57 protein-coding genes (1 of these 57 cut by a window edge) are annotated in these 55,510 nt (G+C 63.2%); 32 read left to right on the top strand and 25 right to left on the bottom strand.

The features are described from left to right. The coding region (locus tag H3221_RS22710; RefSeq protein WP_224490761.1) for a hypothetical protein at nt 1-203 on the top strand (203 nt) is incomplete at its 5' end. A gap of 105 nt (nt 204-308) precedes the next feature. Then, nucleotides 309-650 (top strand): PilZ domain-containing protein, encoded by a 342-nt coding sequence (locus H3221_RS22715; protein WP_160018759.1) that lies wholly within the window; start codon nt 309-311, stop codon nt 648-650. Nucleotides 651-761: 111 nt separating this feature from the next. Here the strand turns inward: H3221_RS22715 and flhA are convergent, their stop codons facing one another. Genes flhA through H3221_RS22750 form a run of 7 tightly spaced genes read right to left on the bottom strand, consistent with a single transcriptional unit; the run spans nt 762 to nt 7,030 of the window. Continuing rightward, on the bottom strand, nt 762-2,858 hold the full coding sequence (gene flhA, locus H3221_RS22720; RefSeq protein ID WP_196476189.1) for a flagellar biosynthesis protein FlhA: 2,097 nt from the start codon (nt 2,856-2,858) through the stop codon (nt 762-764). Between the two features lie 3 nt (nt 2,859-2,861). Continuing rightward, a complete protein-coding gene (flhB, locus tag H3221_RS22725; RefSeq protein WP_196476190.1) occupies nt 2,862-3,995 on the bottom strand; it encodes a flagellar biosynthesis protein FlhB in 1,134 nt (377 codons plus the stop codon). Then, nucleotides 3,988-4,782 (bottom strand): flagellar biosynthetic protein FliR, encoded by a 795-nt coding sequence (gene fliR / locus H3221_RS22730; RefSeq protein ID WP_196476191.1) that lies wholly within the window; start codon nt 4,780-4,782, stop codon nt 3,988-3,990. The genes flhB and fliR overlap by 8 nt, the downstream gene beginning before the upstream one ends. A 3-nt stretch (nt 4,783-4,785) precedes the next feature. Beyond that, entirely contained in the window at nt 4,786-5,058 is a 273-nt protein-coding gene (locus H3221_RS22735) for a flagellar biosynthetic protein FliQ (protein ID WP_037051071.1), read from the bottom strand. 12 nt (nt 5,059-5,070) lie between these two features. Next, nucleotides 5,071-5,823, bottom strand: a complete 753-nt coding sequence (fliP, locus tag H3221_RS22740; protein ID WP_196476192.1) for a flagellar type III secretion system pore protein FliP — start codon at nt 5,821-5,823, stop codon at nt 5,071-5,073. Then, nucleotides 5,823-6,194: a flagellar motor switch protein FliN gene (fliN, locus tag H3221_RS22745; RefSeq protein ID WP_045735562.1), complete on the bottom strand. Its 372-nt coding sequence runs from the start codon at nt 6,192-6,194 to the stop codon at nt 5,823-5,825. Before fliN ends, fliP begins: the two co-directional genes overlap by 1 nt. Next, the gene (locus H3221_RS22750) at nt 6,191-7,030 is read right to left on the bottom strand and encodes a FliM/FliN family flagellar motor switch protein (RefSeq protein ID WP_196476193.1); all 840 of its coding nucleotides are present in this window, start codon (nt 7,028-7,030) and stop codon (nt 6,191-6,193) included. The genes fliN and H3221_RS22750 overlap by 4 nt, the downstream gene beginning before the upstream one ends. A gap of 479 nt (nt 7,031-7,509) precedes the next feature. On the opposite strand from H3221_RS22750, the gene H3221_RS22755 reads away from it, so the two are divergent. The 18 genes from H3221_RS22755 to H3221_RS22840 all read left to right on the top strand — a co-directional run bounded on the left by H3221_RS22755 (nt 7,510) and on the right by H3221_RS22840 (nt 24,083). Continuing rightward, nucleotides 7,510-8,919: a sigma-54 interaction domain-containing protein gene (locus tag H3221_RS22755; RefSeq protein WP_196476194.1), complete on the top strand. Its 1,410-nt coding sequence runs from the start codon at nt 7,510-7,512 to the stop codon at nt 8,917-8,919. A 12-nt stretch (nt 8,920-8,931) separates the two neighbouring features. Further along, nucleotides 8,932-9,267 carry a flagellar hook-basal body complex protein FliE gene (locus tag H3221_RS22760; protein ID WP_196476195.1) on the top strand — a complete coding sequence of 112 codons (336 nt, stop codon included), beginning with the start codon at nt 8,932-8,934 and terminating at the stop codon, nt 9,265-9,267. Nucleotides 9,268-9,286: 19 nt separating this feature from the next. After that, nucleotides 9,287-10,972 (top strand): flagellar basal-body MS-ring/collar protein FliF, encoded by a 1,686-nt coding sequence (gene fliF, locus H3221_RS22765; RefSeq protein WP_196476196.1) that lies wholly within the window; start codon nt 9,287-9,289, stop codon nt 10,970-10,972. Then, complete coding sequence (locus H3221_RS22770; protein ID WP_192985531.1) at nt 10,947-12,011, top strand: FliG C-terminal domain-containing protein; 1,065 nt, start codon at nt 10,947-10,949, stop codon at nt 12,009-12,011. The genes fliF and H3221_RS22770 overlap by 26 nt, the downstream gene beginning before the upstream one ends. A 1-nt stretch (nt 12,012) precedes the next feature. Next, complete coding sequence (gene fliH / locus H3221_RS22775; protein WP_196476197.1) at nt 12,013-12,705, top strand: flagellar assembly protein FliH; 693 nt, start codon at nt 12,013-12,015, stop codon at nt 12,703-12,705. Nucleotides 12,706-12,721: 16 nt separating this feature from the next. Further along, nucleotides 12,722-14,038, top strand: a complete 1,317-nt coding sequence (gene fliI, locus H3221_RS22780; RefSeq protein ID WP_017676087.1) for a flagellar protein export ATPase FliI — start codon at nt 12,722-12,724, stop codon at nt 14,036-14,038. Then, nucleotides 14,035-14,460 (top strand): flagellar FliJ family protein, encoded by a 426-nt coding sequence (locus H3221_RS22785; RefSeq protein ID WP_072426154.1) that lies wholly within the window; start codon nt 14,035-14,037, stop codon nt 14,458-14,460. Before fliI ends, H3221_RS22785 begins: the two co-directional genes overlap by 4 nt. Nucleotides 14,461-14,538: 78 nt before the next feature. Continuing rightward, the gene (flgM, locus tag H3221_RS22790; RefSeq protein WP_196476198.1) at nt 14,539-14,817 is read left to right on the top strand and encodes a flagellar biosynthesis anti-sigma factor FlgM; all 279 of its coding nucleotides are present in this window, start codon (nt 14,539-14,541) and stop codon (nt 14,815-14,817) included. Beyond that, a complete protein-coding gene (flgN, locus tag H3221_RS22795) occupies nt 14,814-15,260 on the top strand; it encodes a flagellar export chaperone FlgN (protein ID WP_196476199.1) in 447 nt (148 codons plus the stop codon). Before flgM ends, flgN begins: the two co-directional genes overlap by 4 nt. Before the next feature lie 272 nt (nt 15,261-15,532). Beyond that, nucleotides 15,533-16,084: a chorismate--pyruvate lyase family protein gene (locus H3221_RS22800; RefSeq protein WP_196476200.1), complete on the top strand. Its 552-nt coding sequence runs from the start codon at nt 15,533-15,535 to the stop codon at nt 16,082-16,084. A 162-nt stretch (nt 16,085-16,246) separates the two neighbouring features. Further along, a complete protein-coding gene (ubiA, locus tag H3221_RS22805) occupies nt 16,247-17,137 on the top strand; it encodes a 4-hydroxybenzoate octaprenyltransferase (RefSeq protein WP_196476201.1) in 891 nt (296 codons plus the stop codon). An 83-nt stretch (nt 17,138-17,220) separates the two neighbouring features. Further along, a complete protein-coding gene (gene phoB / locus H3221_RS22810) occupies nt 17,221-17,910 on the top strand; it encodes a phosphate regulon transcriptional regulator PhoB (protein WP_072426159.1) in 690 nt (229 codons plus the stop codon). A gap of 42 nt (nt 17,911-17,952) precedes the next feature. Beyond that, entirely contained in the window at nt 17,953-19,272 is a 1,320-nt protein-coding gene (gene phoR / locus H3221_RS22815) for a phosphate regulon sensor histidine kinase PhoR (protein WP_196476202.1), read from the top strand. 62 nt (nt 19,273-19,334) lie between these two features. After that, the gene (locus H3221_RS22820) at nt 19,335-20,675 is read left to right on the top strand and encodes a hemolysin family protein (protein ID WP_196476203.1); all 1,341 of its coding nucleotides are present in this window, start codon (nt 19,335-19,337) and stop codon (nt 20,673-20,675) included. Nucleotides 20,676-21,026: 351 nt separating this feature from the next. Beyond that, nucleotides 21,027-22,175, top strand: coding sequence for an NAD(P)/FAD-dependent oxidoreductase (locus tag H3221_RS22825; RefSeq protein WP_196476204.1), 1,149 nt, complete (start codon nt 21,027-21,029; stop codon nt 22,173-22,175). A 188-nt stretch (nt 22,176-22,363) separates the two neighbouring features. Next, nucleotides 22,364-22,636, top strand: coding sequence for an HU family DNA-binding protein (locus tag H3221_RS22830; protein WP_003242571.1), 273 nt, complete (start codon nt 22,364-22,366; stop codon nt 22,634-22,636). Nucleotides 22,637-22,852: 216 nt separating this feature from the next. Beyond that, entirely contained in the window at nt 22,853-23,248 is a 396-nt protein-coding gene (locus tag H3221_RS22835; protein ID WP_196476205.1) for a helicase, read from the top strand. 82 nt (nt 23,249-23,330) lie between these two features. Beyond that, entirely contained in the window at nt 23,331-24,083 is a 753-nt protein-coding gene (locus tag H3221_RS22840; RefSeq protein ID WP_196476206.1) for a hypothetical protein, read from the top strand. Between the two features lie 119 nt (nt 24,084-24,202). Here the strand turns inward: H3221_RS22840 and H3221_RS22845 are convergent, their stop codons facing one another. The 3 genes from H3221_RS22845 to H3221_RS22855 all read right to left on the bottom strand — a co-directional run bounded on the left by H3221_RS22845 (nt 24,203) and on the right by H3221_RS22855 (nt 28,714). Continuing rightward, nucleotides 24,203-25,609: an aminoacyl-tRNA deacylase and HDOD domain-containing protein gene (locus tag H3221_RS22845; RefSeq protein WP_196476207.1), complete on the bottom strand. Its 1,407-nt coding sequence runs from the start codon at nt 25,607-25,609 to the stop codon at nt 24,203-24,205. A 91-nt stretch (nt 25,610-25,700) separates the two neighbouring features. Further along, nucleotides 25,701-27,776, bottom strand: a complete 2,076-nt coding sequence (gene recG / locus H3221_RS22850) for an ATP-dependent DNA helicase RecG (RefSeq protein ID WP_196476208.1) — start codon at nt 27,774-27,776, stop codon at nt 25,701-25,703. 8 nt (nt 27,777-27,784) lie between these two features. Then, nucleotides 27,785-28,714, bottom strand: a complete 930-nt coding sequence (locus H3221_RS22855; protein ID WP_024310059.1) for a hydrogen peroxide-inducible genes activator — start codon at nt 28,712-28,714, stop codon at nt 27,785-27,787. Between the two features lie 98 nt (nt 28,715-28,812). On the opposite strand from H3221_RS22855, the gene H3221_RS22860 reads away from it, so the two are divergent. From H3221_RS22860 to H3221_RS22870, 3 genes are all read left to right on the top strand, one after another. Further along, nucleotides 28,813-29,670 (top strand): NAD-dependent epimerase/dehydratase family protein, encoded by an 858-nt coding sequence (locus tag H3221_RS22860; protein WP_196476209.1) that lies wholly within the window; start codon nt 28,813-28,815, stop codon nt 29,668-29,670. Between the two features lies 1 nt (nt 29,671). Next, complete coding sequence (locus tag H3221_RS22865) at nt 29,672-30,472, top strand: AraC family transcriptional regulator (protein WP_196476282.1); 801 nt, start codon at nt 29,672-29,674, stop codon at nt 30,470-30,472. A 150-nt stretch (nt 30,473-30,622) separates the two neighbouring features. After that, on the top strand, nt 30,623-31,246 hold the full coding sequence (locus H3221_RS22870; RefSeq protein WP_196476210.1) for a LysE family translocator: 624 nt from the start codon (nt 30,623-30,625) through the stop codon (nt 31,244-31,246). Between the two features lie 50 nt (nt 31,247-31,296). On the opposite strand, the gene H3221_RS22875 is transcribed toward H3221_RS22870, so the two are convergent. The 6 genes from H3221_RS22875 to H3221_RS22900 all read right to left on the bottom strand — a co-directional run bounded on the left by H3221_RS22875 (nt 31,297) and on the right by H3221_RS22900 (nt 36,801). Further along, on the bottom strand, nt 31,297-32,028 hold the full coding sequence (locus H3221_RS22875) for a hypothetical protein (protein ID WP_196476211.1): 732 nt from the start codon (nt 32,026-32,028) through the stop codon (nt 31,297-31,299). Nucleotides 32,029-32,083: 55 nt separating this feature from the next. Then, on the bottom strand, nt 32,084-32,464 hold the full coding sequence (locus H3221_RS22880) for a RidA family protein (protein WP_003464610.1): 381 nt from the start codon (nt 32,462-32,464) through the stop codon (nt 32,084-32,086). Nucleotides 32,465-32,532: 68 nt separating this feature from the next. Next, nucleotides 32,533-34,644 carry a bifunctional GTP diphosphokinase/guanosine-3',5'-bis pyrophosphate 3'-pyrophosphohydrolase gene (spoT, locus tag H3221_RS22885; protein WP_196476212.1) on the bottom strand — a complete coding sequence of 704 codons (2,112 nt, stop codon included), beginning with the start codon at nt 34,642-34,644 and terminating at the stop codon, nt 32,533-32,535. A gap of 63 nt (nt 34,645-34,707) precedes the next feature. Further along, nucleotides 34,708-34,971 carry a DNA-directed RNA polymerase subunit omega gene (rpoZ, locus tag H3221_RS22890; RefSeq protein WP_196476213.1) on the bottom strand — a complete coding sequence of 88 codons (264 nt, stop codon included), beginning with the start codon at nt 34,969-34,971 and terminating at the stop codon, nt 34,708-34,710. Between the two features lie 143 nt (nt 34,972-35,114). Next, nucleotides 35,115-35,732: a guanylate kinase gene (gene gmk / locus H3221_RS22895; protein ID WP_196476214.1), complete on the bottom strand. Its 618-nt coding sequence runs from the start codon at nt 35,730-35,732 to the stop codon at nt 35,115-35,117. A 205-nt stretch (nt 35,733-35,937) separates the two neighbouring features. After that, complete coding sequence (locus H3221_RS22900; RefSeq protein ID WP_196476215.1) at nt 35,938-36,801, bottom strand: YicC/YloC family endoribonuclease; 864 nt, start codon at nt 36,799-36,801, stop codon at nt 35,938-35,940. A gap of 175 nt (nt 36,802-36,976) precedes the next feature. On the opposite strand from H3221_RS22900, the gene rph reads away from it, so the two are divergent. Next, a complete protein-coding gene (gene rph / locus H3221_RS22905; protein WP_192985516.1) occupies nt 36,977-37,696 on the top strand; it encodes a ribonuclease PH in 720 nt (239 codons plus the stop codon). Nucleotides 37,697-37,723: 27 nt separating this feature from the next. Beyond that, nucleotides 37,724-38,095 (top strand): DUF4870 domain-containing protein, encoded by a 372-nt coding sequence (locus tag H3221_RS22910; protein ID WP_196476216.1) that lies wholly within the window; start codon nt 37,724-37,726, stop codon nt 38,093-38,095. Between the two features lie 53 nt (nt 38,096-38,148). Here H3221_RS22910 and H3221_RS22915 read toward each other — a convergent pair whose 3' ends face one another. Then, entirely contained in the window at nt 38,149-38,928 is a 780-nt protein-coding gene (locus tag H3221_RS22915; RefSeq protein WP_196476217.1) for an exodeoxyribonuclease III, read from the bottom strand. An 80-nt stretch (nt 38,929-39,008) separates the two neighbouring features. Here H3221_RS22915 and pyrE point away from each other — a divergent pair, with 80 nt between their 5' ends. Next, on the top strand, nt 39,009-39,650 hold the full coding sequence (pyrE, locus tag H3221_RS22920) for an orotate phosphoribosyltransferase (protein ID WP_013717752.1): 642 nt from the start codon (nt 39,009-39,011) through the stop codon (nt 39,648-39,650). A 20-nt stretch (nt 39,651-39,670) separates the two neighbouring features. Continuing rightward, a complete protein-coding gene (locus tag H3221_RS22925) occupies nt 39,671-40,273 on the top strand; it encodes a DUF4124 domain-containing protein (RefSeq protein ID WP_160018791.1) in 603 nt (200 codons plus the stop codon). Between the two features lie 11 nt (nt 40,274-40,284). On the opposite strand, the gene H3221_RS22930 is transcribed toward H3221_RS22925, so the two are convergent. From H3221_RS22930 to coaBC, 5 genes are all read right to left on the bottom strand, one after another. Next, nucleotides 40,285-40,731 (bottom strand): acyl-CoA thioesterase, encoded by a 447-nt coding sequence (locus H3221_RS22930; protein ID WP_196476218.1) that lies wholly within the window; start codon nt 40,729-40,731, stop codon nt 40,285-40,287. A gap of 376 nt (nt 40,732-41,107) precedes the next feature. Further along, nucleotides 41,108-42,013, bottom strand: a complete 906-nt coding sequence (gene argB, locus H3221_RS22935) for an acetylglutamate kinase (RefSeq protein WP_017676059.1) — start codon at nt 42,011-42,013, stop codon at nt 41,108-41,110. Between the two features lie 24 nt (nt 42,014-42,037). Then, a complete protein-coding gene (gene algC, locus H3221_RS22940; RefSeq protein WP_196476283.1) occupies nt 42,038-43,432 on the bottom strand; it encodes a phosphomannomutase/phosphoglucomutase in 1,395 nt (464 codons plus the stop codon). 1,236 nt (nt 43,433-44,668) lie between these two features. Further along, nucleotides 44,669-45,124: a dUTP diphosphatase gene (dut, locus tag H3221_RS22945; RefSeq protein ID WP_074682220.1), complete on the bottom strand. Its 456-nt coding sequence runs from the start codon at nt 45,122-45,124 to the stop codon at nt 44,669-44,671. 2 nt (nt 45,125-45,126) lie between these two features. Continuing rightward, nucleotides 45,127-46,335: a bifunctional phosphopantothenoylcysteine decarboxylase/phosphopantothenate--cysteine ligase CoaBC gene (coaBC, locus tag H3221_RS22950; RefSeq protein WP_196476219.1), complete on the bottom strand. Its 1,209-nt coding sequence runs from the start codon at nt 46,333-46,335 to the stop codon at nt 45,127-45,129. A 139-nt stretch (nt 46,336-46,474) separates the two neighbouring features. On the opposite strand from coaBC, the gene radC reads away from it, so the two are divergent. Then, nucleotides 46,475-47,149: a RadC family protein gene (gene radC / locus H3221_RS22955; RefSeq protein ID WP_196476220.1), complete on the top strand. Its 675-nt coding sequence runs from the start codon at nt 46,475-46,477 to the stop codon at nt 47,147-47,149. Nucleotides 47,150-47,273: 124 nt separating this feature from the next. On the opposite strand, the gene H3221_RS22960 is transcribed toward radC, so the two are convergent. Then, nucleotides 47,274-48,851, bottom strand: coding sequence for an ABC transporter substrate-binding protein (locus H3221_RS22960; RefSeq protein ID WP_196476221.1), 1,578 nt, complete (start codon nt 48,849-48,851; stop codon nt 47,274-47,276). A gap of 345 nt (nt 48,852-49,196) precedes the next feature. On the opposite strand from H3221_RS22960, the gene rpmB reads away from it, so the two are divergent. The 3 genes from rpmB (at nt 49,197) to H3221_RS22975 (ending at nt 51,102) form a co-directional block, all read left to right on the top strand. After that, nucleotides 49,197-49,433: a 50S ribosomal protein L28 gene (rpmB, locus tag H3221_RS22965; protein WP_003242523.1), complete on the top strand. Its 237-nt coding sequence runs from the start codon at nt 49,197-49,199 to the stop codon at nt 49,431-49,433. Nucleotides 49,434-49,443: 10 nt separating this feature from the next. After that, nucleotides 49,444-49,599: a 50S ribosomal protein L33 gene (gene rpmG / locus H3221_RS22970; RefSeq protein WP_003464575.1), complete on the top strand. Its 156-nt coding sequence runs from the start codon at nt 49,444-49,446 to the stop codon at nt 49,597-49,599. Nucleotides 49,600-49,887: 288 nt separating this feature from the next. Further along, on the top strand, nt 49,888-51,102 hold the full coding sequence (locus H3221_RS22975) for an HDOD domain-containing protein (RefSeq protein WP_196476222.1): 1,215 nt from the start codon (nt 49,888-49,890) through the stop codon (nt 51,100-51,102). Here the strand turns inward: H3221_RS22975 and H3221_RS22980 are convergent. Then, a complete protein-coding gene (locus H3221_RS22980) occupies nt 51,090-53,969 on the bottom strand; it encodes an EAL domain-containing protein (RefSeq protein ID WP_196476223.1) in 2,880 nt (959 codons plus the stop codon). The genes H3221_RS22975 and H3221_RS22980 overlap by 13 nt on opposite strands. A 172-nt stretch (nt 53,970-54,141) precedes the next feature. After that, nucleotides 54,142-55,200: a fatty acid desaturase gene (locus tag H3221_RS22985; protein ID WP_196476224.1), complete on the bottom strand. Its 1,059-nt coding sequence runs from the start codon at nt 55,198-55,200 to the stop codon at nt 54,142-54,144. Between the two features lie 103 nt (nt 55,201-55,303). Here H3221_RS22985 and H3221_RS22990 point away from each other — a divergent pair, with 103 nt between their 5' ends. Further along, nucleotides 55,304-55,510 carry the beginning of an AraC family transcriptional regulator gene (locus H3221_RS22990; RefSeq protein ID WP_196476225.1) on the top strand. Its footprint extends 807 nt past the window's final position, so the window shows 207 of its 1,014 coding nt (coding positions 1-207); it begins with the start codon at nt 55,304-55,306; its stop codon lies off the right edge, out of view.

A 55,510-nucleotide genomic window follows, 5' to 3' on the forward strand; every position in this document is an offset into this window, starting at 1 on the left:
ACACCCTGCGGGGCTGGGGTTTCTTCTCGGTGCGGGGGGAAACAACGGTTCGTGTCGGGTGCGCTGCGCGCACCGCTAATGACGCCGATATGCCGGTGCTCACGGTGAACCCTGCAGTGGATACGCTGCAGAGATCGCTCGTGCAAGTCGTCAGTGTTTGCCTCGAATTTAAGTGTGTGTTCGCTATGGTCGTCTTGTTCTGATGAATCACAGGCCATCAATGCGCGACTTCCTTCGGAATGATCTCGATTGATAACTCCTGATCCTTGCGATCCAACCAGACGTGGCGAGCACTAAGGCATTCTCCTATGCGTCAATCGAGTCGTATCACCTTCCGCTCTACTTTCCGCATCAAGATCAGCGATCGAGAAAGCGATACGCTGATCGGCTATGCGGGCGATGTTTCCGAATGCGGGATGAAACTGCTGAGCGATACGCCGGTAGAGCCGGGAAGCGAGCTGAAGCTACGCGTGCGCATGCGTGATCGTCAGGGAGAGATGCGCCAGGTGGATGTCAACATGGTCTGTCAGTGGTCGCAGGAGAATACCCGCACAGGCTTCTTCGAAGCCGGGCTGGCCTTGCAGGAGGAGACGGCCGAGTACGTCCGACTGATCGACGGTATGCGCAAAGTGCGCAAGGAAAAGGCCTAGGTGAGGCGGATGGAGGGGCGATGAAGGAGATCGCTCTGGCGCGGCAATCTTGTTATCAGGTCAGAGGGGTGGATGCGAAGAACATCCACCCGCGTGCTCGACGTTTGCTGATCAGCCCAACGTGCCGAGGATATTGACGCCCACTCTTTCCGGGATCTCGTTCTGCGACAGCACATGCAGGCCCGGGCTGAACACCCGCGCATACCGTGCCAGCAGCGGGCGTAGTTGCGGCATCACGGTAAGGATTGGCGGGTGCCCGTCCTTGCGCAACTTTTCCTTCACTACCGGCATGGTGTTCTGCAACTGATTGAGCAGGCTGGGTTCTACCGGGATGTTGTCCAGGCTCACCGGGCCGGCCTGCTGCGCGATGGCCAGGGCATTGAGCAGTGTATTTTCCAGCGCATTTTCGAGAATGAACACCGACAGCTCCTGGCGCTCGCCGGCGATCATGCCGACGATGCTGCGGCGCAGCGCGTAGCGCACGTCCGAGGCCAGCAATACCGGGTCCTTGGTCGATTCGCTGGCTTCCAGCAGCGTCGTGGCGATGGTGACGATATCCTTGAGTGGCACCTGCTCCTGCAGCAACTGGCGATAGACACGGTGTTGCTGGGTGTAGCTGAGCTGACTCTTCAGGCTGTCGGCCAGCTTCGGCGCCTGCACCTGAAGACGCTGCATCAGATGATCGACGTCGTCGTGCTTGAACACATCGGGCAGATGCTCGCGGATGACCTTGTTCAGGTGCGTAGCGATGACGCTGGCACAATCGATGACCTGGTAGCCGAGATTCAACGCACGCGCCTTGTCCTCCGGCTGGATCCACACCACCTGCATGCGGTAGGCCGGGTCGACACCGAGAATGCCGTCAATCTCGCCATAGAGCTCCGGTGAGGGGATAGCCATCATGCGATCGGCATGCAGCTCGGCGCTGTCGATCTTCTCGCCATTGATCTGGATGCTGTACTGCGATGCCTTGAGACGCAGGCTGTCGCGGATATGCACTTCTGGCAGCAGGAAGCCGAGGCTTTCCGATAGGGTCTGACGTACGCCGCGCACGCGCTGGGTCAGAGGCGCGCCGGCAGCTTCGTTGACCAGACCGACCAGTTTGTAGCCCAGCGACACGGACAGACGCTCGACCAGCGGGATGTCCTCCCACACCATGTTTTGCGCGCGTTCCTGTTCCATCGCCTTGCCCAATGCCTCGACCTGTTCGAGGCTGGCTGCTTCAGTGGGTGGGCCATTACGCGCCACCATCCAGGCGATGAAGGCCACCAGAGCGGCGAAGCTGATGAAAGCCAGGTGCGGCATGCCTGGCACCAGTGCCAGGGTGAATAGAATGCCGGCCACGGTGTAGAGCAGTGCCGGCTGGGCCAACAGCTGGCGGTTCACCTGCTGGGTGATGTCCGAGGATTCGTTGATTCGCGTGACGATGATCGCCGCCGCAGTGGACAGCAGCAGTGCCGGTATCTGCGCTACCAGGCCATCACCGATGGTCAGCAGGGCGTACTGCTGGAAGGCCTGGCCTGCGCCCAGGTCGTAGACGAACAGGCCGATGGCGAAGCCGCCGAACAGGTTGATCAGGAGGATCAGAATACCGGCGATGGCATCGCCGCGGACGAACTTCGAGGCGCCGTCCATGGCCCCGTAGAAGTCGGCTTCCTTGGCCACTTCCGCGCGGCGGCGCTTGGCTTCGTGCTGCTCGATCAGGCCGGCATTGAGGTCGGCATCGATGGCCATCTGCTTGCCCGGCAAGGCATCGAGGGTGAAGCGCGCGGTGACCTCGGAGATGCGCTCGCCGCCCTTGGTGATGACGATGAAGTTGATGATCATCAGGATCACGAACACCACCAGACCGACGATGAAGTTGCCGCCGATCACTACCTCACCGAACGACTCGATTACCTTGCCCGCCGCACCGGTGCCAGTATGGCCCTCGAGCAGCACCACGCGGGTCGAGGCTACGTTCAGACACAGGCGCAGCAGTGTGGTGATCAGGATCACCGTGGGGAACAGGGAAAAATCCAGCGGGCTCTTCGACGATACGCTGACCAGCAACACCAGGATGGCCATGGCGATGTTGAAGGTAAAAAGGGCATCGAGCAGCACCGGTGGCAGCGGCAGGATGACCATGGCCAGGATCGACAGGATCAGCACCGGAATACCGATACGACCGCTGCGGAAGGTGGGCGCGAGTTGCTGCAGTAGGTTCATGAATCAGCCCCTGTTGGCCAAGCTGTCGGGAATCGGGAGGTTGCTCGCCAGTTCTGGCTTGCTTCTGCGCCCCTGGCGCCAGGCCTTGAGCTGCAGGATGTAGGTCAGCACATGGGCCACGGCGGTATATAGCGGGGCCGGGATCTGCTGGTTGATCTGGGTGGTGAAGTAGATAGCGCGTGCCAACGGAGGAATCTCCACCACTTCGAGTGCGTGCTTGGTGGCCATCTGGCGCATGTATAACGCGGTTTCATCGACGCCCTTGGCCAGCACGAAGGGCGCTGCGGCCTTCTTGGTGTCGTACTTGAGCGCTACGGCATAGTGCGTCGGGTTGACGATGACCACGTCGGCGTTCTTGATCACCTTGCTGATCTGCCTCTGCAACATTTGCCGTTGCAACTGCTTGATGCGCGCCTTGACCTCGGGGCGACCCTCCTGGTTCTTGTGCTCCTCCTTGCGCTCCTGCTTGGTCATGCGCATCTTCTTGAGGAAGAAGTAGCGCTGCAGCGGGATGTCGATGAAGGAAAACACCACGAAGATCAGCATCAGGCACAGGGTCAGATTGAAGGTCAGGTTCAGGGCCGCCGAGATCGCCTCGAACACGCTGCTGCGTTGCAGCGCGATCAGGTCCGGGAGGGCCGCGCGCACCAGGACATAGCCGACACCGAGCAGCACCAGTACCTTGAGGATCGACTTGAGCAATTCACTCCAGTTCTGCGCCGAGAAGATTTTGCCCAGGCCGGTAATGGGATTGAGCTTGCTGAATTTCGGGGCGAAGTTTTTCGCGGAAAACACCCAGCCGCCTGGCACCAGGGACAGTGCTACCACCAGCACGGAGGTGAGCAGCAGGGGCGACAGCAGTTTGATGAACACCAGCATGTTGTAGCCAAGCAGGGTGTCGAGGTCATCCAGGCCGATCTCGCTATGCCCGAACTGGATGTACGACAGGCGGAAACTGTCGCTGAGCCCCTCCAGAAAAAGCCCGGCGCTGAACTTGAGGATGAACAGGGTGGCGATCAGCGAGATGGTGGTCGACAGGTCCTTGGAGCGCGCGACCTGGCCGTCATCCTTGCTCTTTTTCAGTTTGTGCGCGGAGGCCTCTTCCGTCTTTTCCTGGCCGCTGTTCTGCTCAGACATCGCCGCCCTCGCGCAGAATCACACCGATGCCGTTGAGCAGCTCGCGGGTCAGGTGCAGGTAGCTGTCGGGCAGATTGGGCAGAGTCAGATAGATGCACAGCAGGCCCATCAGAATGCTGATGGGAAAGCCCAGGGAGAACAGGTTCATGGCCGGCGAAATACGGTTGAGCAAGCCGAAGCAGAACTGCACCAGGGTCAGGCAGAACACCACTGGCAAGGTAACCAGCACGGCGGCGGCCAATACCCAGGCGAAGGCCTGCACGAAGCTTTGTGCGCCCAGGTAATGCAGGCCGCTGCCGACCGGCCAGAACAGGAAGCTCTGATACAGCACGCTGATGGTGACCAGGTGGCCGTCGATAGCGAAGAACAGCAGCACCAGCAGGATGAAGTACAGTTGGTAAATGATCGAGGACGACGACACGCCGTTCACCGGGTCGTTGTAGCGCGCCATGCTCATGCCCATCTGCGTCGACACCACCTCACCGACCACCATGAAAATGGTGAACACCAGTTGCAGGGTCAGTCCCAGCAGCACGCCGAAAGCGATCTGTTCCAATGCAGTCATCAGGCCCTTCAGTGAAAGCGGGTCGATCTGCGGCATGTCCGGCAGCGCGGCGCCAAGGGCAATGCTCAAGGCCAGGGCGAGGAGGATGCGCACGCGCACCGAGACTGTCTTGTGATTGAACAGTGGCGCCATGCTGAGCAGGGCAACGATGCGGCAGAACGGCCACCAATAAACCTGCAGACTGGTCAGATACTGGCTGGCATGCAGCACGGGTTCGGACATGCTTCAGCCCACCAGATGCCCGGCCTGCTTGAAGGTTTCTATGAACAGATCCCCCAGCGTGCGCAGGATCCAGTGGCCGGCGAACACCAGCATCGCCAGAGTGATCAGCAGGCGCGGGAGAAAGCTGAGCATCTGTTCGTTGATCTGCGTGGCCGCCTGGAAAATACTCACCAGCAGGCCACCGAGCAGGCTCGGTACTACCAGTACACAGACGATCAGGCCAGTGATATAGACCGCGTGAGCCACCAGCTCGGCGGCATGTTCGGGCGTGAGCATCGCGTAGCCTCGCTAATAGGGCTGAATACTGGTGGTGAGGGTGCCGACCAGCAGCGCCCAGCCATCGACCAGAACGAAGATCATCAGCTTGAACGGCAGCGAGATCATCATCGGCGAGAGCATCATCATGCCCATCGCCATCAGTACGCTGGCCACCACCAGGTCGATCACCAGAAAGGGTACGAAGATCATGAAACCGAGCTGAAAGGCGGTCTTCAGCTCACTGAGTACGAAGGCCGGCAGCAGCAGGGAGAAGTCCAGTTGGGCCAGGTCCTCGGGCATTTCCTCACCCGCGAGGGCGACCAGGGTTTCCAGCGAGTTCTTGCTGGTCTGTGCCAGCATGAACTGGCTGATGATGCGCTTGCCTTCGCCCAGGCCCTGTTCGAGGCTGATCTGGTCGGCTTCGAACGGGACGTAGGCCTCGGTGTACATCTCCTGCCATACCGGTCGCATCACCAGCAGCGTGAGGCACAGGGCGATGCCGACCAGCACCGGGTTGGGCGGGCTCTGCTGCAGGCCGATGGCCTGCCGCAGGATGGCCAGGACGATGATGAAGCGGGTAAAGCAAGTCATCATCATCAACATGGCCGGGAGAAAACCCAGCAGCGTCATGATCAGCAGGATCTGCAGCTTGACGCTCAGGGTCTGGCCATCTTCGGTGTCGTTGAAGTTGAACAGGGTGATGTCGCCGCCGGCCGCCGTTGCCAGCAACGGACAGCACAGGGCTGCCAGCAGCAGGCCGGATTGCAGCAGACGGCGCAGCATCACACGCCCAGCCCGCTGAGGCCGCTACCGGATAGCTCGACGATGCGCAGGCCGTAATTGCCGTTCATCACCACCACTTCGGCCTTGGCGAATAGTGCGCCGTTGACCTTCACATCCAGCGGTTCGCCGGCCAGCTTGTCGAGGGCGATCACGCTGCCGGCGTCGACGTCCATCAGTTCCTTGAGAGTGATCTCGGTGGAAGCCACTTCCAGGGTGACGTTAACCGGGATCTTGCCGAAGAAGCTCAGGTCCTGCTGCGGCAGGCTGGCAGGCGCTTGCTCCGGGGCAGAGTCACTGACGGCCTCATCGAGATTGAGGCCGGCGTCGTTGATCAGGCTGTCGAAATCGTTATCGGAAATAGGGCTGCTCATGGGGTCTTCATGCTCTCAAGAGAAGTCAGGAACAAGGAGCCGTCGTCTTCGAAGATGGCGCCGCGAAACAGCTTCTGCTGGTTGATCTGTACATCGCAGCGCTCCAACAGGCGCATCGGCAGGATGTCGCCGGGGCGCAGGGCAAGCACTTGCGACAGTGGCATCTGCAGGCTGGCTACCACGCAGTCCAGGCGTACCGGCAACTGACGAATCTGATTGAGCGAGTTGCCGCCCTGAGTCACCGGAGCCGGGGTCGTGAGGCGGCTGGTCAGCTCATCGACCAACTGTGTATCCAGATAGATGAAGATTGATGCCTGGCTGCCGGTGATATGGCTGGTGAAGTGGAACTCTGCCACGTACTCCCAGGCTGCTTCTTCATAGGTGTTGTCGTAAGGCTCGAGCTTGCCGAAGGTCTGGCCGGCGAGAATCGAGCGGGCGAACAACTGGGTCACGTCCATACCCAGGCGCGTACGCATGCGCTGCTCTGACGTACTCACTGGCGGCGCTTCGTGGTTGGGCAGGCAGGTGCCGCCGTAGTAACACTCCAGCGCTTCAGTCAGCAGGGCGCGGTCCATGGCGAAACCGACCTTGCCCAGTGCCGAGCGATACAGGCACTCGGCCTCTTTATTCACGTGCTCGTGAACATCGACGCGCAGCAGTTCGAGATTGATCCGATAGTTACGCAGAAAGTAGTCACTGATAATGCGTGGATACTTGCTGGAGAGCTCGCGAATATAGTGGGGGATCTTGTGGTAATGCCGGCCAAGTTTCTGCGGTTTCAACCGGGTCAGACTGTCGGCGGGCACGCCATGAAGGACTTTTTTAATCCCGGTCATGTTGTGGGCTGTATTCCTGGTTGTAACTGCGCGTGCACCATCGAGCAATTCGATAGGCGTGCAGAGAATATTTTGATATGCCGGCGGGCTTTGGCAGCAGTGCCTTGGCCATGGCGTCGAATTCACCCGGGAATAAGCACGCAGGCCCGTGATGACGAGGAGGAGTCTAGGCTGAGGGAGGGCGAGAAATTAAATCAATAGATATCAAATGCCGTTTTTGATAGCGATTTGCCGGCATTGATAGGAAATAACAACAAGTAATTCGGCGGTTTTCTGTGCGCTTGTTAACGTTTGCGCCGTGATCCGTTGCGCGTATGTATGGCACGCCGTTAAGTGCTGCCGAAGTTGACCAATACAAGCGACGGAAAGTTTCGAAAGATTAAGGGGCCGCGTGAAAAAAATCTGTCATCTACTTGGCAGTTTTGCACACAGGGTCGAATGCCGCCGCCGGGCTCATGAAAGACATCGGGTGATTTACCTTGAAGCATTCAACTCAAACGGTAAGTTACGCCTGCGACGAGTTGTTCAATGAACAGCTGGGGCAGCAATATATAGTCGTGATCGGTCAGGCCGATGCGGCCAGCGAGCGCCTGTTGACCGGTGGTCTGCTACGCCAGGGCTTTCAGGTACGCCGCTTCGCCAGCTGCCTGGAGCTTGACCCGCGCGCACTGGAAGCTGCCAGCCTGGTGCTGGTGTTCGTCAGCAGCCTGGCGGGCAATACCCTTTATGCACAGGTAGACGCCATCCTGCGCCAGGTTGGTCGCGTGGGTGTCGTGCCGGTCGTGGAGTATGCCGACCAAGAGAAAGCTGCAGCCTTGCTCGAACTGGGCTGTGTCGACTACCTCCTGGCACCTTTCAGCGAAGCCCAGCTCAGTGCGCTGCTGCGCCGTCAGGAATCGGCCAGCGCTGGCGAAGAGGGATTCGTTTCCTGCTCGCAGGCCGGCCGCCGTTTGCTGGCCATGGCTCAGCGCGTGGCCATGACCCGCGCGCCCATCCTGATCACTGGCGAGACCGGCACCGGAAAGGAGCTGATGGCTCGCTACATTCACCGCTTTTCCGCGCAGGATGATGCGCCCTTCATCGCCGTGAACTGTGCGGCGATACCCGAGCAGATGCTCGAATCCATTCTCTTTGGCCACGAAAAGGGTGCCTTCACCGGTGCCGTGAGTGCTCAGCCCGGCAAGTTCGAGTTGGCCAATGGCGGCACGCTGTTGCTCGACGAGATCGGTGAACTGCCGCTTGGCCTGCAGGCCAAGCTGTTGCGCGTGTTGCAGGAGCAACGCGTCGAGCGTCTCGGCGGGCGCCGGGAAATTGCCCTGGACGTGCGCATCATCGCGGCCACCAACCGCGATCTGCAGTTGGAGGTGGCAGAGGGCCGTTTCCGCGCCGACCTGATGTTCCGTCTCGATGTACTGCCGCTGCACATCAGCCCACTGCGTGAGCGCAGGGAGGACGTGCTGGCTCTGGCGCGGCGCTTCATCCGCCAGTACGCCCCGCAGGACGCTCGTCACGAACTGCTCACCGAAGATGCCTGTCGCGCGCTGCTGGCGCATGACTGGCCGGGCAATGTGCGCGAGCTGGAGAACTGCCTGCAGCGTGCGCTGATTCTGCGCAATGGCCTGTACATCCAGGCTCAGGATCTGGGCCTCAGCGTACCTGTGACTAGCGTGCCTGAGCAGGCGCCACGTCTGCAGCCGCAGGCGCTCGAAGGTGGCAAGGCAGCCTTGCGAGCGAGCGGCAAGTGGGCCGAGTACCAACATGTGATCGACACCATCCGCCGTTTCGGTGGGCACAAGACCAAGGCCGCCGAAAGCCTTGGCATGACCCCGCGCGCACTGCGCTATCGCCTCAACGCCATGCGCGAGCAGGGCGTTCAGATTCCCGTCTAGGAGAAGCAAAGGATGAATTCGATTAGCCAGGTGCAGCATGACCTGCTGGGCCGCATGGAACAACTCAAAAGCCTCAGCGAAGCGACGCCGATCAAGCCGGCGCAGGCTTTTGCCGTGCAGCCCGGCGAGCGAGGTTTTGCCGCTGCTTTCGACCATGCGGTGCGCGCCGTGGACGCGCAGCAGCATCGTTCCGGCGAGCTGATGGCCGCGGTCGACAGCGGGCAGAGCGATGACCTGGTGGGGGCGATGATCGAGAGTCAGAAGGCCAGCGTTTCGTTCAGTGCCCTGATGCAAGTGCGCAACAAGCTATCCAGCGCTTTCGACGACATCATGAAGATGCCGCTGTAAGCGGATTGGGGGCTGACGCGTGCTGCAGACCATAAGAAGCAAGCTGCCTGAACACGGGCTGAAACTCGATCCACGCATGACCCTGATCGGCCTTGCGCTGGTCGCCGCCTTGCTGGCGGTCGGTGTGGTGTTCTACCTCTGGCGCGACCAGGGCTCTTTCCGGCCATTGTATGGCAGTGGCGAAGCCTATCCGGCCGCTGAGGTGATGCAGGTGCTCGACGGTGAGGCGGTCGTCTACCGCCTCCATCCACAGAGCGGTCAGGTTCTGGTGCGCGAGGATCAGCTTGGCCGCGCGCGCATGCTGCTGGCAGCCAAGGGCGTGCAGGTCAAGGTGCCGGCCGGCTACGAGCTGTTCGACAAGGACGAGCCGCTGGGCACCAGTCAGTTCGTCCAGGATGTGCGCCTCAAGCGCAGTCTGGAGGGCGAACTGGCGCGTACGGTGATGGCGCTCAAGGGCGTGGAAGGCGCGCGCGTGCACCTGGCGTTGCAGGAGAGCAGCTCCTTCGTGGTCGGCAAGCGTGATCCGGGCAAGGCCTCGGTGATGCTGCAGCTGGCACCTGGCTACAAGCTGGCGCCGGAGCAGGTCAGCGCCATCGTCAACCTGGTGGCTGGCAGCGTGCCGCAGCTCGATGCGGGCAATGTTCAGGTCGTCGACCAGTACGGCGCGCTGCTGTCGCGCGGTATCGACACACTGGGCGGCCCGGTGCAGAACTGGCAGGTGGTCGACGACTACCAGAACAAGGCCGTGACCAATGCCGAGGCGGTGCTGGCGCCGGTGCTCGGCGGTGGCAACTACCGTATCAGCGTGTCTGCCGACATCGATTTCAGTCAAAAGGAAGAAACCTTCCAGTCCTACGGCGAGACGCCGCGCCTGCGCAACGAAGTGCTGCGCGACGAGAGCGTGCTCGATCAGTTGGCACTCGGTGTTCCCGGCGCGTTGGCCAACCGTCCGCCACAGCCTGCGCCGGAGCCGCCTGCCGATCAGGCGCAGGCGGGCGCTCAGGCGGAGCCTGCCAATCCGGCGGCGACCTCGCTGCGCAAGGAGTCCAATCGCCAGCTGGATTACGACCAGAGCGTCACTCACGTCAAACACGCGCCCTTCAGTCTGCGTCAGCAGAGCATCGCCGTGGTGCTCAATGCCGCCGTGGCGCCGGAGGGTGGCTGGACGCCCGAGGCGCGCGCCGAGCTTGAGGCGATGATCAAGAGCGCTGTGGGTTTCAACCAGGCGCGCGGTGATCTGCTGACGCTGAGCGTGTTCCCCTTCACCGATGTCGGGATCAGCGGTGCCGGTGAGGAGCTGCTGCCCTGGTGGGAAAACGCCAAGGTGCATGACCTGGCCAAGCTCGGCGTGTTCGCCCTGATCAGCCTGTTGCTGTTGCTGATGGTGGTGCGTCCTGCGGTGCGCAGCCTGAGCCAGCGCAGCCAGCCTGCTACGCCGGTGGCGGTCGAGGGCGACGAGCAGCTCGCGCTGCATGCCGAGCGCGCAGCGGAGCGCCTGCTGGCGCGTGTTGGCGATGATGCGCCTGGCGCTACCGTGCTCGGCGAACTCAGCCCCCTGTCGGAGATTCGCCTGCCGGCGCCTGGCTCGGGCCTGGAGCTACAGATCGAACACCTGCAGATGCTGGCCAAGAACGATCCCGAGCGTGTCTCGGAAGTCATCAAACAGTGGATAGGGCGTAATGAACGAGACCTCAACCCAGCCTGACGGCCGCGGCGGCTCCACCGCCCAGGAAATGCGCATGCGCGTGCAGAAGCGATCGCTGAGTACCTCCGAGCAGGCCGCCATTCTCATGCTGAGCATGGGCGACGAGATTTCTGCCGGCGTGCTCAGGCATTTCTCGCGCGAAGAGATCGTCAGCATCAGCCAGGCGATGGCGCGGCTGTCCAACGTCAAGCAACCGATGGTTTCCGACGTCATTGGTCGCTTCTTCGAGGACTACAAGGAGCAGAGCAGCATCAAGGGCGCCTCGCGCGGCTACCTCGACGGCATGCTCAGCAAGGCGCTGGGCAGCGAAATCACCCGCTCCCTGCTCGACAGCATCTACGGCGAGGAGATCCGCGCCAAGATGGCCAAGATGGAGTGGCTCGACCCGAAGCAGTTCGCCGCGCTGATCGCCAAGGAGCACGCGCAGATGCAGGCGGTATTCCTCGCCTTCCTGCCGCCGGGCATGGCCAGCGAAGTGCTGGAATGCATGCCCAAGGAGCGCCAGGACGAGCTGCTGTATCGCATCGCCAACCTCAACGAGGTCAACAGCGACGTCATCGCCGAGCTGGAGCAGTTGATCGAGCGCAGCCTGGCCGTGCTCAGCACGCAGGGCTCGCAGGTGCGCGGGGTCAAGCAGGCGGCGGACATCATGAACCGCTTCAAGGGCGATCGCGGGCAGATGTTCGAACTGCTGCGCGCCCATGACGATCAGTTGGTCGAGCGCATCGAGGATGAAATGTACGACTTCTTCATCCTCTCGCGGCAGAACCAGGACGTGCTGCAGGCGCTGCTCGAAGCCGTGCCGCTGGAAGAGTGGGTGGTCGCCCTCAAAGGGGCCGAGCCCGAGCTGGTACGCGCCATCACCGGCGCCATGCCCAAGCGCCAGGCCCAGCAGATGGAGTCGATCAACCGGCGCCAGGGCCCGGTGCCGTTGAGCCGTGTCGAGCAGGTGCGCAAGGACATCATGGCCGTGGTACGCGAAATGTCGGCCAGCGGCGAGCTGCAGGTGCAACTGTTCCGCGAACAAACGGTGGAATGAGATGACGGTCAAGGTAATCAGCGGCGACGTCCGCTCGTGGCGCGCCTATCGCTTCCCCCCGCGCAGCAGCCAGCCAGCCGTGGACTGGAGCGGCGATGCCGCCGGCCTGCAGCGGGCCATGGCCGATGGCTTTCAACAGGGCATTGAGAAGGGTTACCAGGATGGCCTGCAGCAGGGCGAGGAAGCCGGGCGTCAGGCTGGCTTCGAGCAGGGCCGCGACGAGGGGCTGAAGCTCGGACGCGAGGAGGGTCGCAGTGAAGGCCGCCGCGAGTTCGAGCTGGCCGCCCAGCCGCTGCAGCAGATCAGCGAGAAGCTCGAACAGTACCTTGGCGAGCTGGAGCACAAGCGCCGTCAGGAGCTGCTGGAACTGGTCAAGAAGGTGTCGCAGCAGGTGATCCGCTGCGAGCTCACGCTGCATCCGACCCAACTGCTGGCGCTGGTCGAAGAGGCGCTGACCAGCATGCCCGGTGAGCCCGAGGACGTGCAGGTATTGCTCAGTCCCGAAGAGTACGCGCGGATCAGGGCGCTGGCACCGGAGCGCGCGGCGAACTGGAAGTTGGTGGCCGACGAGCGCCTGGCGTTGGGCGAGTGCCGCGTGGTCACGCCGCAGGCCGAAGCCGACGTGGGTTGCCAGCAGCGCCTGGACGCCTGCATCGACACCCTCGCCGAACATCTGCACCTGACCGAAGCCTGAGCGGGAGCAGACTCTGATGCTCGACTACAAACTCGACGAAGCGCTGCGCTCGCTCGATGGCGTGCAGCTGGCCAAGGTGGCCGGGCGCCTGGTGCGGGTCTCCGGCATGCTGCTGGAGAGCCTCGGCTGCCAGCGCAGCACCGGCCAGCGTTGTCGCGTCGAACAGGCCGACGGCAGCCTGCTGGATGCCCAGGTGGTCGGCTTCAACCGGGATATCACCTACCTCATGCCGTTCAAGAAGCCAGTCGGCCTGGCCGCCGGCTCACGGGTATTCCCGGCCAAGGACGAAGCGCTGCTGCAGATCGACGAGTCCTGGCTAGGGCGCGTGGTCAACGGTCTCGGCGAGCCGCTGGACGAGCGCGGCAAACTCAGCGGACGCGACCCATTGCCGGTCGAGCTGCCCAGGGTCAACCCGCTCAGACGTCGCCCGGTGGAGGCTGCGCTGGACGTCGGCGTGCGCGCCATCAATGGCCTGCTGACCCTCGGCAAGGGGCAGCGCGTCGGTCTGTTCGCCGGCTCCGGGGTGGGCAAGAGCGTGCTGCTGGGGATGATCACCCGGCAGACCAAGGCCGATGTGGTGGTGGTCGGGCTGATCGGCGAGCGCGGTCGTGAGGTACAGGAATTCATCCTGCATTCCCTCGGCGAGGAAGGGCTGCGCAAGGCCGTGGTCGTCGTGGCGCCAGCCAACGAATCACCGCTGATGCGCCTGAAAGCCACCGAGCTGTGCCACAGCATCGCCGCCTATTTTCGCGATCAGGGCCAGGACGTGCTGCTGCTGGTCGACTCGCTGACCCGCTACGCCATGGCCCAGCGCGAGATCGCCCTGGCCCTCGGCGAGCCGCCAGCCACCAAGGGCTATCCGCCGTCGGTATTCGGCATGCTGCCGGAACTGGTGGAGAGCGCTGGCAATGGTGAGAGCGGCAGCGGCAGTCTCAGTGCCATCTACACCGTGCTGGCCGAGGGCGACGACCATCAGGACCCGATCGTCGATTGCGCGCGGGCGATTCTCGACGGCCACATCGTGCTCTCAAGGCGTCTGGCTGATGTCGGCCACTACCCGGCCATCGATATTTCCGCTTCGGTCAGCCGCTGTATGAGTCAGGTCGGTGAAGCGGCACATCTGGCGGCCGGGCGTCAGTTCAAGGAGTTCTACAGCACCTTCGAGAAGATCAAGGAGCTGATCCCGCTCGGCGGCTACACGCCGGGTATGGATGCCAAGACCGACCGCGCCGTGCAGCTGGCGCCCAGCCTCGAACGCTTCCTGCGCCAGGAGGTCGGCAGTGGCGCCGAACTCGGCGCCAGCATCGCCACTTTGCAGAGCATCATCAAATGAAAGAACAGCTGGAAGTACTCGGACGTCTGGCCAGTTTGCGTGGCAATCGTGTGCAGCAGATGCTCGGGCGGGTCAGCTATCAGCAGAATCTGTGTCAGCGTTATCGCAACAACATCACCGGGCTCAGCCGTTTGTGCGGTTTCAGTGTGCCGATGACCACGCCACTGCAGCGCGACAATCAGCAGCGCTACAAGGCGACACTGTACAAGATGGTCGAACTGCAGCGCCGCGAGCTGGCGCTGGCCGAGGAGAATCTGGCGCGCATTCAGCGTGAGCTGCTGGCGGCGATGCGCAGCGAGAAGGTCATCACCCAGTTTCTCGAAGGCAAGATGGGCGAGTGGCAGGATCTGCTTGCCCGTCAGGAGCAGAAGATCCAGGATGGCCTGGCCGCGCAGGCCTGGTGGCGAACCCAGGTCGGTTAATTTTTACCTGACGCGTTTAAGTTCTTGTCGCGCCCGGTCGCTCTTAGGCCATAACACCACGCGAGTTGGATTCGAATCATGGAAATAAGCAGGCACCTCAAGCCCAGCCTCAACCCGGCCAGCGACGCTCCGGCACAGGTACAGAGCGCCCGTGCGCAGTCGAGCGGCAATGCTCGTGCGAGTGCCAGCCAGGAGCCGCGCCTGGAACAGCTGCAAGACGCTCTGCGCAGCCTGCCCGAAGTCGACCTGGACAAGGTTGCCCAGCTCAAGGCCGCGCTGGCCCGCGGCGAACTGAGCAGCGATCCTGCCGCGTTGGCCGGCAGCATGCTGACCTATCACAGCGGTAGCGATGCGTGATCACCGCGCGTGAGCAACAGCTGCTTCTGGTCGTCGAACAGGACCTCGAGCAGGACTGCGCCGGCTATCTGGTCCTGCGCGGGCTGATGCAGGAGCTGTATCAGCAGTTGCTCAAGCGCGACAGTCAGCAGATCGATCTGCTCAACGAGCAGATTCTGCCGCTGGTCGACCAGGCCAAGGCACGTGCCGAACGCCGCAGCAAAGTGCTGGCTGCCTTTGCGTTGGGCAGCGGTCATAGCGCCATGCAGAAGCTCCTGGCGCGTTATCCACAGAGCCAGCGCAATCACCTTGCCCACACCTGGGAACAGCTCGGTCAACTGGCCGGCCAGTGCAAGCGGCTGAACGAGCGCAACGGCAAGCTGCTGGCCATGCACCATGAAATTCTCGAGCAGCTGCTAGGCGAGCCGGGCTCGGCGCAGCTGTACGCGCCGCAGCCGTATTGAGTAGTTTGGCCTTTTAGGGGCGGCGATCCGTATTGGTCCAAGCTGAACGCCGTTGGTGGCTGAGCATCATTGGTGGGCTGAAGCCCACCCTACCGGCCTCAAGCGCGGGCAGCCTTGCAGGGTGAGCTTTAGCCCACGTGGATCATTGCCGGCGGGCTGAAGCGGATCGCCGCCCGGCCCACCCTACGCTCCTGCAGCCAATGTCGCGGTCTCAAAGCGCCTGCCACGCCGTGTTAGACTCGCGCGCTTCCGATCCGTGGTGATTTCTCTCCGTGCCTCACGCCGCTCTCGCTCATCCGCCGCGCTGGCTGACCAATGCCCAGTTGCATCCGCAGCCTTTTGCCGGCGTGCGCGACTGGTTGTTCAACGAGGATTCGCTGACCCGGCGCTTGACTGCGCTGTCCGCTGATGGCTTCTCGGTGACGCCGCTGCAGCAGGGCTGGCAGCGCCTGCGCGTTGACGAGTGCGCGCTGCTCGGCGTGGCCGATGGCAGCCAGGGCTGGGTGCGCGAGGTGTATCTGCGCGGTCATGGGCAGCCCTGGGTGTTCGCCCGTAGCGTTGCCGCGCGCAGCGCGCTGGAAGGCTCAGGACTGAATCTGGCGGAGCTGGGCAGTCGCTCGCTGGGTGAGTTGCTGTTCAGTGACCGGGCCTTCGATCGCGGCGAGTTGCAGGCCTGCCGCTATCCGGCGGCCTGGCTGCCGGAAGCTGTGCGCGAAGAGCGTCTGTGGGCGCGCCGCTCATGCTTCAGCCGTGGTGCGCTCGGTGTATTGGTGGCCGAGGTGTTTCTCCCGGCCTTCTGGCAAGCGGCGGGTATCGAGGCGTAGGGTGGAAAACTGCGAAGCGTTTTCCACCCGCCATCTGTGCGAGGTTCCACGGGCCGAAAGCGCACCGTAACCGCGCGGCGGTAACGCTGGATGGATAAAGCGCCATCCACCTTGCGTCGGCAAGCCCCGTATAATCCGCGCAACCTGCACGGAGACGCTTAGATGTACACCCGCCTGTTGCAATCGACCACCCGCCTGCACCCGCGCGCCTGGGACTTCATTCAGCTGATGCGCCTGGACAAGCCCATCGGCATCTATCTGTTGCTGTGGCCCACCTTGTGGGCGCTGTGGGTGGCAGCCGAAGGCGTGCCGAGCGCGAAGAACCTGTTCATCTTCGTCGCAGGCGTGATCCTGATGCGCGCCGCCGGTTGCGTGATCAACGACTATGCCGATCGTGATTTCGACGGTCACGTCAGCCGCACCAGGGCGCGTCCGCTGGCCAGCGGCAAGATCAAGCCGCGCGAGGCGCTGGTGCTGTTCGCCGTGCTGGTGGCGCTGAGTTTCGTGTTGGTGCTGTTCACCAATGCCACCACCATCTGGCTGTCATTCGGCGGCCTGGCCCTGGCCGCCTGCTACCCCTTCATGAAGCGCTACACCTTTTACCCACAGGTGATGCTTGGCGCGGCCTTCTCCTGGGGCATGCCGATGGCCTTTACCGCAGAAACCGGCAACCTGCCGCCGGAAGCCTGGTTGCTGTATATCGCCAACCTGCTGTGGACGGTTGCCTACGACACCTACTACGCCATGGCTGATCGCGAGGACGACCTGAAGATCGGGGTGAAGTCCACAGCCATTCTGTTCGGGGACGCCGACCGGCTGATCATCGCCATCCTTCAGGGACTGGCGCTGCTTTGCCTGCTACTGGCTGGTGCACGTTTCGAACTGGGCCTGTACTTCCATCTTGGCCTGCTGGTGGCCGCCGTCTGCTTCGCGTGGGAGTTTCACGTGACCCGTCGGCGTGAGCCGTTGGTGTGCTTCAACGCCTTCCTGCACAATCATTGGGCAGGGCTGGCGATCTTCGTCGGTATCGTGCTGGACTACGCGTTACGTTAAGCGCTGCCGCGCACCTGTCATATCGCTGCAATAATTTCGTTATCTAATGCGGCGCAGACAGTTGAACGAACCGAGGCAGGACCATGGTTGGCAAGAACATCCTGATCGTCGATGACGAAGCACCGATCCGCGAGATGATTGCGGTAGCCCTGGAAATGGCCGGTTATGAGTGCCTGGAGGCGGAGAATACCCAGCAGGCCCACGCCGTGATCGTCGACCGCAAACCCGATCTGATCCTGCTCGACTGGATGCTGCCTGGCACCAGTGGCATCGAGCTGGCCCGACGCCTCAAGCGTGACGAGCTGACCAGCGATATCCCGATTATCATGCTCACAGCCAAGGGTGAAGAGGACAACAAGATCCAGGGCCTGGAAGTCGGCGCCGACGACTACATCACCAAGCCGTTCTCACCGCGTGAGCTGGTGGCCCGCCTGAAGGCCGTACTGCGCCGTGCCGGACCCAGCGACAGCGAGGCGCCGATCGAGGTTGGTGGCCTGCTGCTCGACCCCATCAGTCACCGCGTCACCATCGACGGCAAACCTGCCGAGATGGGCCCGACCGAATATCGCCTGCTGCAGTTCTTCATGACTCACCAGGAGCGTGCCTACACCCGCGGCCAACTGCTCGATCAGGTCTGGGGCGGCAACGTCTACGTCGAGGAGCGTACCGTCGACGTGCACATCCGCCGTCTGCGCAAGGCGCTCGGTGATGTTTACGAAAACCTGGTACAAACCGTGCGCGGGACTGGGTATCGTTTCTCCACCAAGGGTTGATCGCTAGCGCGGTGTTTCTGCGCCCACGTTCTTCTGACAAGGATGCGCTCCATCGTGAATCAAGACTGGCGTGGCGCCGTGGTGCGCCGCCTGTTGCTGCTGGTTGGCGCCTGCCTGCTGCTCGGTTTCATCACCGGTGAATATGCCTGGGTGCTGGCCTGCGGCCTGGCCATTCATCTGGGCTGGACCCTCAGCCAACTGCTGCGCCTGCACAAATGGCTGCGCGAGCATAAACCCGACGAGCCACCGCCGGATGGTTACGGTCTGTGGGGCGAGGTGTTCGACAGCATCTACCACCTGCAACGCCGTAACCAGAAGGCGCGTGGCCGCTTGCAGGCGGTCATCGATCGCGTGCAGGAGTCCACGGCCGCCCTCAAGGACGCCGTGGTGATGCTCGACAGCCAGGGCAACCTGGAATGGTGGAACCGCGCAGCGGAAACGCTGCTGGGCCTGAAAACCCCGCAAGACAGTGGCCAGCAACTGGCCAACCTGGTGCGCGACCCGCGTTTCAAGGACTACTTCGAGCGCGGCAACTACGCCGATGCCCTGGAGATTCCTTCACCGATCAATGATCGTCGCCGTTTGCAGTTCCATATCACCCGCTACGGCAACCGCGAGCACCTGCTGCTGGTGCGTGACGTTACCCGCCTGCATCAGCTGGAACAGATGCGCAAGGACTTCGTCGCCAACGTCTCCCACGAGCTGCGTACGCCGCTGACGGTGATCGCCGGTTATCTGGAGACGCTTCTGGACAACGTCGAGGCGGTCAATCCGCGCTGGCTGCGCGCATTGCAGCAGATGCAGCAACAGGGTGCGCGCATGCAGACCCTGCTCAATGACCTGCTCTTGTTAGCCAAGCTGGAAGCCACCGATTACCCCTCGGACAACCAGCCGGTCGCGGTGGATCTGATGCTGCTGTCGATCAAGAACGACGCTCAGGCCCTGTCCGGCGATCAGCAACATCGCATCAGCCTGGAGGCCGACCCTCATCTCAAGCTCAAGGGCAGCGAGGCGGAGCTGCGCAGCGCATTCTCCAACCTGGTGTTCAACGCGGTGAAGTACACCCCGGCCGGCGGTGACATCCGTATTCGCTGGTTGAGCGACGAGAAGGGTGCGCACTTGTCGGTCAGCGATTCCGGTATGGGCATCGAGGCCAAGCACTTGCCTCGACTGACCGAGCGCTTCTACCGCGTCGATTCGAGCCGCGCCAGCAACACGGGTGGCACCGGGCTGGGCCTGGCCATCGTCAAGCATGTGTTGCTGCGTCACCGTGGCAACCTGGAGATCAGCAGCGTGCCGGGCAAGGGCAGCACCTTCACCTGCCATTTTGCCCCGGCACAGGTGGTGCAGCGTGCGCGCTGAGTGCTTGCATTCGACGCGGCGAAGCTCCAACCTCTAGCGATCATTGGCCAACCCGAACCTTCATGGACCCCTCCACGAGTCTCCCCGCTTCTGCTTACCTCGCCGACTTCGGCCTCATGCTGTTCGCCCTGTTTCTGGTCCTGCTCAACGGTTTCTTCGTCGCCGCCGAGTTCGCCATCGTGCGCCTGCGCGCGACCAAGGTCGATGCCCTGGCCGAGGCCCATGGCTGGCGCGGACATATCCTGCGCACCGTGCACAACCAGATGGATGCCTATCTGTCAGCCTGTCAGTTGGGCATCACCCTGGCGTCGCTGGGTCTTGGCTGGGTCGGTGAGCCTGCCTTCGCCGAGCTGCTTACCCCGCTGCTGGTGGCGGTTGGCGTGGAGTCACCCAAGCTGATTCATGGCATCGCCTTCTTCGCCGCGTTCTCGATCATTTCCTACCTGCACATCGTCATCGGTGAACTGGCGCCCAAGTCCTGGGCAATTCGCAAGCCCGAGCTGCTGTCGCTGTGGACGGCCGCGCCGCTGTACGCCTTTTACTGGATGATGTACCCGGCGATCTTCGTGCTCAACGCCAGCGCCAACGCCATCCTGCGCATCGCCGGGCAAGGCGAGCCGGGGCCGCACCACGAGCACCACTACAGCCGTGAAGAGCTCAAGCTGATCCTGCATTCCAGTCGCGCCACCAGTGACAACGACCAGGACCTGCGCGTGCTGGCTTCGGCGGTCGAGCTGGGCGAGCTGGAGGTGGTGGACTGGGCCAATTCGCGTGAGGATCTGGTTTTCCTGGAGCTCAACGCCACCCTGGATCAGGTGTTCACCACCTTCCGCCGCCACAAGTACAGCCGCTACCCGATCTTCGATGAGAGCAAGGGCGAGTTCGTCGGCGTACTGCATATCAAGGACTTGCTGCTGCACCTTTCGCTGCTGGAGATGTTGCCGTCAGCACTCAAACTCGCGGATCTGATGCATCCACTCGAGCGGGTCAACCGGCATATGCCGCTGTCGCAGCTGCTCGAGCAGTTCCGCCAGGGCGGCGCGCACTTTGCCTTGGTCGAAGAGGCCGACGGCAAGGTGATCGGCTACCTGACCATGGAAGACGTGCTCGAAGCACTGGTCGGTGATATTCAGGACGAACACCGCAAGGCTGAGCGCGGCATCCTCGCCTACCAGCCGGGAAAGCTGCTGGTGCGCGGTGACACGCCGCTGGCCAAGGTCGAGCGCCTGCTCGGCGTCGACCTCGACCACATAGAGGCCGAGACCCTCGCCGGGTTGATCTACGAAACTCTCAAGCGCATGCCTGACGAAGAGGAAGTTCTGGAAACCGACGGCCTGCGCATTATCGTCAAGAAGATGAAGGGGCCCAAGGTGGTTCTGGCCAAGGTGGTCAAGCTGGATTGATCGCTCCTGTCCTGCGCCTGGCAAGTTCATGCAGACGCGATCACTGACTTCACTCGACCTTCGACGTCACCGTGGCGCACAACCGTTGCAAGCTCACGATGGACGCAGGCGGACATGAGTCCGTCGCTCTACCCAGCCTCTGACTGGCCTGCCCGGTCGCATCTGGCCAGCTGCGGCCCGATCCAGTAGGGTGTGACCCCGTCTCCCCGAGAGCAGCTGCCAGTCACTTGGCGTTGTCCGGGGCGGTATGGTCAGGGTCGACTTCTACGGGTTCGAACGCTCCTGAACCTTCTGAATCAATGATGACGGCCATCGGGCCGTTGTCTCATTTGTGTCGCGAGGAATCACAGCATGAGTGCACCAGTCGTCATCGTCGGCACCGGTCTGGCCGGTTACAACCTGGCCAAGGAGTGGCGCAAGCTCGACACTCAGACGCCTCTGCTGCTGATCACTGCTGACGACGGTCGCTCCTATTCCAAACCGATGCTGTCCACCGGCTTTGGCAAGAACAAGGATGCTGACGGCCTGGCCATGGCCGAAGCGGGCGCCATGGCCGCGCAGCTCAATGCGGAAATTCGCACCCATACCCGCATCACCGGAATCGACCCCGGCCACAAGCGTTTGTGGATCGGTGAGGAAGCCGTGCCATACCGCGACCTGGTACTGGCCTGGGGTGCCGAGCCGATTCGCGTGCCGGTAGAGGGTGATGCCCAGGATGCGCTGTTCCCGATCAATGACCTGGAAGACTACGCGCGCTTTCGCCGCGCCGTGGCCGGCAAACGTCGGGTGTTGATCCTCGGCGCCGGCCTGATTGGCTGCGAGTTCGCCAATGACCTCAGTGCAGGCGGTTACGAGGTCGAGTTGCTGGCGCCCTGCGAGCAGGTGATGCCCGGCCTGCTGCATCCGGCTGCGGCCTCTGCCGTGCAAGCCGGGCTGGAGGGTCTGGGTGTGCGTTTCCATCTCGGCCCGGTGCTGGCCAGCCTCGACCGTCAGGGTGAGGCGCTGCACGCGTCGCTGTCCGACGGCAGCCTGATCCAGTGTGATGCGGTGGTCTCGGCTGTCGGTCTGCGTCCGCGCATCGCGCTTGCCGCCGCGGCCGGGCTCGACGTCAATCGTGGTGTGATGGTCGACCGTCAGCTGCGTACCTCGCACGCCAATATCTACGCCCTGGGTGACTGCGCCGAGGTCGATGGCCTCAACCTGCTCTACGTGATGCCGCTGATGGCTTGCGCCCGGGCGCTGGCCAAGACCCTGGCCGGTGAGCCGACGGCGGTCAGCTACGGGCCGATGCCGGTGACGGTAAAGACGCCAGTATGCCCGCTGGTGGTCTCGCCGCCGCCGCGTGGCAGCCAGGGTGAATGGACGGTAGAAGGTAGCGGTCGTGACATCAAGGCGCTCTGCCGCGAGGCTTCAGGAGCACTGCTCGGTTATGCGCTGACCGGCGCTGCCGTTCAGGAGAAACTGGCACTGAACAAGGAGCTACCGGCGCTGCTGGCATGATTGCCTGCCGTTCTGTCGGATACGCCACGAAATTGCCCGGTTAAAGTGGCGGGCGAGACTGGCGCAGTGCGATGCGGCATGCCATTCTCCCAAGGGTCTGCCGCAGCGCAGAGCTGTTGCGGCGCCTTGGGCGCTGTTCTGGAAGGACAGCACGGACACAACAACAAAAAACCGTCAAAGAGGCATCTATGCGTAAACCGGAACTCGCCGCCGCCATCGCCGAAAAGGCTGATCTGACCAAGGATCAGGCCAATCGTGTACTCAACGCCGTACTGGAAGAAATCACTGGTGCACTGAACCGTAAGGACAGTGTGACCCTGGTTGGCTTCGGTACTTTCGTCCAACGCCACCGTGGCGCCCGTACTGGCAAGAATCCGCAAACCGGTCAGCCGGTGAAGATCAAGGCCAGCAACACCGTCGCCTTCAAACCGGGCAAGTCCCTGAAGGATGCGGTCAACTGAGCCCGTTACCCGGAGCCGCTCGGCTCCGGGTTCCCCTCGCTTCATCACGTCTGCTCACTTATCTTAGAGACCTTGTGCACCTGACTCGCGGTATCTCGCGGTGCGCACGGCGCACCCTACTTTCCTGGTTCGGCAGCCATGCTTTGGACAGGCTGTAGTCCTGCAAGAAAACCACTACAATGCGCGGCCATCATCTTCGATCACGAGGCCCTGTGCATGAAATTCCGTTTTCTCCTGTGGATGCTGGGCCGTCTGATGGCCAAGGCCAGTCGTGAAAACCCGGCGTTCCGCCAGCAGCTCGAAGGTCGCGATATGGTTTTCCAGCTGCACACGCTGGACGGCAAGGTCGCGCGCCACTTCATCGTGGCCGGTCAGCGCGTGACCAGCAAGCGCGGCACAGCCACGGCCCCGGCATTCGCCATCGGCTTCAAGGACGCCGCCTACGGCTTCGACACCATGACCGCGAAGAACAAGCAGCTGGCCTTCATGCAGGGCATCCAGAACAAGGACATCCAGATCCAGGGCAATCCGGCGCTGGTGATGTGGTTCCAAGGCCTGACCAAGTACCTGATGCCGAAGAAGAAGGCCGAGGCGCCAAAAAAGGCCGCCTGATTGGCACTGATGTGCGTCGCGGCTGGCCGCGACGCTGCGCTTTGGTTAGGCTTCCAGGCACGTTACTGTGGAAAACCTGACCATGCGTCTTTTCCTGTTACCCCTGCTGTTGCTGGCCGCCACCACGGCGCGGGCCGAGTCGGCGTCTGCCAAAGTGCTGTTGCCCCTGTTCGAACTCGCCGGTATCCATCTGCTGTGCGAACAGAGTGCGCCGTTGCTGCAGCGCGGCCAGGATGAAGCCGAGCAGAAGCGCCTCGCGCAGTTGTTCGCTGGCGAGGTCTTTTGTCTGGACCTGGCCAGGCGAGTCGCTGCTCGCTTCGATGCGGTGCAGGGCGAACAGGCTCGTGAACGTCTCGATAGCCCGCTGGCGCAGCGCTTCACTGCCGCAGAGCGTGCGGTCGGTGAGCAACCCGAAGGCTTGGCTGAATACCGCGAGCGCCTGCAGGAGCAGCCTCCACGAGGCACGCGTCTTGATCTGGTAAAGCGTCTCGATGCTGCCGCCCGCACGACCGATCTGGCCAGCCTGCTACGTTACGAAGTCGGCAAGACCCAGGCATTGTTGGCGCTAAGGGCGCGGGGTGAGAACCTCAGCGAGGCCGAACTGCAGGCGCAGACGCAGACCCAAGCGAACGCCATTCGCCAGTCCAGCGAGCAGGCGGTGGAAACCTTCATGTTCTATGCCTACCGGCAGATGCCCAGCGATCAACTCGCCGAGTATGCGGCGCTCTACGAGCATTCCAGCGTCAGTCAACTGCTCGCTATCAGCCTGGAAGTGGTGCCGCAGCTATTCTCTGAACGTCGTGAACAACTGCGCCAGGCAGCAGGCAAGCCGTAGGGCGGCCCGGAACACCGGCCGCCAGGAGCGAAGCGAACAGCCCGCCGGTTCGCAAGCAACTGCGCCAGACGGCAGGCAAGGACTCAGGGGCAGGGGGTGGGAACCTGAGCCGCCGCAGCTCAGTGCGGCTGCTGGAACTGCGCTGCCAGTTCACGCAAGGCGACCTCGGCGCTCAGCACCTTGCTCACCGCGTCCTCGGCTTTTTCCCGGGTCAGCCCCAGGGCGTCGAACAGCTCATCAGGAATCTCGTTCTGCGGCCCGGCACCGATACCTCGGTTGCGCAGCAGACTGACCGCCAGGCACACCAGGTTGGGGAAGGCCGCGCTGTCGCCGGCGTAGGACGGATCGTGCTGAAAGCGCAGGGCGCTGGACAGCTCTTCCGGCATATCCCAGTGGCGCATCAGCCAGGCACCGATCTGCTCGCGGGTTATCCCCAGCAGGTGCTGCTCGATATGCCCGGTAGGCAGGTGCGGGTTGACCTCCAGATGACGGCAGATCAGCGAGAAGTGCGGTGGAAACACGTGTGCCAGGACCAGATAACCGAAGTTGTGCAGCAGTCCGGCCAGGTAGGTCAGGCCGGCTTCCGGGCGCTGCGCGCGAGGCATGGCGCGGGTCAGGCCCTCGATCACTGCAGCGGTGTAGATCGCCTGTTGCCAGTAGGGCGTGGCGTGCTGCGGCTGATCCTTGGGCAGGCTGAGGGTCTTGCCCAGCGCCAGGCCGAGAGCCAGGTTGATCACGAGATCGAAGCCCAGTACACGGACGATTGCATCTTCCACCGAGCGGATCTTGCCGGGCGCAGCGTAATAGGGCGAGGCGGCCCAACTGACCACCTGGGCGGCCAGCGCGGGATCGGTCTCGACCACACCGGTGATGTCATCCACGGTGGCGTTGGGGTCGACACGCAGCTTGATGATCTTCTGCGCGGTTTCCGGCAGCGGCGGAATCTCGATGGTTTCTTCCAGGCGCTGTTGGATGCGGCGTGCGGTAAAGGCCTGCACGGCTTGGGTGATTTCTGCGCGGTCATCATGCGGGCGATCGAGGTTCGGTTTGATCGCACTGACCGGCTCGCCGAAACGCGCCGCGCTGGCCTTGCTCAGCAGCGCTTTGAAGGCTTCGGTGGGGATTTCCAGCAACACACCAGGCTGGCCGGACTCGATCAGCAGACTGGGCACCTGCAGCAGGCGTTCTTCGTAGAGGCAGGGCGAACTGGTCAGCGGCGGCAAACCGGGCAGGGCGGCCAGATTGTGCTTGCCGAGCATGCGTTCCAGGCGCTCCGGCTTGACCGCCGTGAGCTGGCGCCCAGTCAGTTCGGCCAGGCGCGACAGATCGAGCATGTGGCTACGCGGATAGAGCACCAGCAGGGCACCGATGGCATCGTCTACCAGCACGGCCTGCAGGCGTGCCTCGCTTGGCTGGCCCGGGCGCTCCGCGCGTACCTGATAGGGTACGGCGAGTTTCTCCAGCAGTTGCACGATCACTGCGGGCGCTTGCGCAGTGGTGTTGGCGGCGAGGGCGGCTTCAGTCATATCGATATCCAGCGTGGGCGCATGTGCCTCGGAGTATAACCAGCGAGGATTTGCGTAAAGGTTCGTGGCGACGGTTGTCCTGTGAACAGGTTCACACTTGACCGTATTGCTGGCCGTGACGCAACCAGCGCTCCAACAATGGAGCCACATGTTGCGGCCAATGTTCCAGAAGAGCGTGCGCGGCATCGCGCACGGCGGGCAGCAGGTCGGCATCGCGCATCAGGTCGGCGACCTTGAATTGCAGCAGACCGGTCTGCCGGGTGCCGAGCATTTCCCCTGGCCCCCTGAGTTCGAGGTCCTTCTCGGCGATGACGAAACCGTCGGTGGTCTCGCGCATGATCGCCAGGCGTTCGCGCCCAAGCTGCGACAGTGGCGCATGGTAGAGCAGCACGCAATGGCTGGCGGCGCTGCCACGGCCGACTCGGCCGCGCAGCTGGTGCAACTGGGCCAGGCCCAGGCGTTCGGGGTTCTCGATGATCATCAGGCTGGCATTGGGCACGTCGACGCCGACCTCGATCACCGTGGTGGCCACCAGCAGTTGCAGCTTGCCCTGCTTGAACTCATCCATCACTGCGGCTTTTTCGGCCGGCTTCATGCGTCCGTGGATCAGCCCGACGCGCAGCTCGCCCAGTGCCGCAGAAAGCTCCTCGAAGCTGGTTTCGGCGGCCTGGCAGGTGAGCTCTTCGGATTCCTCGATCAGGGTGCATACCCAGTAGGCCTGGCGTCCCTGCAGGCAGGCATTGCGCACGCGCTCGACCACCTCGATGCGACGGCTATCGGCGATCACCAGGGTGTTGACCGGCGTGCGCCCTGGCGGCAGCTCGTCGAGGATCGAGGTATCCAGATCGGCGTAGGCGCTCATCGCCAGGGTACGTGGGATGGGCGTGGCAGTCATGATCAACTGGTGCGGGCTGAGGCGCCCGTCGATACCTTTCTGGCGCAGGGCCAGGCGTTGCTGCACGCCGAAACGGTGCTGCTCGTCGATGATCACCAGGGCCAGGCGCTTGAACTTCACTTCGTCCTGGAACAGGGCGTGGGTGCCGACCACCATCGGGCAGCCGCCGGCAATCTGTTCCAGCGCGCTAGCGCGAGCCTTTCCCTTGAGCTTGCCGGCCAGCCAGGCGACGTCCAGGCCAAGCGGTGCCAGCCATTTGCTGAAGTTGAGAAAGTGCTGTTCGGCGAGGATCTCGGTCGGCGCCATCAACGCCACCTGATAACCGGCCTCCAGCGCCTGCAGGGCGGCAAGGGCAGCAACCACCGTCTTGCCGGCGCCTACGTCGCCCTGCACCAGGCGCAGCATGGGCTCGCTTTGCGCCAGGTCGTAGGCGATCTCGGCGCCCACACGCTGCTGCGCGCCAGTCGGGGCGAAGCCGAGGTTGGCGAGGTATTGCTGTGGCAGCTTCTTGGCCGGCGGCAGGGCCGGCGCCTGCTGGGCGCGCACCTGTTCACGCAGGCGCTGCAGGGACAACTGATGCGTCAGCAGCTCTTCGAAGGCCAGCCGATGCTGGGCCCAGTGGCGACCCTCGGCGAGCTCTTCGACGTCGGCGTCCGGTGGCGGTCGGTGCAGGTAGCGGATGGCCTCGTCCAGTGGCGCCAGGCGATAGTCGCGTGCCAGCTCGTCAGGCAGCCAGTCCGGCAGGCTGCGTGGGCCGAGGCGCGCCAGTGCCTGCTGACTGAGCTGGCGCAGGCGCTGTTGGGTCAAACCTTCGGTGGTTGGGTAGATGGGCGTCAGGCTCTGCTCTACCGGGGCCGGCTCGTCGCCGCTCTGCGCGCGGTATTCCGGGTGGTAGATCTCCAGGCCCGTAGCACCGGGACGAACTTCGCCATAGCAGCGCAGGGCAGTGCCGCGTTTGAGGCCGTCCTTCTGCGCCTGGCTGAAGTGGAAGAAGCGCAGGCTCAGCGTGCCGCTACCATCCTGCAGGCGCACCAGAAGGCTGCGCCGCCGGCCCATGACCACGTCGGCACCGGCGACGATGCCCTCGACCACCGCATCCTGCCCCGGGCGCAGCGCGCCAATGGGGGTGATGCGGGTGCGATCCTGATAGCGCAGCGGCAGGTGAAACAGCACGTCCTGCAGGTTTTCCAGGCCGACCTTGGCCAGTTTCTCGGCCAGGGCCGCACCCACACCCTTGAGTGCGGTGACGGAAACCGCTGCCAGCTCGCTCACGTCCGGCCTCAGACTGCCTTGGTCTGCGGGCTACGGGCGACCGAGCAGAGGCGGATGGAGTCGGCCAGCACCTCGATGGCGTTGGGTCGCGGGAAGCTGGCGCGCCAGGCGATCGCCACGGTACGGAACGGCACTGGCGCGCTGAGCGGACGCACCTCGATCACGCCCGGCGCGTAGTGATGGCTGTCGACTGCCGAGAACGGCAGGATCGATACGCCAAGGCCGGAGGCGACCATATGGCGGATGGTTTCCAGCGAACTGGATTCCACTGTGGTGTGCTTGCCGTGATCGTCACCGCCCTTGCGCAGGGTCGGGCAGGCTTCCAGCACCTGGTCGCGGAAGCAGTGGCCTTCGCCGAGCAATAGCAGGCTCTTGTCGTTGAGCAGCTTGGTGTCGATGGTCTCCATTGCTGCCCAGGGGTGACCGGCGGGCAACAGGGCGTAGAAAGGCTCGTCGTACAGCGGCTTGGTCAGTACATCGGCCTCCTGGAACGGTAGAGCGATGATGATGGCGTCGAGTTCACCGGTGCGCAGTTTGTCGCGCAGGATATGGGTGAAGTTCTCCTCGATGTACAGCGGCATGTCCGGTGCGACCCGGTGCAACTGCGGAATCAGATGCGGGAACAGATAAGGGCCGACGGTGTAGATGGCGCCGATCTTGAGCGGCGCGGTCAGCTGGTTCTTGCCGGCCTGGGCCAGCTCGCGAATGCCCTGGGCCTGCTCCAGCACCTTCTGTGCCTGGGTGACGATGCCCTCACCGACCGGCGTCAGGCGCACGGCGCTCTTGCTGCGCTCGAAGATCAGCACGCCCAGCTCGTCCTCCAGCTTCTTCACGCCCACCGACAGGGTCGGCTGGCTGACGTGGCAGCGCTCGGCAGCGCGGCCGAAATGCTGTTCCTGGGCGAGGGTGACGATGTACCGCAGTTCGGTGAGGGTCATAGTGTTTATCCATTAAATTGCCGACAAGCATAGCCTTTGCATACGAATGAACCAACCGGGCTAAACTGCGCCTTTGCATAAATGTCATGGAGAAAAGCATGTCGGGATGCAACAGCCTGCTGATTGCCGGGTGTGGAGACGTCGGTACCCGCCTTGGCCTGCGGATGGCCGAACAGGGCTGGCGCGTGATGGGCATGCGCCGCAACGTGGCCTTGCTGCCGGCCGCCATCGAACCGCTGGCGGGCGATCTGCATGCCGATGTTTGCCCGCCGGATTGGCCGCAAGGGCCGCTGGATTACCTGGTGTATTGCGCCGCCGCCACCGAGCATGACGAGGCCGGCTACCGCGCTGCCTATGTCGAGGGGCTACGTCGCGTACTGAACTGGCTGGCGCAGCATGGACAGCGACCACGGCGCATCGTGTTCGCCTCCAGCAGCGGGGTGTACGGGCAACAGGAAGGCGAGTGGGTCGACGAGGACTCTCCTGCCGAAGCCCCGAGTTTTTCTGCGCTGATCATGCGCGAGGCCGAACGCGTCGCCCTCGGCAGCGGGGTGCCTGCGACCACGGTGCGTCTGACAGGCCTTTACGGGCCTGGCCGGGAATGGTTGCTGAGTCAGGTGCGCGGCGGTTATCGCGTCAGCGAAACACCGCCGCTGTATGGCAACCGCATTCATGTCGACGATGCAGCCGGGCTCTTTGCCGCGCTGCTGCAGGCGGACGCCGCAGGCGTGCCCCTGGCCGACTGCTATCTGGGCGTTGACGATGAGCCAGCACCGTTGCACGAAGTAGTAGGTTGGCTGCGTGAGCAACTGGGCGTAAGCCACTGGAGCGACGAGCAGCGCGTGCGCCGCGCCGGAAGCAAGCGCTGCAGCAATGCTCGCGCCCGTGCCTTGGGCTGGTCACCGCAGTATCCCAGTTACCGCGAGGGCTATGCGGCGATTCTCGCCGGGCGCTGAAGTGGACGCCAACAGCCTGCTGGCCAAGCCCTGGTTGCCGGGCGTCGAGCTGTTTCACGCCGATTTCTCCGGGCAGGCGTTCGGCCGTCACAGTCATGACGCTTTCGCCATCGGTGCCATCGTGCAGGGTGTCGGTGGCTACCAATGCCGTGGTCAGCGCTATGCGCTGCCTGCCGGCACCCTGTCGCTGATGAACCCCGAGGAGCCACATACCGGGCATGCCGAGTCCGCGCGCGTGGTCTATCGCATGCTCTATGTCGAGGAATCGCGGCTGCCGGCGCTGCTCGGGCGCAAGCGGCTGCCCAACGGCTTCAGCATGCTTAACCCGGATGATGACGGTCGCGTCGCGGCAAGCCTCGCGCAGCTGGCTGGCGAGTTCGAGCGCGGTGATGCGCTGGCGCTGGAGAGTGAACTGTTGGCGTTGTTGGAGCTGGTGTTCGTGCGCCATGGCGGCTTGCGCGAGGTCCGTCCGACCTTTCGTGACGGCGGGGTGGCCGCTTACCTGCGCGATTACCTGGAAACGCACTACGCCGAGGCTGTCAGCCTGGAACAGTTGGCCGCTCTGGTACAGCGCCACCCGCGCCATCTGATCGACGTGTTCCGCCGTGCCTATGGAGTGCCGCCGCACACCTATCTGCTGCAGCGCCGGGTGCGCGAAGCCAAGCGCAGACTGTTGCAAGGCCAGGCTCTGGCTGAGGTTGCGCTGGGTCTTGGCTTCTATGACCAGGCACATCTCAATGGCGTCTTCCGCCGTTTTACCGGCGTTACGCCGGGACGTTTTCGCGCCGTGGCGCAGGCGTGATTCTGCGGAGCGCAGCTTCAGGTTGCATGGTTGTGCCCATCACTGCGCCGGTTTGCTCGGCAGCAATTGCACATTGCGACTGACACTGAGTTTTTTCCAATACATCGATACCGCTGGTTGCCGACACTGCCTCCGCCAAACGGAGGTCCCATGTTCGCGTTGTTTCTTCTGGTTGCCGGTACTCATTTCGCGGCCTTGCTGTCGCCGGGGCCGGACTTCTTTCTGTTGATTCGTACTGCGCTGGCGAAGGGCCGGCGGCAGGCCGATGGTTGTGCCTGCGGCATCGCCCTGGCCAACCTGCTGAGCATGCTGCTGGTGCTGTTCGTCATGGCGTTGTTACCCGCCGATGGCAGTTGGCTGTGGCGCGGGCTGCAGGTCGTCGGTGGGCTTTATTTTGCCTGGATCGGCCTGCAGGCGCTGGCCTCGCGGCGGGATATCGTGCTGCCGCAAGGCGATCAGCTGACGCGGGGCGGGGTGTGGAAAGGTATACGTCAGGGCCTTCTGGCCAGCAGCTTCAATCCCAAATTGCCGCTGTTCTACGCCGGACTGTTCGGGGTACTGCGCGAGTCCGCGATGCCGGCATGGGGGCTGGGCCTCGCAATGCTGTGGATGACCCTGGTGATACTGTTCTGGGATCTGGCGCTGGTGCGCCTGCTCGATCAGACGCGCTGGCGCGGCTGGTTGCAGCAGCGCGTGCGCTGGCTGGATCGCGGTTGTGGGGTGTTGCTGCTGTTATTGGGCCTGTGGCTGCTGCAAGGGGCATTGGCAGGGTAACCCGGATGAAATCCGGGGAGAGTCGATCCACCTTTCCCCGGATGGCAAGGCTACTGGCGCTTGAGCAGCCAGCGCTGTTGGCCAGGCTGGTACTCGGGCATCTCGTCGAACTGTGCCCGGTTCTGCGCTTCGAAGATGCGCAGCTGATTGCCCTCATGGACGAACAGCCAGGGGCTGCCTCGATCGCCAGCCTGCAGCCAGAGACTGTCATGTTCGCCGCTCATGGCAGCGCAGTCGCCCGCCAGGCACAGGGCGAAGCGTTCGGCGCCGGGCAGGCCCTGCACCTGTCCGTCGCTGTTGAAGCGCACCAGGCCACCTTGGCCCAAACCCTCTTCGATCAGCCAGTCGCCGCCCAGGTAGTCGCGGTACAGCGCCTGTTCGAAGCTGCTGCCCAGCGGCTTGGGTTCGCCAGAGCTGGTGACGCGGGTGAAGTGCTGCTCTGGCCAGTAGCCGCTGGCGATCTGCACCAGCTCGCCATTCTGTACGGCCAGCTGTTCCTTGTAGTCACCGTAGAAGGTCACCTGCCAACGCCCCTCTCCGGCGCCCTGCAGCCTGCCTTCGGCCAGTTCGAAGCCGTTGCTGTAGCTGGCCTGCTGCCGTTCGGGGTTGATCTGCCATTCGAGGTTGGGCCCATAGGCAAGCAGGGCCTCACGCAGGCGGCCACTTTCGCGGGCGGCATCGATGGCTGCCTGGTTGATCCAGGTACCACTCGGGTCGTTGTTCGGGGTGCTGGCACAGCCGCTCAGCAGGGCGCCGCATAGCAGCAGAGGCAGTAGACGCATGGCGATCTCCATGCAGGGGAAGGGCGAGCGGGGCCTGGCGCCCCGCTCGAACGACTTACTCGATGACCAGGATAGCGTCCATTTCCACCTGCGCGCCGCGCGGCAGAGCAGCAACGCCGATGGCGGCGCGAGCCGGATAAGGCTGTTCGAAGTAGCGACCCATGATCTCGTTGACCTTGGCGAAATGCGACAGGTCGGTGAGGAAGATGTTCAGCTTGACGATGTCCTTGAACGAACCGCCGGCGGCTTCAGCGACGGCCTTGAGGTTCTCGAACACCTGCACGGTCTGTGCTTCGAAGCCTTCGACCAGCTCCATGCTCACCGGGTCCAGCGGAATCTGGCCGGACATGTAGACGGTGTTGCCGGCCTTGATCGCCTGGGAGTAAGTGCCGATAGCGGCGGGGGCCTTGTCGCTGGTGATGACGGTCTTGCTCATGAATCGCTCCTTGTGAGAACTGGCTGGGTCGAGCACCCAGCCTACAGGCTGGAAATAGGGAAATTGTGTCAGGCGCGCACTCGGGTGATACGCATCACGCCCTTGAGCGCGCGCAGTTTCTTGATCACACGGGCCAGGTGCACGCGGTCATGCACGCTGACCACCAGCTGCACGACGCTGATGCGGCCATCGCGTTCGTCCATGCTGATCTTCTCGATGTTGCCATCGGCAGCATTGACGCTGCCGGCCAGCAGCGCGATCAGGCCGCGCTGGTGCTCGAGTTCGACGCGCAGTTCGACGTTGAACTCGCCGGTAATGTCCTTGGCCCAGTTGAGTTGGATGCATTTTTCCGGGTTATGGCGGATATCGACGATGTTCCGGCAGCTCTCCATGTGCACCACCATGCCCTTGCCGGCGGACAGGTAACCGACGATGGGGTCGCCCGGGATTGGCGTGCAGCACTTGGCGTAGCTCATCACCAGGCCTTCGGTGCCGCGAATCGCCAGTGGGCCTTCGCTGTTCGGCAAGGTGTCGTCGCCACTTTCGGCCAGCAGGCGACGGGCCACGACGTAGGCCATGCGGTTACCCAGGCCGATGTCTTCGAGCAGATCCTCGATGACGTCCTGGCGGTACTCGCCCAGCACGGCTTGCACGCGCTCGGCGGAGATTTTCTCCAGGTGCGTGTCGAAGCTGGCCAGCACCTTGTTCAGCAGGCGTTCGCCGAGGCTGATGGATTCGGAGCGGCGCTGCTGCTTGAGGGCGTGGCGGATGTGCGTGCGCGCCTTGCCGGTGACCACGAAGTTGAGCCAGGCCGGATTCGGTCGGGCGCCGGGCGCAGTGACGATCTCCACCGTCGAGCCGCTTTCCAGCGCCTGCGACAACGGCGCCAGGCGACGGTTGATGCGGCAGGCGATGCAGGTGTTGCCGACATCGGTGTGCACCGCGTAGGCGAAGTCAACCGCGGTGGAGCCTTTCGGCAGCTCCATGATGCGACCCTTGGGCGAGAACACGTAGACCTCGTCCGGGAACAGGTCGATCTTCACGCTTTCGATGAATTCCAGCGAATTGCCGGCGCGTTGCTGCAGTTCCAGCACGCCCTTGACCCATTGGCGTGCGCGGGCGTGGTTGCCCTTCGGGGCCTCATCCTCGCTGGACTTGTACAGCCAGTGCGCGGCGATGCCGTTGTTGGCCATCTCTTCCATCTCGCGGGTGCGGATCTGGATCTCGATGGGCACGCCGTGCATGCCGAACAGCGTGGTGTGCAGCGACTGATAGCCGTTGGCCTTGGGAATCGCGATGTAATCCTTGAAGCGGCCGGGCAGCGGCTTGTACAGGTTGTGCACGGCGCCGAGCACGCGGTAGCAGGTGTCGACCTTGTCGACGATGATGCGGAAGGCGTAGACATCCATGATCTCGTTGAACGCCTTACGCTTGCCGCGCATCTTCTGGTAGATGCTGTAGAGGTGCTTCTCGCGGCCGATCACCTCGCCTTCCATGCCTTCGCGCTGCAGGCACATCTGGATCGATTCCTCGATCTTGGCCACGATCTCCTTGCGGTTGCCCCGGGCGCGGCGCACAGCGGCGCGGATGCGCTCGGAGCGCATCGGGTGCATGGCCTTGAAGCCCAGGTCTTCGAACTCCACGCGCATGTTGTGCATGCCCAGCCGGTTGGCGATGGGCGCGTAGATTTCCAGGGTTTCCTTGGCGATGCGCCGGCTCTTCTCGTGCGGCATGGCATCGAGGGTGCGCATGTTGTGCAGGCGGTCGGCGAGCTTGACCAGAATCACGCGGATGTCGCGGGCCATGGCCATGGCCATCTTCTGGAAGTTCTCGGCCTGCGCCTCAGCCTTGGTCTCGAAGTTCATCTGGGTCAGTTTGCTGACCCCGTCGACCAGTTCGGCCACGGTCTCGCCGAACTGCGCGTTGAGCGCTTCCTTGGCGATGCCGGTATCTTCGATGACGTCATGCAGCATGGCGGCCATCAGGCTCTGATGATCCATGTGCATGTCGGCGAGGATGCTGGCCACGGCCAGCGGATGGGTCACGTAGGCTTCGCCACTGCGGCGGCGTTGGCCATCGTGCGCCTGTTCGGCGTAGAAGTAGGCTCGGCGAACCAGGTTGACCTGATCATGGCCGAGGTAGGCCGAAAGTCGGTTGGCGAGAGCGTCTATACCAGCCATGGGGTATTCCCCTCATGGCCGATTTGGCTACACGCCGCGCAGCTTCGACCCGGCATCATCGACTTACAGAGGCTCGTTGGCCTCTTCCTCGAAGGCAGCGAACAGCGGTTCTTCTTCGACGATGTCTTCCTGGGCGATCACGTCATAGTCCACCAGGCCAGCCGCGATCTCGCGCAGGGCCACTACGGTGGGCTTGTCGTTTTCCCAAGCCACTTTCGGCTCTTTGCCGCCGGTGGCCAGCTGGCGCGAACGTTTGGTCGCGAGCATGACCAGTTCGAAGCGGTTATCAACATTGTCCAGGCAATCTTCGACGGTAACGCGAGCCATGGTGTTCCTCGTAACGTGTGCGGATAAGCTTGGCCCGAGCGGGCGAGCGGACTGGATATTGTAAAGCAGCTGCAAGCTTCAAGCTACAAGCAGGAGCCAAACCGGCCTTGCTTTTACTTTCAGCTTGTGGCTTGCGGCCGCTGTTATGCCAACAGTTCGCCGAGCAGCCCGGCATGGCGCTGCTGCTGCTGTGTTTGCGACAACTGGTTGCTGCGGAAGATGGCTTTCAGGTCGCTCAGGGCGTGATTGAAGTCGTCGTTGATCACCAGGTAGTCGTATTCGACGTAGTGGCTCATCTCGCTGACGGCCTCGCGCATGCGCCGTTCGATAATCTCGCCGCTGTCCTGGCCGCGGTTGGTCAGGCGGTGACGCAAAGCTTCCTGGGTCGGCGGCAGGATGAAGATGGATTTGCTCTGCGGCATCAGCTTGCGCACTTGCTGCGCGCCCTGCCAGTCGATCTCCAGAATCAGGTCGAAGCCTTCGTTCAGGGTCTGCTCGACCCATTTCTGCGAGGTGCCGTAGAGGTTGTCGAAAACCTGGGCATGCTCGAGGAATTCGCTGCGTTCGAGCATGGTGTTGAACTGCGCGTGATCGACGAAGTGGTAGTTGACTCCGTCCACCTCACCCGGGCGCATGGCGCGGGTGGTATGCGATACCGAGACGCGAATCTGCGCCTCGCTGTCGATCAGGGCTTTGACCAGGCTGGTCTTGCCGGCGCCGGAGGGAGCGGAAACGATGTAGAGGGTGCCGGTGGTGGCCATTAGAGCTTCCTGAGCAAATCTTGATGGGCGTGAAAACGTAGCGAGCAACTGCTAGACAAGGCGAAATCAGATGAGAAAGCGGAGTTTACGACTGTAAATGAGCATGTCGAACCTGATTTATACGCTTCGCTCCCCTTCGGGCCAGCCTTCGGCTGTTATTACGCTTTGCTTCGTTTCAACGCGGTATAGCCTAGCGCAGCAGTTTTCACTCGATGTTCTGTACTTGCTCGCGCATCTGTTCGATTAGCACCTTCAGATTGACCGCAGCCTGTGTGCTGCGCGGATCGAAGGCCTTGGAGCCGAGGGTGTTGGCTTCTCGATTGAGTTCCTGCATGAGGAAGTCCAGGCGCCGCCCGGCAGCACCGCCGGCCTTGAGCACGCGACGGACTTCGCTGACATGGGTGCTGAGGCGATCCAGCTCCTCGGCCACGTCGCTCTTCTGCGCCAGCAGTACCAGCTCCTGCTCCAGTCGTTGCGGATCGAGCTCGGCCTGCATCTCGGCGAAGCGGGTCTCGATCTTGGCGCGCTGCCCGGCAAGCATCTGCGGTACCAGTTCGCGCAGGGCGGCGACTTCGTCGAGGATGCTGTCGAGGCGCTCGTTGAGCAGCTTGGCCAGCTCGGCGCCTTCTCGAGCGCGGCCTGCCTTGAGTTCGCCCAGCGCCTGGTCGAACAGCTTCAAAGCTGCAGTGTTCAGCGCCTGCGGGTCGGCCGAGTCGGCCACCAGCACGCCGGGCCAGGCCAGCACTTCCAGCGGGTTGAGCGGGGCCGGTTGCTGAATCAGCCCGGCGACCTGTTCGGCGGCGGCGATCAGTTGGCGAGCACGCTCGCTGTCGACCTGCAATTGTTTGCCGGCACTTTCTTCGGCGAAGCGCAGCGTGCATTCCACCTTGCCGCGTGACAGACCCTGGCGAAGTGCTTCGCGCACCGAGCCTTCGAGATCGCGGAAGGCTTCCGGCAGGCGCAGGTGCGGTTCGAGATAGCGGTGGTTGACCGAGCGCAGCTCCCAGCTCAGTGTGCCGTGAGCGGTTGCCTGCTCATTGCGGGCAAAGGCCGTCATGCTGTGAACCATGGGATACCTCGTGGAAGTCGGCTCGAAAAACGCAGGATTGTAGCTCACGGCGCCTACCCATTTCATGTGCAGGCGATCGGACTTGCCATCTGCTGGCGCCAATTCGGCGTGTCGCCTTGCTCGACCGCCCCCTATAATGCGTGCTGTTTTCACTTAATGAAGTAGGTATCGCTCGATGAAACGTCCCAGTGGCCGCGCCGCCGATCAGTTGCGCTCGATTCGCATCACCCGCAACTACACCAAGCACGCCGAGGGATCGGTGCTGGTGGAGTTCGGCGACACCAAGGTGATCTGCACCGTCAGCGTCGAGTCGGGCGTGCCGCGTTTCCTCAAGGGTCAGGGCCAGGGTTGGCTGACTGCCGAATACGGTATGCTGCCGCGTGCCACCGGCGAGCGTAACCAGCGTGAAGCCAGCCGTGGCAAGCAAGGTGGCCGTACCCTGGAAATCCAGCGCCTGATCGGTCGCTCGCTGCGCGCGGCACTGGATATGACCAAGCTGGGCGAGAACACCCTGTATGTCGATTGCGATGTGATCCAGGCTGACGGTGGCACTCGTACCGCTTCGATCACTGGCGCCATGGTGGCGCTGATCGATGCGCTGAAAGTGCTGAAGAAGCGTGGCGCGCTCAAGGGCGATCCGCTCAAGCAGATGATTGCTGCGGTGTCGGTCGGCATCTACCAGGGCGAGCCGGTGCTGGATCTGGACTACCTGGAAGACTCCGCCGCCGAGACCGATCTCAACGTGGTGATGACCAACGCCGGTGGCTTCATCGAAGTGCAGGGCACTGCCGAAGGCGCACCGTTCCAGCCTGAAGAATTCAACGCCATGCTGGCGTTGGCGCAGAAGGGCATGAACGAGATCTTTGAACTGCAGAAGACCGCGCTGGTCGACTGAGACCTCAACCGAGCAAGGAGCACCCGCATGAATGACGATATGCAAAACCCGGTTCCGACGCCCAGTCAGGAAGCGCGTCAGTGGGCGATGTTCTGCCACTTCGCCGCGTTTCTCGGGTTGGTGTTCCCCTTTGGCAATCTGCTTGGCCCGCTGATCGTCTGGCAGATCAAGAAGGATTTCGACCCATTCGTCGATGCGCAGGGCAAGGAAGCGCTGAACTTCCAGATCAGCGTGGCGCTGGCCGCCATCGTCTGCTTCATCCTGATGGTGGTGGTGATCGGCTTCCCGCTGCTGATGCTGCTGGGCTTGGCCGCGCTGGTGCTGACCATCATCGCGGGCATCAAGGCCAATGAGGGGCAATCCTATCGCTACCCCTTCAGTTGGCGTTTGGTGAAGTAAACCTGCGTGCAACAAAAAAGCCGGCGATAAGCCGGCTTTTTTGTGCCTGTCGATCAGGTGCTGAGAATCCAGTCGTAATCGACGATCAGCGGCGCATGCTGGGAGAAGCGCGGCTGACGTGGCAGGCGTGCGCTGCGTACGCTACGGCGCATGCCCGGAGTGAGCAGCTGGTAGTCGAAGCGATAACCCAGGTTGAGCATCTCGGCCTGCTCGTTATCCGGCCACCAGCTGAACTGGTCACCTTCGCGGCTGACTTCGCGCAGGGCGTCGACATAACCCATATTGCCGACCACCTCATCCATCCAGGCACGCTCGGGCGCCAGGAAGCCGGGGGATTGCTGGCAGTCGCGCCAGTTCTTCACATCCAGCTTCTGGTGCGCTACATGCAGCGAGCCGCAGTAGATGTACTCGCGACGCTTGCGGCGTTGCTTGTCCAGATAGTGGGTGAAATCGTCCATGAACTTGAATTTCTGATTCAAGCTCTCATCACCGTCCCGCCCGCTTGGCAGGAGCAGGGTGGCGATACTTACCTTGTCGAAATCGGCCTGCAGGTAGCGCCCGTAGCGATCGGCCATCTCGAAGCCGAGGCCGCTGATCACCGCCTTGGGTTGCAATCGCGAGTAGAGCGCCACGCCACCTTGGCTGGGCACTTCACCGTCGCATGCATAGAGGAAATAACCATCCAGTTGGAAGGCTTGGTCGTCCATTTCAAAGGCGGAGGCACGGGTGTCTTGCAGGCAGATCACGTCGGCATTCTGGGCTTGCAGCCAGCTGAGCAGACCTCGCTCGGCCGCAGCCTGAATACCATTCACGTTCACACTGATGATCCGCATAAATGGCCCCCAAAAACACGTGCGTGTATGATACCCGAGCTCACCTCATTTAGCTAAATCCGTGCCGTCCGGGACTTTTCATGCAAGCGTACCAGCGCGATTTCATTCGCTTTGCCATCGAACGCGGTGTTCTGCGTTTCGGTCAGTTCACCCTCAAGTCCGGGCGTACCAGCCCTTATTTCTTCAATGCCGGCCTGTTCGACAGCGGCCTGGCGCTGGCTCAGCTGGGGCGTTTCTACGCGGCTGCCATCGTCGACAGCGGCATCGACTTCGATGTGCTGTTCGGCCCGGCCTACAAGGGTATTCCGCTGGCGGCGACCACTGCCGTGGCGCTGGCCGAGCATCATCAGCGCGATCTGCCCTGGTGCTTCAATCGCAAGGAAGCCAAGGATCACGGCGAGGGCGGCACTCTGGTCGGTGCGCCGCTCAAGGGCCGTGTACTGATCGTCGATGACGTGATCACCGCCGGCACCGCGATTCGTGAGGTGATGCAGATCATCCAGGGCCAGGGTGCGCAGGCTGCCGGCACGTTGATCGCGCTGAACCGCCAGGAGCGTGGTCAGGGCGAGCTTTCCGCCATTCAGGAGGTCGAGCGCGACTTCGGCATGCCCGTAGTGAGTATCGTGTCACTCGAACAGGTATTGGAATATCTGGCAGGGGATGCTGAACTGAAGCAATATCTGCCGGCCGTCGAAGCCTATCGCGCCGAGTACGGAATCTAGCCCTAGCACAAGGTCGTCTTATGCCTGCACCGCTCCTGACCCGCTGTACGCTGCTCTGTAGCCTGCTACTGCCGCTGTCTGGTGTGGCTGCCGAGCTGTATCGCTACGTCGATGACAAGGGTGTGACGGTGCTCAGTCGCCAGGGGGTGCCGCCGGAGTTCATCGGCAAAGGTTACGAGGTGCTCAATGATCAGGGGCGCGTGCTGCGTGTGATCCCGCCGGCCCCGACGCCTGAAGAGTTCGCCCGCATGCAGGCGGACAAGGCGCGCGCGAGCAGCGATGCACAGCTGCTGCGCCTGTACACCAATCTCGATGATGTCGACCGTGCCCGTGAGCGCAAGCTGGCCGAACTCGACAGTGTCACCAGCGTCGCGCGTGGCAATCTGCAGTCGGTGCGTACTCAGCAGGCCAACTTGCAGAGCCAGGCTGCCGACCATGAGCGTGCCGGGCGCCAGGTACCGGAGCATTTGCTGGCGCAGATCAACAACCTCAAGGAAGAGCAGCGGCGCCTGCAGCGTGATATCGCCCGTTACAAGGAGACGCGCACCCAGGCCGAGGCGGGTTTTGCCGCTGACCGTGCGCGCCTGGCCGAGTTGTTTGGCGAGCCGCAGAAAAAGCCTTAGGGCTCAGTCATTCAGCCTAGTGGCTGAGTATTCTCGAAACGCTCGATCTTTTCCCTGAGCCACTGCGGCAGCGGCGCGCTGCTGCGTGTCGTGCCGTCTGCGTGAACATAGACGATTTCGCCGCTGGTCAGCAGTTCGCCGTCGCGCCAGATGCCGAGTGCGAAGGTCAGGCTGGATCGGCCCAGGCGCGCGCTGCGAACGCCAATCTGCAACTGATCGTCGAAGCGCGCCGGGGCGCGGTATTCGAGCAAGGCGCGGATGGCGAAGAAATCGCCGCCGTCCCTAGCCAGGTCACCGGGGTAGGCGACGCCCAGCGCACGGAAGTACTCGGTGATGGCGACGTCGGCGTAGGTCAGGTAGTGGCCGTTGAAGACGATGCTTTGCGGATCGACTTCTGCCCAGCGCACGCGCAAGGCGTGGAAGAAGCTGAACTGGCTGAGTTCGGGCAGGCTGCTCATGGGCGTTCCTTGACGAAGGTTGCCTGGCGAGCGTGCATGTTGAGGAGGGCTGCGGCAAGTTCGAGTCGGTGTGCGGATGGCTTGCGATAAGGCCGCTCGATGGCCGGCGTCATCTCGTAGGGTGCGCCGTGCGCACCGCTGTGTTTGCCTTGTCTTCGCTCGCGTTGCGGGCATCTTCGGCTGCAAATGGGGGAGGGGCATCAGAGGGATGCGTGGCGGGCGCTTGCCTTCACCCGCCCTTCGGGCACCCCGCTCCGCGCCCCGGCCTGATCGCCAGCGATCAGGCGCTCATCGGCGCAGGAAGCAGTGCTTCCAAAAGTTCGCCTCTTCGCCCCAGGGGGAGAGGGGCATCAGAAGGCCGCGTTGCGGCCACTGTTTAGGGGCGTTTGCGGTTGCTGATCATGGTGCCATTGCCGATGTCGGTGAAGATTTCCAGCAACACTGCATTGGGTACACGGCCATCGATGATGTGCGAACTGGTCACGCCACCCTGCACTGCTTCCAGGGCGCACTTGATCTTCGGCAGCATGCCGCCGTAGATGGTGCCGTCGGCAATCAGATCGTTGACCTGCTCGGTAGTGAGGCCGGTTAGCACCTCGCCCTGCTTGTTCATCAGGCCGGCGATGTTGGTCAGCAGCATCAGTTTCTCGGCCTTCAGCGCCTCAGCCACCTTGCCAGCGACCAGGTCGGCGTTGATGTTGTAGGACTCACCGCCCGGGCCGACGCCGATGGGCGCGATGACCGGGATGAAGTCGCCCTTGACCAGCATGTTCAGCAGGTCGGTGTTGACCCCGGTGACCTCGCCGACATGGCCGATGTCGATGATTTCCGGCTGGGTCATCTCTGGCGTCTGGCGGCTGACCGTGAGCTTCTTGGCGCGGATCAGGCCTGCATCCTTACCGGTCAGGCCGATAGCGCTGCCGCCATGCTGGTTGATCAGGTTGACGATGCTCTTGTTGACCTGGCCGCCGAGCACCATTTCCACCACGTCCATGGTGGCGGTATCGGTGACGCGCATGCCGTCGATGAAGTGGCTCTCGATGGACAGTCGCTTGAGCAGGTCGCCAATTTGCGGGCCGCCACCGTGCACCACCACCGGGTTGATGCCGACGGCCTTCATCAGCACGATGTCGCGGGCGAAGCCCTGCTTGAGCTCCTCGCTTTCCATGGCGTTGCCGCCGTACTTGATCACCAGGGTCTTGCCGACGAAGCGGCGGATATAGGGCAGGGCTTCGGACAGTACCTTGGCAACCTGGGCAGCGGCGTCACGCTCGAGGGTCATGCAGGGGCTCCTGGAACAAATCGGTCAAAAGGGCAGTTGCAGGTCGGGGGCGACCTTTAGCAGCTGAACACGGAACACATCCTGGATACGCTCCAGCTCTTCCTGAGTGTCGGCTTCGAAGCGCAGCACCAGCACCGGTGTGGTGTTGGACGCACGAATCAGACCCCAACCCTTGGGATAGTCGACGCGCACGCCATCGATGCTGGTAATGTTCGCTTCGCCCCACTGGCCTTCACGCTGCAGGCGTTCGATCATGCCGAACTTGGTCTGCTCGGTGACCTTGATGTTGATTTCCGGCGTTGAAATGTCGCTGGGGAAGGCGCTGAACACCTGCTCGGCGTTGCGTTTTTCGAGGCTGAGGATTTCCAGCAGACGGGCAGCACTGTAGATGCCGTCATCGAAACCGTACCAGCGCTCCTTGAAGAAGATGTGACCGCTCATCTCGCCGGCCAGCAGGGCACCGGTTTCCTTCATTTTCTTCTTGATCAGCGAGTGGCCGGTCTTCCACATCACCGGGCGACCGCCGTAGCCGCTGATCAGCGGGGTCAGGCGACGAGTGCATTTGACGTCGAAGATGATGTCGGCGCCGGGGTTGCGCGAGACCACGTCCTTGGCAAACAGCATCAGTAGGCGATCCGGGTAAACGATATTGCCGGTGTTGGTCACCACGCCGACACGGTCTCCGTCACCGTCGAAGGCCAGGCCCAGGTCGGCGTTTTCCGCTTTGACGCGGGCGATCAGATCCACCAGGTTCTCCGGTTTGCCCGGGTCCGGGTGGTGGTTGGGGAAGGTGCCGTCCACTTCGCAGAACAGCGGAATCACGCTGCAGCCCAGGGCTTCGATCAGTTGCGGGGCGATCACGCCGGCGGCGCCGTTACCGCAGTCGACCACCACGCGCAGCGGCTTGGCCATGGCGATGTCGTCACGGATGGTCTTGAAGTAGCGTTGCAGGACGTCGACCTGCTGCACGCTGCCGACGCCGCTGGCCAGGTCGTTGTTGTCCAGGCGGGTCTTCAGCGCGAGGATCTGCTCGTTGGCCAGGGTGTCGCCCGCGATGATGATCTTGAAACCGTTGTAATCCGGCGGGTTGTGGCTGCCGGTGAGCATCACGGCCGAGCGGCCTTCCAGCACGTTGGCGGCGAAGTACACCACCGGGGTCGGCACCATGCCGACGTCAGTGACTTCGCAACCGCAGTCGAGCAGGCCCTGTACCAGTTGTTGCAACAGTTCCGGGCCGGAGAGGCGGCCGTCGCGGCCAACGATGACCTTGGGCTCGCCCTGGGACAGGCTCTGCGAGCCGATGGCGCGGCCAATCCAGTAGGCGTATTCGGCGGTCAGGGTGTCGCCCACCACCCCACGGATGTCGTAGGCGCGGAAAATGTCGGCGGGAAGTTTAGGGGCGCTTTGGCGAGTGCTCATTGCGGGGTTCTGCTCCAGTCCCAGGAGATCCTGGTCTTCATCGAGAATGTCGATATCGAGGATATCGGTGTCCTGAAACAGCGGGTCGACCAGCTCGGCGGGCTTGGTTGCCGGCTGAGCGGCGGGTGCCGCAGCTGTTCCTTTAACGGGGGTACTGCTGCCTTCAGGGCCACTGCGGCGCGGCAATCGCGCCAGGCTTTGGGCCAGTGCATCGAGAACCGGCATGCTGAGGCTGAAGGCTTTGACGTTCTTACCGGCGGAGAGTTCTTTGAGCATTTGCCCGAGTTGCTGGGCGTCGAGATTGACGCGCCGCTGCAGCGCGCCCTGCACCAGGATCATGCCGATCAGTGCGCCGCCCAATGCAAGCAGGAACGCGAGGCCGAGCATTGCGGGAGAAATGCTGCCTTGAGCCAGGTCGGGGCCGGGGGTGAAGCTGATCTTCCAGTAGGGGTTGCCGGTGGCGAAGGTCTGCGCAGCGGCTGCATCGCCTGCCTGACCGCGCTGTAGCAGAATCTGCGGCGGCGTGTTGGCGAACTGCTGCACCAGCTGCACCTGACCATACTCTGGCGGTAGCGCCGGCACGGCTGCGAGCAGTCGCTGCAGATCGAAGGCCAGCAGCAGCGTACCCTGTGCCGGCTGGTTCTCATTCAGGCGCAGTGCCACGGCGCTGTATGCCAGCCAGCGCTCACCCACGCGATAGGCTTCGATAGCGGGTTGCTGACCGCTTTCAGTGCGGCGCAGCATATCCAGGCCGGCGAAGTTCATCGGCGCGGTGCGGGACGTGTTCTGTACCGCTTCGCCGCGGCGATTGAGATGGGCATCGATCACGCCATCCCAGTAGCCCAGGCGCCGTTCGACTTCATTGACCCGCAGATTGTCGCCGCTTTGCAGTGCTTGCAACAGCTCCGGGTTGCGTGCTGCGGCGAGGCTGTCGGCCTGTAATTGCTTGAGCACCTGCTGCACGGCAGAGGCCTGGCTACTGCCCATGGCCTGCACCAGCTCTGCCTGGCGCGCCTGGCTGCTGCTGTTATCGGCAAACCACAGCAGCGCGGCGCCTGCGGCCCCGCCGATCAGTGCGGCCAGAAGGCCCGGTAGCAGTGCGCTCAGTGAGGTGTTCGCCGCCTTGCCCTTGGGCTTGCTCGGCGCCAGGCTGGCAGCCGTGTTGGCGTCCTTGGCATTACGCTTGAAGAGTTTCACGTGGGTGCTCCTCGGCGGGTCGTCCTATGGGGGGATGAATCAGTGGCTACCGGAGTGGCCGAAGCCGCCGGCGCCACGTTGAGTCTCGTCGAACTGCTCGACCAACTCGAAGTGGGCCTGCACCACCGGTACCAGCACCAACTGGGCGATACGTTCGCCGATGGCGATGGTGAAAGGCGTCTGGCCACGGTTCCAGCACGAGACCATCAGTTCGCCCTGGTAATCCGAGTCGATCAGGCCGACCAGGTTGCCGAGGACGATGCCGTGTTTGTGGCCGAGGCCCGAGCGCGGCAGGATCATCGCGGCCAGGCCAGGGTCGCCGATGTAGATCGACAACCCCGTCGGAATCAGCACGGTCTGGCCTGGCTCGAGGACGATCTCCTCCTTGAGCATGGCGCGCAGGTCGAGGCCGGCGGAGCCGGGTGTGGCGTATTGCGGCAGCGGAAATTCCTGGCCGAGGCGGGGGTCGAGGATCTTGGCTTGCAGAGCGTGCATGGTCAGTTCTTGTTCAGTCGTTCGGCGATAAGGGTGATCAATTGGCGGGCGATCTTGCCCTTGCTGGTCTGGGCGAAGCTGGTTTGCTGCAGCCCACGGTCGATCACGGTGATGGCGTTCTCTTCACTATTGAAGCCGATGCTGGGGTTGGCCACATCATTGGCGACGATCAGGTCGAGATTCTTGTCGCGCAGCTTGCGCGAGGCGTATTCGAGCAGGTTCTCGGTCTCGGCGGCGAAGCCCACGCTGAACGGGCGATCCTCGCGGCCGGCGATGGTGGCGAGGATATCCGGGTTGCGCACCATTTGCAGGAGCATCCCTTCGCCGCTGGTGGGGTCTTTCTTCAATTTGTGCTGGGCGACCACTTCCGGGCGGTAGTCGGCCACGGCGGCGGCGGCAATCAGCACGTCACAGGGCATGGCGGCTTCGCAAGCAGCGAGCATGTCGCGGGCGCTGACCACGTCGATGCGGCTGACCCGGTCCGGCGTCGGCAGGTGCACCGGGCCGCTGACCAGCGTCACTCGCGCGCCAGCTTCGGCAGCGGCCTCGGCCAGGGCGAAGCCCATCTTGCCGGAGCTGTGGTTGGTGATGTAACGCACCGGATCGATGTTTTCCTGGGTGGGGCCGGCGGTAATCAGGATGTGCAGGCCGTCCAGCGCCTGGCGCTGGAAGCAGTCTGCGGCCAGTTGGGCCAGATCATTGGCTTCGAGCATGCGACCGAGGCCGACATCGCCACAGGCCTGGCTGCCGGATGCCGGGCCGAACAGGCGCATGCCGCGACTTTGCAGCCGTTCGAGGTTGGCCTGGGTGGCGGCGTCGCGCCACATGGCCTGGTTCATCGCCGGAGCCAGGGCAATCGGCGCGTCGGTGGCCAGCACCAGGGTGGTGAGCAGGTCGTTGGCCACGCCCTGAGCGAGGCGCGCGACGAGGTCGGCGGTGGCCGGGGCGATGAGGATCAGATCGGCCCAGCGCGCCAGCTCTATGTGGCCCATCGCCGCTTCGGCGGCCGGGTCGAGCAGGTCGAGGTGCACGGGGTGGCCGGAAAGGGCCTGCAGGGTCAACGGGGTGATGAACTCGCGTCCGCCCTGGGTCATCACCACGCGGACTTCGGCGCCCTGATCCTTGAGTCGGCGAACCAGTTCGGCGCTCTTGTAGGCAGCAATACCGCCCCCCACGCCGACGATGATGCGTTTGCGATACAGCCGCTGCATAGGCCTGCCTTTTATAAACCGGTGGATGTGCGCCACGTGACCAACGCCTCCCCAGGCCGGCCCCGTGTAAAAAGATGGGCTACGATAGCACAGCGCCCGCAGCGGAACAGCGGGCGCCTGGCTCGACAGGGAGGTGTACATGAGCATTCGTGACTGGCCCGCGGCAGAGCGTCCGCGGGAGAAATTGCTGGAGCAGGGCGCGGCATCGCTGACTGACGCCGAACTGTTGGCAATCTTTCTGCGTACTGGGGTGACCGGCAAGAGTGCGGTGGACCTGGCGCGTTATCTGCTGAGCGAGTTCGGCGGTCTGAGAGTCCTTCTGGAAGCCGATCTGGCTGGCTTCAGCCAGCACCTCGGCCTGGGGCCGGCCAAGTACGCCCAACTGCAGGCGGTGCTGGAGATGTCGCGGCGCCACCTGGCCGAGCGCCTGCGCCGCGATTCGGCGCTGGAAAGCCCGCAGGCGGTGCGTGACTACCTCAAGGCGCAGCTGCGCCACGAACCGCATGAGGTATTCGGCTGCCTGTTTCTCGATGCCAAGCACCGCGTGCTGGCGTTCGAGGTGCTGTTTCGCGGCGGCATCGACAGCGCCAGCGTTTATCCCAGGCAGGTGGTCAAACGCGCTCTGGCCAACAACGCTGCAGCCGTCATCCTCACCCACAACCACCCATCGGGTGTAGCGGAGCCCAGCCAGGCCGACCGCGTGCTGACCCAGCGTCTCAAGGATGCCCTGGCGCTGGTCGAGGTGCGCGTGCTCGATCACTTCATCATCGGTGATGGTGAGCCGCTGTCGATGGCCGAGCTCGGCTGGATGTAGCGGGACTTGCTGGGTGCAACCCGCTGCATCGATAGCGGCGGGTTGCACCCGCCCTACGTGCCTGGATGTAGGGGCGGCGCTCCTACAGCGTGCAGGGTGGGCTTCAGCCCGTCAGGGCGATGTCTCATGGTGCCACCTGCACCGAAGCGAAATTCTGCCGGCCGAACGGACTGACCTTGTAGCCCTGCACCTTGGCGCTGAGCAGGGCGAAGGCAGTGGGGTGGGCCAGCGGCAGCCACAGCGCCTGTTCCTGAATGATCGCCTGCGCCTGGTGATAGAGGCGGCTGCGCTCATCCTGGTTGCTGCGGGCCTTGCCGTCCGCGATCAGCTTGTCCAGCGTTTCGTCGCAGTAGCGGGCGAAGTTCAGCCCGGACTGCACCGAGGCGCAGGCGAATTGCGGGGTGAGGAAGTTGTCCGGGTCGCCGTTGTCGCCGGCCCAGCCCATGAACAGCAGGTCGTGCTCGCCGGCCTTGGCGCGGCGGATCAGCTCGCCCCATTCGATCACGCGAATTTCAGCAGCGATGCCGACCTTGGCCAGATCCGCCTGCAACAACTGCGCGCCGAGGCTCGGGTTGGGGTTGAGCAGGCTGCCGCTGGGGCGTGTCCAGATGGTGGTTTTGAAACCGTCAGCCAGGCCCGCTTCGGCCAACAGGGCGCGGGCTTTTTCCGGTTTGTGCGCGTAGCCGGGCAGTTCGCTGGCATAGCTCCAGGTGTTCGGTGGATAGGGGCCGCTGGCGGGCTCGGCGCTGCCTTCGAACACGGCCTTGACGTAGCTGGCCTTGTCGAACGCCAGGTTGATCGCCTGGCGCACCTGCGGTTTGTCCAGTGGTGGGTGCTGGCTGTTGATACCGACGAAGGCGGTCATGAACGCGGCAGTCTGCGCGCTTTTCAGTTTGGCGTCGCCGGCGATGGCCTGTACGTCCTGCGGTTTCGGCGACAGGGCGATCTGGCATTCGCCACGGCGCAGCTTCTGCAGGCGCACGTTGCTGTCCGGCGTGATGGCGAATATCACCCGCTCCACGCCGGGCTTGCCGGCAAAATAGTCCGGGTTGGCGCGGTAGCGCACCACGGCATCCTTCTGGAAACGCTCGAAGACGAACGGTCCGCTGCCGATGGGCGCGCTGTTGAGCTTCTGCGGTGTGCCGGCAGTCAGGAGCTTGTCGGCATATTCGGCAGAGTAGATCGAGGCGAAGCCCATGCTCAGGGTGGCGAGGAAGGTGGCATCGCGGCGGTTCAGGGTGATGCGTACGCTATGGGCATCCGCTGCCTCGACCTTGGCGATCAGGCTTGGCCACTGCATCGACTGGGCATGTGGGTAGCCACTGGCGGCGACCTTGTGCCAGGGATGCTGGTCGTCGAGCATGCGCTGGAAGCTGAACAGCACGTCTCGGGCATCGAGCGTGCGGCTGGGCATGAAGTCGGCGCTGTGGTGAAATTGCACGTCGTCGCGCAGAGTGAAGTCATACACCAGGCCGTCGTCGGAGATCGACCAACTGCGCGCCAGGCTTGGCAGCAGTTTGCCCTGCTCGGCGTCGAATTCCACCAGGCGGTTCATCAGCATGTCCGCCGAGGCGTTGGTGGTGGTCAGCGAGTTGTATTGCACCACGTCGAAACCTTCGGGGCTGGCCTCGGTGCATACACTGAGGGTGGCGGCCTGGGCCAGGATCGGGGTGCATAGCAGAGCGGCGAGTAGCAGGCGCATGGTGGAGTCCTCATTCCTGGCGTTGACGGCAAGCTTGCAACCCTAGTCGATTTGCCATGAGCTGAATACCTGATCGAGGCGACGAGCGGTCAAATCTTGATCAGGCCCCAACGGGCCGGCCCCCGGCGGGTCTGCTGGCTCGGGGTTGGGTTTTATCCTGCGGTTTTCCTTGTTGCCTTCAGGGCTTTCTGGTATAAAGCAGCGCTCTTTTCTAGGGGCCCGGTTCTTGCGCTATCCAGTGCGCCCGGTAAGACCCTCGAGAAACGCGGCGCCGAGCGCCAATGACATTGAGTTTAAGCGGCCAACCCATGCCGGGTTGGGCATGTGGTTTTAGAGGGCTGAGGCATGTCGAGAGTCTGTCAAGTTACCGGTAAGGGTCCGGTAACCGGGAACAACATTTCCCACGCAAACAACAAAACCCGTCGTCGTTTCCTGCCGAACCTGCAGCACCATCGCTTCTGGGTCGAGTCCGAGAAGCGCTTCGTGCGTCTGCGCGTATCCGCCAAAGGCATGCGCGTCATCGACAAGCGTGGCATCGACGTAGTGCTGGCTGAGCTGCGCGCTCGCGGCGAAAAGGTTTAAGGAGAGAGTCATGCGTGAACTGATCCGTTTGGTGTCCAGCGCCGGTACCGGCCACTTCTACACCACCGACAAGAACAAGCGCACCACCCCCGACAAGATCGAAATCAAGAAATTCGATCCGGTCGTACGCAAGCACGTGATGTACAAGGAAGCCAAGATCAAGTAATTGATCGGCTGCCTGTCAAAAAAAGCCCGCCCTCACCGGCGGGCTTTTTTTTGCCCCTGCTTCCTGGCAGAGCTCCGGCTTGCGCCTGAGCCGCTCATTTGTGCGGGGCGGTTGGCGCGGCTATTGGTCGCGCCATTTTTTGTGCGATTCGCTCACCTGCGACTTACGTCCGATAACACCCGGGTTTAGACTGCGCCGTTGCCGTGGAACTGACTCATCCATCAGTTTTTTATGGGTGAGTAGATGAAGTTCGGGCATCCGCCGTTCGCCATTTACCCAGAGGGTCGCATGACCGCTTCAGCTCAGTATGTGGAAGTCCTGATTGCCGAGGCGGACCCCTGGACGTCCAATCTGCTGCAGCATCTGGTGCTCGACGTGTGTGGCAATGCCCGTGTGTTGCAGGTCAGCGACGGCCAGGCGGCACTGGCGCGTTGCAAGCGGCGCTTGCCTGATCTGGTGATCGCCGATGGCGAGTTGCCCGGGCTCGACGGCCTGGAGCTGCTGCGCCAGTTGCGTCGTCACCCGCGTACACCGGCGCTGCCGTTCGTGCTCATCAGCGGTCGCCTCGATGCCAGTAGCGTACGCGCCGCGCGGCCGCTGGCGCCCAGTGCCTATCTGGCCAAGCCCTTCAATGCCGAGAGTCTGCGTCAGCGTCTGCGCACGTTGTTGCCTGCGCCTGCAGCCGCCGTGACAGTGCGACAACCGCTTTTGGTCAGCGAGCTGCGTGATTATCTCGATACGGTACGCGAAGAGGGGCAGGGCGCGCCGCTGCTCAGCGATGTACGCAGTGCCGTGAGTCAGGGATTGCAGGCCGGCGAGCAGGACCTGGGTGAACTGGAAGCGGTGTTCGGTAGCGACCCGCAGATCACGGCGCTGCTGATTGCCGCCGCCAGCACCGCCGCGCAGCATCAGGGTGTGCCGTGTCATACCTTGACGCAGGCGCTGCATCGCCTGGGTGTGGCGCGCACGCTGAATCTGGTGCTGGGCCTGGCGCTGCAGCGCAATGCGCAGTTGCGTGACCCGCGCCTGGCAGAGTTGGCTGCACATACCTGGCAGCAGGCGCGACGCAGCGCCGAGCTGGCGCGCTGGTTGGCGCTCGAACTGAAGCTGGACGCCGAACTCTGTTACACCGCCGGTCTGCTGCACAATCTGGGCGAACTGGCCCTGCTGCGCAGCCTGCAGGACTGGCAGGAAGCGGGTGGTGAACTGAGTAATGAGCAGATCGACGATGCGATGCTTTGCCGCTCGGCGAGCTTCGGTTCGGCCCTGCGTATCCGCTGGCGATTGCCGTTTGGCCTGCGAGAGCTGATCGCAGCACTCTACGGCCTGGGCAGCGGTGTGTTCTCGCGTGAGGCGCTGGTGCTCAATCTTACCGGCCTGTTGCTGGCCCTGCCGAACAACGAGCTGCCGGTCAGTCTGGTCGAAGCGCGCTGCGTGCGCATGTTGCGTTTGGATCTGGCGCTGCTCGAGCGCGTGCCGGTGGCGCTCTATCAGGCTTCCTGAGTGTCGTGGCGACGCGCGTCGTCGGCCAGTTGCCGCAAGGGCTGCGGGCGGCCAACGAAGTAGCCCTGGGCGTAGTCGATGCCGAGGCGGCGCAGGCAGTCCAGGCTGGCCTGGGTCTCGACGAATTCGGCGACGGTGAGCAGGCCCAATTGCCCGGCAATCTGTCGCATCGAGCCGACCATCGCCTGGTTGATCGGATCGTTCTCGATGCCGCTGACGAAGCTGCCGTCGATCTTGAGGATATCCAACGGCAAGTGACGCAAATAAGCGTAGGAAGCGAAGCCGCTGCCGAAGTCGTCCAGGGCGACTTTCAGCCCCTTGCTGCGTAGACCCTCAATCCATTGGGCGGAGACGCCCAGCTCACCCAGGGCGACCATTTCCGTCACTTCGATGCAAAATTTTCCCGGTGGCAGGCCGTGTTGCTGCAGTGCGTCCTGCAGCAAACGGTGGAAGTCGGAGTCGAGCAGAGAGTTGGCGCTGAGGTTGACATTGACCTGAGCCAGTTGCGCCAGATGCCGTGGGTTGGCCGCCAGCCAGGCGCACAGATGCTGGACGACCCAGCGGTCGATGGCGCCGAGAAAGTCATAGCGCGCCGCTGCATCGAGAAACTGCGCCGGGCTGATCCATTCACCGCTCTGCGGGTCGCGGTAGCGCAGCAGCACTTCGTAGTGCAGCCCGGCGGTGGCACTCTGCAGGGCTTGCACGGGTTGGTAGAACAGCTCGAAATGACCGCGTTCGCAGGCTTCGCGCAGGCGGGTGATCCACTGCAGCTGGCGTTGATGTTCGAGCAGCGCGCCGTCTTCCGGGTTGAACTGGCACACGCGGTTGCGGCCCTGGTGCTTGGCCAACTGGCTGGCGCTGCTGGCCCAGGTCAGTGCGGTCTCCCAGTCGCGCACGCCAGAGCCGAGGGCGAGCAGGCCGATGCTGGTGTGGAGACGGAAGGGGCGCCCCTGCCAGGTGAAGACGAACTGCTCGACCGCCCGGCGCATGGCCTCGGCCTGTTTGAGGGCGGCCTCGTCATCGACCTCGCGCAGCAGCACGGCGAACTCGTCACCACCGACGCGGGCCAGTTCGGCATGGCGCGGCAACTGGTGCGCGAGCTGGGTTGCCAGTTGCCTGAGCAACTGGTCACCGGCGGAGTGGCCGCACAGGTCGTTGACCTGCTTGAATCGGTCCAGGCTCAGGTGCAGCAGATGGCTGAAGCGGCGCTTGGCATTACCGCCCAGTGTTTCCGAGAGCAGCCTTTCCAGCTCGCGGCGGTTGAGCAGGCCGGTCAGCGCGTCATGTGCAGCCAGTTGTTGCAGGCGCTCCTCGAGAGCGCGGCGCTCGCTGAGGTCGACCACTATGCCTTCGATGCGGTCTCGCTGAGGGCGCAGGTGCAGCGACAGGTAGATCCACAGTGGGCGCTGTTTCATGTCGTACAGCTGGCATTCGCAGGCGACCGCGCCGGCCTGGGTATCGAGTTGCCGGAGCAGCTCGCGCCACTGGGTTTCGCCGAGCAGTCGCTGTAGCGGCAACCCGACCAGTTGGACGGCCGGACTATCGCTGCCGAGCAGGCGTGCCAGACTCGGGTTGGCTTCAAGCAGCCTGCCGTCGCGGTCACAGCGGAAGATACCCTCGCCGCTGTGGCGAAACAGTGCCTGGTACTGCTCCAGGTTATCGATGGCTTGCGCCTGGCTGCTCAGCAGCACGCGGCGCACGCGTTCCAGCTGCTTGTCGAGCAAGGCGCCGAACAGCAGCATGCTCAATGCCGGCAGGTAGGCGTAGAGCGCATAGAAGCCGGCGGGCAGCGGAACCAGCCCGGCGCGGCTCAGCGGCACCAGCAACATCAGCACCAGCGCGGCGCTCCAGCACAGCATGTACCCGGGAGCATAGGGTCGGCGCTGACAGACGCCGAGGATGAGCAGCAGCAACTGATACAGCCCGGTGGCCAGCGTCAGCAGGTTGAGGACCTGGTAGGTGTGGGGGTGGTCGACGAAAACGCCGCCGACGCTGACCAGCAAGGTGGCCGCGAACAGGGCATCGCGCAACCAGCGCAGACGTCCGAGTTTCAGGCCCAGGGCGCTGGCGATGAACAGCGAGCTGAAGATCATCATGCCGGCGGTGGGTAGATTGACCAGTAATCTGGGCAGCAGCGTCCACTGCGGCCAGAGCAGGCCGGCAACGCTGTACAGGCTGACGTTGTACAGCGCCACGCACAGCGAGGTGAGGCTGAAGTAGGCCAGTTGCGCCTCGCGCAGGGTGCTGTACTTGACCAGATAGAAGAGCGCCAGGGAGAGCAGGGCGCCGATCAGCAGGCCGCTTTGCAGCCAGTTGTGGGCAATCAGTTGTTGGCCCTGCTCGGCGCCGACCACTTGCAATGGCAGGTTGATCGCCGAATGACTCTGCACGCGAAGCAGCAAACTGTGCGGACCTTCGCCCAGGCGCGGCAGGTTGAGTAGAAACTGTGGATAGGGCTCGCCACGCTCGGCGAATGGGCGGGTTGCGCCGCTGTACAGCGGGCCGAGCGACTGCTCGCCATCGAACAGCCAGACCTCCAGATCATCGAGGAAGGTCTGGCCGATGATCAGTTGCAGACGTTCGGCTGGCGGTGTCTGCAGTTGCACGGCGAGCCACCAGGCACTGCGCGTATAGCCGATGCGGGCGGTGCCCTGAACCTGGCGGCCCTCTTGCACGATGCGTTGTAGCACCTCGCTTGCGCTCAGCTGGCCGCTGGGGTCTTCCAGCAGCAGGCTGTGCTCGATGCTCACCGGCGCTGCCAGATCGCCTGCGCTCAGCGTGAGTAGCGGCAACGCACTGGCCGCCCAGGTCGGTGCGGTGTAGGCCAGGCAAAACAGCAAGATCAGTGAGTGAAGCGGTCGAAGCATCCTGGGCGCCTCATGGCTACAACGAGGGCGCCGAAGTCTGGTGAACGCTGTCGGGTCTGAGGAGCGGTCAGGCGCAGAGCCATTCTAGCCGACTACTGGCGCGATGATTGCGCTGCGAGTCTCATCCGTCGGGATCGCGTGACGATTGACTGCGCCGCCTCTCCAGCCTGGGTCAGGCAGTCTGCGTGCGCTCTTCGCCCGCCTTCTGACGGCGCGTCCAGCGATTGGCGCGGGCGAAGGTGCCGAAGTCGTTGAAGCGCACGCCCATTTCGCGCATCACTCGGTGGGCGAACGGCACGGTCAGCTGGCGAATGTAGAAGGGTTCCTTGACCACGAAATGGTGGATCGCATGACTGCTGCCGAAGTTGAAGCAGAACGCTTGCAGCGGCCACAGCCACCAGGGGTTGAGCACCTGTGTCTGCTGGATCACGTTGCCCGGCTCGACATCGCCGTAGTAGTGCATGTTGGAACTGACGAAGTGCAGGCAGAAGGTGCGCAGCACGTTGGGCCCGACCAATACCACCACGGCAATGTTCACCACTTCCATCACGCTCAGCGTGCTGGCCGACCAGGCAATGGGCGCGCCGAGCGCGGCGCTGGTCCAGTCCAGCAGATGGAAACCGAGGAACAGGTACCAGGTCGCCCAATTGAGCAGCCCCAGCGGTGCGTAGACCTTCAGCGTGCGGGTGAGGATCAGCCGGCGATGCTCGGGGGTCTTCGCCCGCAGCCAGCGGATCAACGAGCTCATCATGTTGTCGCCGACCATCAGCAGGCGGGCGATGCCCCAAGGCTCGCCATTGGTGATGGCGCGCTCCTCAATGTCGGCTTCGCTGCCGGACACCTTGTGGTGGTTCAGGTGCAGGTGGCGACGCACCCAGGGGTTGATGGTACTTGGCCGCGCCAGCCAGACCAGTGTCAGCATCAGGTTGTGCGGCAGCGGCCGCTTGCGGAAGTACATCGAGTGAATCAGGTCATGCTCCAGCTCGTGAGTCAGCGAGGCGAAGAAGGCGTTGAGCAGCAGACACGCCCACCAGGCCAGGTAGCCACCGATGTACAACGCTGCCGAGCCGAGCATGCCGAGCAGGGCGAAGGCCAGGATGCCGGCACCGAGTGCGTCCTGATGTTGCAGGATAGGGTAGCGTTGGCGCAGGACATTGCCGTGGGCCATCACCTGTTCACGGATACAAGCGGCGCGTTGCTGGTCATTAAGGCTTGCGGGAGAGGGCGACATGCCGACATCCTCTTGTTATTGGGTTGTGACTTCACTGTGCCGTGACGGTCGTCAGAGTGCCCGACCGAGCACGCCAACCTGCCTACCGGATACGCCAATCTGCATGACCTCCGAAGCCACCACACTGGCCAGCTGGACCCGCGCTCTGCGCAAGCAGCTCGATGCCCTCGGGCTGGATAGCGCTGCGCTGTGCCGTGCTGCCGGTCTCGACCCGACAGTGCTCGATGACCCCAACGCACGCTGCCCACTGTCGGTCACCACGCGCCTGTGGCAGTTGGCGGTGGCCGCCAGTGGTGATCCGGCGCTGGGT

Origin of the sequence: Pseudomonas chaetocerotis, assembly GCF_015712105.2 — a bacterium.
GTDB lineage: Bacteria > Pseudomonadota > Gammaproteobacteria > Pseudomonadales > Pseudomonadaceae > Aquipseudomonas > Aquipseudomonas chaetocerotis.

Excerpts from the sequence above, each read along its gene's own strand:
- H3221_RS22860 (WP_196476209.1), top strand. The coding sequence starts at position 28,813 with ATGTCGGGATGCAACAGCCTGCTGATTGCCGGGTGTGGAGACGTCGGT.
- coaBC (WP_196476219.1), bottom strand. The coding sequence starts at position 46,335 with ATGCAGCGGCTGTATCGCAAACGCATCATCGTCGGCGTGGGGGGCGGT.
- H3221_RS22910 (WP_196476216.1), top strand. The coding sequence starts at position 37,724 with ATGAATGACGATATGCAAAACCCGGTTCCGACGCCCAGTCAGGAAGCG.
- H3221_RS22975 (WP_196476222.1), top strand. The coding sequence starts at position 49,888 with ATGACCGCTTCAGCTCAGTATGTGGAAGTCCTGATTGCCGAGGCGGAC.
- H3221_RS22830 (WP_003242571.1), top strand. The coding sequence starts at position 22,364 with ATGCGTAAACCGGAACTCGCCGCCGCCATCGCCGAAAAGGCTGATCTG.
- fliH (WP_196476197.1), top strand. The coding sequence starts at position 12,013 with ATGACGGTCAAGGTAATCAGCGGCGACGTCCGCTCGTGGCGCGCCTAT.
- H3221_RS22960 (WP_196476221.1), bottom strand. The coding sequence starts at position 48,851 with ATGCGCCTGCTACTCGCCGCTCTGCTATGCACCCCGATCCTGGCCCAG.
- H3221_RS22980 (WP_196476223.1), bottom strand. The coding sequence starts at position 53,969 with ATGCTTCGACCGCTTCACTCACTGATCTTGCTGTTTTGCCTGGCCTAC.
- H3221_RS22985 (WP_196476224.1), bottom strand. The coding sequence starts at position 55,200 with ATGTCGCCCTCTCCCGCAAGCCTTAATGACCAGCAACGCGCCGCTTGT.
- ubiA (WP_196476201.1), top strand. The coding sequence starts at position 16,247 with ATGTACACCCGCCTGTTGCAATCGACCACCCGCCTGCACCCGCGCGCC.
- H3221_RS22750 (WP_196476193.1), bottom strand. The coding sequence starts at position 7,030 with ATGACCGGGATTAAAAAAGTCCTTCATGGCGTGCCCGCCGACAGTCTG.
- H3221_RS22915 (WP_196476217.1), bottom strand. The coding sequence starts at position 38,928 with ATGCGGATCATCAGTGTGAACGTGAATGGTATTCAGGCTGCGGCCGAG.
- H3221_RS22880 (WP_003464610.1), bottom strand. The coding sequence starts at position 32,464 with ATGAGCAAGACCGTCATCACCAGCGACAAGGCCCCCGCCGCTATCGGC.
- H3221_RS22735 (WP_037051071.1), bottom strand. The coding sequence starts at position 5,058 with ATGCTCACGCCCGAACATGCCGCCGAGCTGGTGGCTCACGCGGTCTAT.
- H3221_RS22870 (WP_196476210.1), top strand. The coding sequence starts at position 30,623 with ATGTTCGCGTTGTTTCTTCTGGTTGCCGGTACTCATTTCGCGGCCTTG.
- H3221_RS22835 (WP_196476205.1), top strand. The coding sequence starts at position 22,853 with ATGAAATTCCGTTTTCTCCTGTGGATGCTGGGCCGTCTGATGGCCAAG.
- fliR (WP_196476191.1), bottom strand. The coding sequence starts at position 4,782 with ATGTCCGAACCCGTGCTGCATGCCAGCCAGTATCTGACCAGTCTGCAG.
- radC (WP_196476220.1), top strand. The coding sequence starts at position 46,475 with ATGAGCATTCGTGACTGGCCCGCGGCAGAGCGTCCGCGGGAGAAATTG.
- H3221_RS22770 (WP_192985531.1), top strand. The coding sequence starts at position 10,947 with ATGAACGAGACCTCAACCCAGCCTGACGGCCGCGGCGGCTCCACCGCC.
- H3221_RS22785 (WP_072426154.1), top strand. The coding sequence starts at position 14,035 with ATGAAAGAACAGCTGGAAGTACTCGGACGTCTGGCCAGTTTGCGTGGC.
- fliN (WP_045735562.1), bottom strand. The coding sequence starts at position 6,194 with ATGAGCAGCCCTATTTCCGATAACGATTTCGACAGCCTGATCAACGAC.
- H3221_RS22900 (WP_196476215.1), bottom strand. The coding sequence starts at position 36,801 with ATGGTTCACAGCATGACGGCCTTTGCCCGCAATGAGCAGGCAACCGCT.
- spoT (WP_196476212.1), bottom strand. The coding sequence starts at position 34,644 with ATGGCTGGTATAGACGCTCTCGCCAACCGACTTTCGGCCTACCTCGGC.
- H3221_RS22875 (WP_196476211.1), bottom strand. The coding sequence starts at position 32,028 with ATGCGTCTACTGCCTCTGCTGCTATGCGGCGCCCTGCTGAGCGGCTGT.
- argB (WP_017676059.1), bottom strand. The coding sequence starts at position 42,013 with ATGACCCTCGAGCGTGACGCCGCTGCCCAGGTTGCCAAGGTACTGTCC.
- flgM (WP_196476198.1), top strand. The coding sequence starts at position 14,539 with ATGGAAATAAGCAGGCACCTCAAGCCCAGCCTCAACCCGGCCAGCGAC.
- flhB (WP_196476190.1), bottom strand. The coding sequence starts at position 3,995 with ATGTCTGAGCAGAACAGCGGCCAGGAAAAGACGGAAGAGGCCTCCGCG.
- H3221_RS22925 (WP_160018791.1), top strand. The coding sequence starts at position 39,671 with ATGCCTGCACCGCTCCTGACCCGCTGTACGCTGCTCTGTAGCCTGCTA.
- H3221_RS22845 (WP_196476207.1), bottom strand. The coding sequence starts at position 25,609 with ATGACTGAAGCCGCCCTCGCCGCCAACACCACTGCGCAAGCGCCCGCA.
- flhA (WP_196476189.1), bottom strand. The coding sequence starts at position 2,858 with ATGAACCTACTGCAGCAACTCGCGCCCACCTTCCGCAGCGGTCGTATC.
- H3221_RS22715 (WP_160018759.1), top strand. The coding sequence starts at position 309 with ATGCGTCAATCGAGTCGTATCACCTTCCGCTCTACTTTCCGCATCAAG.
- rpmG (WP_003464575.1), top strand. The coding sequence starts at position 49,444 with ATGCGTGAACTGATCCGTTTGGTGTCCAGCGCCGGTACCGGCCACTTC.
- H3221_RS22760 (WP_196476195.1), top strand. The coding sequence starts at position 8,932 with ATGAATTCGATTAGCCAGGTGCAGCATGACCTGCTGGGCCGCATGGAA.
- dut (WP_074682220.1), bottom strand. The coding sequence starts at position 45,124 with ATGCACGCTCTGCAAGCCAAGATCCTCGACCCCCGCCTCGGCCAGGAA.
- H3221_RS22825 (WP_196476204.1), top strand. The coding sequence starts at position 21,027 with ATGAGTGCACCAGTCGTCATCGTCGGCACCGGTCTGGCCGGTTACAAC.
- gmk (WP_196476214.1), bottom strand. The coding sequence starts at position 35,732 with ATGGCCACCACCGGCACCCTCTACATCGTTTCCGCTCCCTCCGGCGCC.
- pyrE (WP_013717752.1), top strand. The coding sequence starts at position 39,009 with ATGCAAGCGTACCAGCGCGATTTCATTCGCTTTGCCATCGAACGCGGT.
- H3221_RS22855 (WP_024310059.1), bottom strand. The coding sequence starts at position 28,714 with ATGACCCTCACCGAACTGCGGTACATCGTCACCCTCGCCCAGGAACAG.
- algC (WP_196476283.1), bottom strand. The coding sequence starts at position 43,432 with ATGAGCACTCGCCAAAGCGCCCCTAAACTTCCCGCCGACATTTTCCGC.
- rph (WP_192985516.1), top strand. The coding sequence starts at position 36,977 with ATGAAACGTCCCAGTGGCCGCGCCGCCGATCAGTTGCGCTCGATTCGC.
- phoB (WP_072426159.1), top strand. The coding sequence starts at position 17,221 with ATGGTTGGCAAGAACATCCTGATCGTCGATGACGAAGCACCGATCCGC.
- H3221_RS22820 (WP_196476203.1), top strand. The coding sequence starts at position 19,335 with ATGGACCCCTCCACGAGTCTCCCCGCTTCTGCTTACCTCGCCGACTTC.
- fliP (WP_196476192.1), bottom strand. The coding sequence starts at position 5,823 with ATGCTGCGCCGTCTGCTGCAATCCGGCCTGCTGCTGGCAGCCCTGTGC.
- phoR (WP_196476202.1), top strand. The coding sequence starts at position 17,953 with ATGCGCTCCATCGTGAATCAAGACTGGCGTGGCGCCGTGGTGCGCCGC.
- rpoZ (WP_196476213.1), bottom strand. The coding sequence starts at position 34,971 with ATGGCTCGCGTTACCGTCGAAGATTGCCTGGACAATGTTGATAACCGC.
- H3221_RS22930 (WP_196476218.1), bottom strand. The coding sequence starts at position 40,731 with ATGAGCAGCCTGCCCGAACTCAGCCAGTTCAGCTTCTTCCACGCCTTG.
- H3221_RS22840 (WP_196476206.1), top strand. The coding sequence starts at position 23,331 with ATGCGTCTTTTCCTGTTACCCCTGCTGTTGCTGGCCGCCACCACGGCG.
- rpmB (WP_003242523.1), top strand. The coding sequence starts at position 49,197 with ATGTCGAGAGTCTGTCAAGTTACCGGTAAGGGTCCGGTAACCGGGAAC.
- fliI (WP_017676087.1), top strand. The coding sequence starts at position 12,722 with ATGCTCGACTACAAACTCGACGAAGCGCTGCGCTCGCTCGATGGCGTG.